This is a genomic window from Pseudomonas sp. SZ40 (assembly GCF_052958135.1).
In genome coordinates, this window is sequence record NZ_JBQWIF010000016.1 from 57,155 (window position 1) to 111,499 (window position 54,345).

Consider the following 54,345-nt stretch of genomic DNA (forward strand, 5'->3'; position numbering starts at 1 on the left):
TTTTATATATGATGAAAGGAGGCTTATTGCCCACCGGAGGCAACGACTCCAACTTATCAACAAGGTGCGGTAGCTCTTTGGCGATGACTTCCTCTCGAGCGACCACAAAGCCACCCGTCGAGCTGATCAAGTAGCCAATCTTCAACAAATTACCCATACCTTGAAGTACGTCGCGGGCTCGAATACAGGGCGCATTCAGATACAACTCACGCTGCGCACGCAAAACCTGCTCATCACGGCTTGGGTGCAAGTAGAGAAACAACAGCAGATTGAGCGGACTGTCCTCATCGTCCAGGTGCTTTTGCCAATCCGGCAGCATGCCTTTCATGAAATAGCGCTTGCTGATCGCTTTGCACTTTTTCGGTTGAGACAAGCCCTGCAGCAATATTTCAACCTGTTGCCAGGCCTGCTCGCGCTCTGCCACCCAGGTTTTGTCCTTGGTTTTCCAGTAGCTCAAGTCAAATCCAGCGAACGAATTCCCGCTCATCGTTACTCCCCGATGTTTTTAACAATATTGATGAAGTCTTTGATGTCCAACTGGTCTGCGTAGGTAACCAGGTACTCTTCAAAATAACTTTTGGTATCACGCAAAGATACCGAGGGCGTCACCATTATCTGATATACCCTCGCTGTGACCTTGGCCGATTGCGCAAAACTCTGCTTGTAGACGGAAAGGAGACAAATTTATTTATGAGGCTGCTGTCCGATTTTGGCCGGTAGCTGCCCTTCTAAGCGGTAGCAGTCGGCCAATAAGCGCCGCTCAGTAGAGTGTGCTCGCCAAAAGTCATGCGCCGTTACGCGTGTTCCGACGCTACGAAAACTCGGCAATATAAAGCGGCGGTTGCTGCATATACGCGTTCAGGTCAACGCGGCCACGCTCATTTTTTGCCTGATTCCACATAGTATTGAGCGGCTCGAGTAACGGCCGCACGTTCAACAACTGTCGCACCTCACTGCAGTAAGCTGCGCGCTCGGCGTCAACGCCTGATTCCGGATAGCGTGCAACCAACACCAGAAAGCAATTCAAATAAAACTGAGCGCCTTCGTCATTTTCGATATTGATCATGTGGGAAGCATCCATGCTCCTGACCCAATGTGCGCCCATATAGTTATACAGGCAGTAGCTGTTGCTAGGGGTTGTGCCATCCAGCCACCTGCAGGTGTCTGCGTAATAGATGCGACCATAGTGGAATTCAGGGTCGAATAGCTTTTTACCGTTGTGCAGCAGATGCTCGCTGCCGGGTGTTTGCCCGCTGAGAAAGTGGTAAAGCTTTTTCTCGCAGCCCCCCATAAAGCCCAGCGGCGGAATTACGTCGGAACCAAAGTACGGTTCGCTACCGTCGTAATGACGGGCTCCTGCATGTCGTACCAGGACTTTGTAAGACTCGGCAATGCTTGAGGCGATTATGTGATCGCCAAGACGCTTTCCGCCCACTTCTTCCCAAGAGCCACCATCGCCCGTTGGCACTATGCTGACGTCGGTAGTCCATTCCTTGGGGCCCGCAAGCAAGCGCTCGGTAATCCTCACCCATCCCTCAATACTCTGATCCGGGGCCAACCACAGGCGATAAACCAAAGGCATCGGATCGTCCTCATAGGGACGGATATTGGGCTCTTTGCCTCGAAGGAAATAGGCCTCGAATTTCTTCAGGGGAACCCCGCACTTGGCGTACCGCAGGCGAAACTCTATATCTGTCCAAGCGGCTTTGCGCAGCGCCGACTGTTCTTTGTTGAGGTGACTTTCCTGCGCAGAGGAAGGCTGGAAAGAGGGCACCCTATGAGGTGCCTCTTGCTCAGAAACGTCCGCCTCCGGCACGCTGGAGTACTTCTTGCGTAGGGCCTTGAACCGAGTATGAGCCGCCTCGGGCACGTAAATACTGGTGCAGGCGTTGTCGCCGTTGTGAAAGTCTACCCAGCGCCCCAGAAAGTTCGCGCGCTTGGCGAAACGATTCAACGCCTTGACGAAATCGTCGGAGAACCAATCTGAGTGCTCCACGCCACTGACCTTGATGCGCTGCTTTTTATCGGCGTGGCGGAACGTTAGCGTCAGGCTGTCCCAACCATCCTCGGAGTTGGCTTCAACGTGCGAAGGCTCAAATACACCGCCGCTGGCTTCAGCGTAGGCAAGTAAAAGACGTGGATAGGCGCCGATAGGAGCCTCTCCCTGCTCTTCCGTATGACTGACGGTGCGATGCGCAAACAGCGCTTGCAGATAAAAGCTGGCGTCTTGTGGATGTGGTTGCTGAGCGGCTGATAACGCGGGGGCGTCCATACCCAGCTCATGCTCATCGGAAAGCACTTGTAGCGCTTTGAGAAATGCCGAAGAAGCTTTGTCGTCCAGTTGCATCCATTCGCCCTCTCTAGGCCCCTTGATTCCTTTAGGTTTCATTGCCGCGTGCCCCGCTGGTGAGGGACACAGAAAACCGCTTGAAATCTAACAGATGGGTTTGACCAATCGCTACGGTAAGGCGTCACAAACTTAGCAAATCAGTCGACTGCATGTGGTGTGGGCACGATAAGCTAACCATCTGTTTCTGCCCGTAAACCTTTTGTTTGCGACCAGCCGCTTTTGGCCGGTTGCAGCCGGTGGCAGCAGGCAGCTACCGGCCAAAAGCAGTCCTTGGGGGGCTCTTAGAGGCTTGGTACAAATCGGTCTGGCAACCAAAAAAACCGCCTAAGCGGGTTCCTCCGAGTACATTTGACTGATGAACCTATTTCAGAACTTTATTGATCTTTTCGATCAGGGTCTTGAAATGATTGCGTTCGACGTCTGTCAAGTCATTAGCACTATGTTCACGTGTCCAACGGATATATGCCTTACCCAACTTGTATTTCGAAAAACTGCTGCTCGCGGAACTGAGTAGGTCAATGATCGGGCGGGCCGGTTGTGCTGCAGCCTCGCTGGTCACATCAATATCTAGCGATTCCTTGGCAATCTTGATCAAGGTATCGCGCAGAAGATCTTCAACTTCTGGCTTGGCGACAGGGCCAGAATAGGCGTCCTTAGTCCGCAGGATACTTTTGTTGCCGATAGTGTGAACCAGCGTCTCCTGCTGTGCCGCCTGGTCACCGGCCGTATCAGAATCCAGTAGCGCCGCCACTTTGAAATTCTGTGCATAGAGTATGGTGGCGTAATACACCACCTTCCCCGCACTGGCAGCTGGGATAAGAGCGATTTTATCGTTCAGGCTGATAAGGTTAGCCGCGTGCAGCAGCGCAGAGGTTGCCTCCAGATACCAGTAGTCTGTTAGTCCCTCCAGTACCAAGTTCCGCTCCTGAGTGAATAGACTCTGCGCTAGGTCATAACCCAAGGCTTCCTGTAGTGGCAACAGTGCCGCTGGATCGCCCGAGGCAACTGTCGTATGCACCTTAGTGCCGGCCTTGCGATCAGCCATTTCTACCACCCGAACTAGATCCAGTTCGTCAGGGCCTACCAGAAAGGGAGAATGGGTGGTATAGAGCGTCTGGTTGCCTTCAGAAAGTCGACCAATTGTCGAGCGAAACTCGCGCTGCTTTAGCCCATGAAGGGATAGACCTGGCTCATCCAGCAGCAGGATAGCGTTGTTGTGTTTGCCGGCAGCCTCGGCGAAGAACACCACAAAGAATGAAACTAGCCATTGGAACCCCTCGGAGCGCTGATGCAGTTCGATCTCGACACCGAGGTCATCCTCCACAACCACTTTGAGATACTGCCCGTCGGCTGAGATACGGAGTTTATCAGCCTCGGCTCGTCCTACCCGAGGACGCCAAACGGATCGTATTTCGTCGGTCAACTGCACGCTGGCGGCATTCAGTTGGTAACTACGATTGTCCAATTGGTCACGGTAGCTCTGAAGAGCTGCGGCGTTGTTCGCCGGTGGCGGCGCTGCTTTCCCGAGATCGGAGAGTTGCTGAGCAGTGAAGCCCAACAACTTCAGGAGGCAAACGTTGCCATAGTCATATTGATCGTCGTCCAATAGGTTGCTGGCGAGGCGCTGGGCTAGATGATCGAGTTGGATTAATGGCTTAACTCGATAGTAGTTGTTAAATAGCACGAACACCGGTTTACGCTTGTCCAGTGTCTCTAACGCAGTGACTCGGTCGAGGTGAGCGTTAGTAACTTCGACTAGTTTGTCGAACCGCTCTTCTTCAGCTTCGCTACCCTCGTCAACTAGCGGTAGGATTTTGTCCAGCCATGCCTTGAGTGGCTTAGCTCGGTCTCCATCTATGGTAGTAGTGCTAGTCCATCCCGAAGTTACCGCCGCCAAATCCTCGCTCGGTGCAGGCCCTTCGGGAGCAGTTGTTTTAGCGCGAGGATCAATATGAGCGCACAGGCGCGTCAGGTCTTTTGAAATAGAGGCGTAGGTGGGAGTCTCAGGGGCATCATGTAGCGTATTCCAGGCAGAGTTATCCAGCCTTCTGCCGAAAACGTACGTCACCCCACGCATGGCCTCCGGAAGGGCGGCGCGGTCTTCGTCATCCAGCTCAAACTCGACCTCAACTACCTTCACGCTCTTTGGGTCAACACGTCCAGTAGTGATGTCGTTGTATTTGGAACGCGGATAGTCACGAAGAGCATCAAACTTGGGCACATTCTGCGGAGGATTGATTTGCTGGAGGGCCTGGAGTATTGCCGACTTGCCGGCCTCATTCGGGCCCACAAAAATTGTCTTAGCGCTTTCCACATCGAACCAATCGGTGTCAATGATGCTTCGATAGTTGGTGACTCTTGCCCGCTTCAACCGCATACAACGTTCTCCTCAATACCTTCCAGTGGTCTCCAAGATCGAATTGGAGCACGCCATGAGCCGTATAGCGCCGGACTTACCTCATGTCTCAGTCAGATCGATACTATTCTAGAAGGAGCGCCTTAGACCAGAGGCGCTCAAAGCCTCATTTCTGGGAGCTAGGGCTGACACTGACGCATTTGGCAGTTTGTATCGGTCAGGTTTCCGACGCTGGCTAAAGGCAGCTTTGGGTCGATTTCAGGCAGTTACGGCAGGCAGCTATTGGCCGATAGCAGTCCCTCAGCTCCCCCGCCCTCAAACCTTGCCCACCTCCTCCCCGCCAAGTTACAGTCCCCCCGTCACGGTAAATCCCGTGACCGGGTGTAGGAACCCGTTTTCCACGAAGGCGCGGTAGCGCCATAGCCGAGAGCAGGCGCTTTTTTTGTGCCTGCTGTTTTCTCGTGCATTTATGGCGGGCCGTGTGAGGCAGGCTTCGGCCTGGCCGGCGTCCTTCGTGGCCGGTATTCCTACCCTTGCACGGTCCGCCACCCATACCCGTAGGAAGGTTGGTTGGCGGCTCCTTAAATTCACGAAGGAGCATAAGGATTATGCATTTTCCCCTTTTTATCCAAGGGCCCCGCCCTGGGCTGTTGGCTGTCGTGTCGGCTTCCGTTCTGGAGGTGCTGCATGAGCCGCTTTGAGTCTGTCGTTATCCCCTTCCCAACGCCGCCAAACCCGTTGCCAAGCCATGTGGCCGATGATTGCCGGATACAGGCTACGGCGGATTGCCCGGGCAACATTATTGGCTGGGCTGCTCAGCGAACTGATCGCGCTCTGTCGTCGGGCAATCAACCAGGCGCGCAGGAGGGCCGAGCATGACTGACCTCCTCCCACTCTCCAGCAACCCAACCACGACAGCGGTGATGCTGATCGATGGCAGTTGCTCGTACATGGACCTGCAGGAAAGCGTCGAGCAGCGCCTCAGAGCGGTGTGCGGTCTGCTGCATAGTCTCGCCGCCATGAACATCACCCAGGCAGACGCTCTGGACGTGCAACACATAAGCGAAGCCGCGTATCTGCTTAGCGCAGATGCCTGGGATCTGGTCCGGGCCGCTCACAAGGCCGCAGTGCGGGAAGCGCGTCAGGGGTAAGGATTGGAGCGGGCAGGCAGTTGCCCTGCCCGCTCCATACTGGCGTCTGTCATTGCCAAGCGTTCAGGCGAGTCTGGGGCAAAGCGATAATTGGGGAGTAACGATCGAGGGAGTGGTGTGAGCGTTGAAATAGGTCGACTGGCCGCCGCTACGGACGTTGGAGACTTGACTCACGGGTTCGCCAATTGCGGTCTGCGCGCGCCGCTGCAAAGTATTTACATCCGGTTTGACGCTCTGCCAACCCACTACGGCTAGCGCAAGCAACGCCATTGAACCGGACTCCACAGGATTGATCTCCCCTCTCTCAAACCACCGCAGCGGCTACGGCCTTGGAACGCCAGGCAAAGCCCAGCACCATCAATAGCCCCAGCCCCGCCATCGCAGCACCCGCCAGGGAAATCGCCGGATAGCCCAGCCCTGCGTTGATCACCGCGCCGCCCAGTGCCGCACCAATCGCGTTGCCGAAGTTGAAGGCACCGATATTCACCGCCGAGGCCAGGTTGGGGGCGCCCTTGGCCGCTTCCATCACGCGCATCTGCAGCGGCGGCACGATGGCGAAGCTGGCGATGCCCCAGATCAGGATGGCCACGGCGGCTGGCAGCGGCCAGCGCATCAGTACGGTGAACGCCAGCAAGACGATAATCAGCACGCTCAGCGAAACGATCAGGGTGCGGTCGATGGAGCGGTCGGCGGCCTTGCCACCCCACATATTGCCCAGCGTGAGACCCACGCCGTACAGCACCAGCATGGCGGTGATAAAGGCGGTGGACGCGTGGGTCTCGCTGCTGAGGATCGGCGCGATATAGGTGAATACGGTGAACATCGCGCTCGAGCCAACTACGGTCAGGGCCAACGCCCCCAGCACCGGGCCACGGCCCAGCGCGCGAACTTCGGCCATTACACCGACGCTTTTCGGCGCCGGCAGGTTGGGCAAGGCGAACCACAATGCGGCCATGGCCACCACGCCGAGGCCGGTGATCCCCCAGAATGCGGTGCGCCAACCGAACACTTCGCCAAACCAGGCAGCCAGCGGTACGCCACCGATGGTCGCCAGGGTCAGGCCCATGAACATCGCCGCCACCGCGCCGGCACGTTTTTCCGGGGCGACCACGCTGGCGGCGACGATGGAGCCGACGCCAAAGAACGCGCCATGGTTCAGTGAGGTGACCACCCGGGCGACCATCAGGCTGTAGTAATCGGTCGCCAGGGCGGACATCAGGTTACCCAGGGTGAAGATCGCCATGAGGCCGATCAGCAGATAGCGCCGGGGAATTCTGCCGGTGGTCAGGGTCATCAGCGGCGCGCCGAGCAGTACGCCCAGGGCGTATGCACTGACCAGCAGGCCTGCGGCAGGAATGGATACGCCAAGATCCGCAGCGATGCTCGGCAACATGCCCATGGGGGCGAACTCGGTAACGCCGATGCCGAAGGCACCAATGGCGAGTGCTACGAGGGGTGGATTGATCTGCATGAGAGGCTCCTTATCTATGCTGCGAATGCTACGATCAAGCCTTTTCATGCGGTAGATGGCATTTCTGGAAAGCACCTTTGCTTACGGAGCACAAATGGACTTCAACGGTCGGTCAGGTGAAATGGGCGTGTTCGTCACGGTGGCGCAGGAAGGCAGCCTGTCGGCCGCCGCGCGTGCATTGGGGCTGACACCCTCGGCGGTCAGTCGGATCATCGCGCGTACCGAACAGCGTCTTGGCACTCGCTTGCTGCTACGCACCACCCGGGCGATCACCTTCACCACCGAGGGCGAGGCTTACCTGCGCGGCGCCCGGCGTATCCTGGCGGACATGGCCGAGGTCGAAGACGCCATCGCCGACCAGGGCGTACCCAGGGGCCGCTTGCGGGTCAGCGCCGCCCTTGGCCATGGGCGGCTGGCCATCGTTCCCCTGGTGGCGGCCTTCAGCGCGCGTTACCCGAACATCACCGTCGACCTGACCCTGGGTGACGAAGTGGTCGACATTCTTGGCGGCCAGGCGGACGTGGCGGTGCGCTTTGGCCATCTGCCCGACAGCCCACTGACCGCGCGCAAGATCGGCGACACCGGCCAGGTGGTGGTGGCCTCGCCCGAGTATCTGCAGCGCCACGGCACGCCCCAGGAGCCGGAAGATTTGTTGAAGCACAACTGCCTGCGCTTCAACTTTCGCCGTGCCGAGCCCAACTGGCCGTTCGTGCGCGAGGGAAACGAGTTTTTCATGAAGGTCAGCGGCAACATCGAATGCAGCAGCGGTGAAGCGCTGGCACAACTCGCACGGGTAGGTGCCGGCATCGCCCGCATTGGCGAGTTCAGCGTGAGCGAGGATCTGCAGCGCGGTGACCTGATACCGCTGCTGGAAGCCTGGAACCCGGGCGACCGGGAACCTATTCACGCGGTGTTCGTGGGCGGCTCGGCAATGCCGGCGCGAGTGCGGCTGTTCGTGGATTTTCTGGTCGAGCATCACCGGCTGTAGGCGCAGAACTGACCGTACGGGAGCGGGCGGAGCGATCTGGCTGATGGCTGCAACACCTTTGTGGGCGCGCGCCATGCGCGCGAAATCACGGGCATGGCCCGTTCCCACAGGCCGTACGGTGGATCGCGCTATAATGATCCAGCGCCGCAACGGTTCAATGGTGGACGGATAAAGCGTCGTCCACCCTACGATTGATGGCTGCAGCGCCTTTGTGGGAGCGCGCCATGCGCGCGAAATCACGGGCATGGCCCGTTCCCACAGACTGTACTGTGGATCGCGTTCTAGTGATCCAGCGCCGCAATCGTTCAATGGTGGACGGATAAAGCGTCGTCCACCCTACGACTGACGTTTGCAGCACCTTTGTGGGAGCGCGCCATGCGCGCGAAATCACGAGCATGGCCCGTTCCCACAGGCCGTACGGTGGATCGCGTTCTAGTGATCCAGCGCCGCAACGGTTCAATGGTGGACGGATAAAGCGTCGTCCACCCTACGACTGGCGGTTGCACCACCCTTGTGGGAGCGCGCCATGCGCGCGAAATCACGGGCATGGCCCGTTCCCACAGGCCGTACGGTGGATCGCGATCGCATTCTAATGATCCAGCGCCGCAACGGTTCAATGGTGGACGGATAAAGCGTCGTCCACCCTACGACTGGCGGTTGCAGCGCCTTTGTGGGAGCGCGCCATGCGCGCGAAATCACGGGCATGGCCCGTTCCCACAGGCCGTACGGTGGATCGCATTCTAGTGATACAGCGCTGCAACGGTTCAATGGTGGACGGATAAAGCGTCGTCCACCCTACGATTGATGGCTGCAGCACATTTGTGGGAGCGCGCCATGCGCGCGAAATCACGGGCATGGCCCGTTCCCACAGACCGTACGGTGGATCGCGTTCTAGTGATGCATCGCCGCCACCCTATGGTGGACGGATAAAGCGTCGTCCACCCTACGACTGATGGCTGCAGCACCTTTGTGGGAGCGCGCCATGCGCGCGAAATCACGAGCATGGCCCGTTCCCACAGGCCGTACGGTGGATCGCATTCTAGTGATACAGCGCTGCAACGGTTCAATGGTGGACGGATAAAGCGTCGTCCACCCTACGACGGATGGTTGCACCACCTTTGTGGGAGCGCGCCATGCGCGCGAAATCACGGGCATGGCCCGTTCCCACAGACCGTGCGGTGGATCGCGTTCTAGTGATGCATCGCCGCCACCAACCAATGGTGGACGGATAAAGCGTCGTCCACCCTACGACGGATAGATGCAGCGCCTTTGTGGGAGCGCGCCATGCGCGCGAAATCACGGGCATGGCCCGTTCCCACAAAGCGTATGGTGGATCGCGTTCTAGTGATGCATCGCCGCTACCACCCAATGGTGGACGGATAAAGCGTCGTCCACCCTACGACTGACGGTTGCAGCGCCTTTGTGGGAGCGCGCCATGCGCGCGAAATCACGGGCATGGCCCGTTCCCACGAAGCATATGGTGGATCGCGTGCTAGTGATGCAGCGCCTCTACCACCCAATGGTGGACGGATAAGGCGTCGTCCACCCTACGTGCTGCATCAGTGATTCACATAGAGCAGAAACAGCAGGTACAACCCGAAGCCTGTGACTGGCAGCAAATGCCACAGGTTGGACAGCCAGGGCGCCGTGTTCAGGTAGCCGACGATCAGCAGGCACGCGGTAAAGATCGAGACAGCTGGTAGCAGAAGCATCAGGCTCGCCAGCAGGCGATCCTGGAAGGGTGTCAGTTCGCTGTTGTTGGCGAGCGCCGCGGCGGAAAAGACCACGATCAGGCCCTGCAGGCCTGCGAAGAACAACTGGCCAATCACGCCGATGATCAATGCCGTGAGCGACATGGGCTCGCTTCCTTTCATTCAACCGGTTGCAGGTTGCCCAGCAGTTTGCCAGTGAGTGCATGCAGCTGCTGTTTTTCCTCGTCACTGAGGGCAGCCAGAACGCGCTGCAGGTTATCGACGTGGGCACCGAGCATGCTGTCGATCAGTTCAAAACCTGCCGGCGTCAGCGCCACCAGAATGCCGCGACGGTCACTGGGGTGGCGGCGGCGTTCGATCAGCCCGGCCTTTTCCAGGCGGTCGATGCGGCTGGTCATGCCGCCCGAGGAAATCATCGCACTCTCGTACAGCGCTGTGGGCATCAGCGCGTAGGGTTCGCCTGATCGGCGCAGGGTGGCGAGCAGGTCGAACTCACCGGCCTGCAGGCCGTGCGCGGCGAAGAACGGCAGCAGGTGATCACGGCTGATCACCTGGGACAGTTCACCCAGCCGACCGATCACCGCCATGGAGAACCCGTCCAGATCCGGGCGTTGCTGTTGCCACTGCGCGGCGGCCAGTTGTGCACGATCTTGCATGTCGCCCTCGATTTATCTTGCCATCAAGATACTTTTCAAAAAGAATGTTGCCATCTTAACGTATTCATCGGATGAGGCCAGCCATGTCACCTGCCAATTCACGCCCCCTGCTGGCACTCTTGCTGCTACTCGCCATCGGTGCACTGATGGGGCTGACCAGCAATCTGGTGAAATTGGCCAGTGCGGCGGGCTGGGCACCGGTGGCCTATCTGTTGTGGAGCCTGCTGGGTGGTGGCCTGCTGTTGCTGGTGTTCACCCGCCTGCGTGGCGAAGCGCCCGGCCTGACCCCTCGCCTGCAACGCTACTACCTGGCCTCGGGCCTGCTCAGCATCGCCCTGCCCAATGGCCTGCTGTTCAGTTCGATTCCCCACGTCGGTGCCGGCTTCGCCTCCATGTGCCTGGCGTTTCCGCCGCTGATCACCTACCTGCTGGCTCTGGCGCTGCGCATGGAGCCGCTGAGCCGCGTGCGCCTGCTGGGTATCTGCATTGGTCTGGGCGGCAGCCTGTTGCTGGCTTTGGACAAGCTGCACAGTGGCGATAGTCCGCTGCTATGGATAGTCGCCGCGCTTGCCGTGCCGGTGTTTCTGGGCCTGGGCAATATCTACCGTTCGCGCTACTGGCCAACGGGTGCCAGCCCCCTGTCGCTGGCGCCCGGCATGTTGCTCGGCGGCGCCCTGCTCCTGCTGCCGCTGGCACTGTTCGACGTCAGGCTCGCCCCCACCCTGGACAGCGGCCTGGCGATCACCCTGCTGCTGGTGCAGATGGCATTGTTCGCCATCGTCTACGCGCTGTATTTCGTGCTGCAGAAGCTCGCTGGCGCGGTGTATCTCAGCCAGATCGGCTCGGTGGCGGCAATGCTGGGCGCGGCCATGGCGGTGACGCTGCTGGACGAGCGCGGCAGCCTGAACATGCTGCTGGCGGCGCTGTGCATCGTCGGTGGCGTGCTGCTGGTGGCCTGGCGTGGTGCCCAGGAGAACAAACGATGAAACGCCAGTCGCTGCTGCTGATCGCTATCGTGCTGCTCGGCCTCAACTTGCGCCCGGTACTGGCGGCGGTGGGCCCGCTGCTCGACCGCATCCAGCTCGACAGCGGCCTGGGCCATATTGGTGCCAGCCTGTTGACCAGCCTGCCCATCGTCATCATGGGCCTCGGTGCACTGGCGGCCAGCACCCTGCGCCGCTACTTCGGCGAGCGCACTGGCATCTTCCTCGGCGTGCTGCTGATCGCCCTGGCCTGCCTGGCACGCGGGCTGCTGCCCGAGGCAACGCCACTGATCGTCAGCGCATTGCTGGCCGGCGCCGGTATCGCCTTCGTGCAGGCGTTATTGCCCGGGTTGATCAAGGCGCGCTTCGCCGCGGACAGCGGCCGCCTGATCGGTTTCTACAGTTGCGCGATCATGGGCGGTGCGGCCTTCGGTGCGGCGCTCACCCCCTTGCTGGCGCAATGGCTGGGGTGGTCCTGGGCACTGGCGGCCTGGGCACTGCCTGCCCTGGCAGCCGCCGCGCTGTGGTGGCGCGCCGCACCGGGCGAAGCGCCTGCGACAACGGCCGACCTGCCGCATCTGGATCTCTGGCGCTCGCCACGCGCCTGGCTGCTGCTGAGTTTCTTCGGGGTGGGCACCGCTGGCTACACCCTGGTACTGGCCTGGTTGCCGCCCTACTACACCGCCCTGGGGTGGAGCGCCCAATCCAGCGGCCTGCTGCTGGCTGCACTGACACTCTGCGAGGTGACCGCCGGGCTACTGGCATCGAGCCTGCTGGCGCGCTTCGCGGACCGCCGCATTCTGCTCGGCGTGGTGCTGGCATCACTGCTGGCGGGGCTGCTTGGTTTGCTGATCGCGCCGCTGCAGTGGGTCGTGCCGATCTGCATCCTCGTGGGCATCGGCATCGGCGCGCTGTTCCCGCTGTCACTGGTGGTGGCCCAGGATCATCTCGACGACCCACGCCAGACCGGCGATCTGCTGGCCTTCGTGCAGGGCGGCGGCTACCTGATCGCCGCTTGCGCCCCACTGCTGGCGGGCCTGCTGCGCCAGTACACCGACGACCTGCGCCTGAGCTGGCTGGCCATGGCCGTCGCCACTCTGGCGCTGATGGTCATGGCCGCGCGGTTCAAGCCGGGTAGCGGGCACTTCCGCACGCGAACCGGCTGAGGTGGTCAGGCGTGTCGGTCACGCAGATACGCAGTGACCGATGCTTCGTCGCCGGCGAACTCGATTCGCTCGGCCTTGCTGTCACGCTGATAGGCGTACATCGGGTCGTAATATTCGCGCAGCAGGCCTTCGATCCAGCCGCGGTGCAGGTCAACCTTGCCGCTGCGCTGCTGCTCGGCCAGCGCGGCCTGCATGATCGCCAGAAGACGCTGGTGACGCTCGCCCCCCAGACGTTTGTGGATGTTGTTCAAGCTCTGCAAAAGGCGCTCGGCGAACATGTCGAAGCCCTGCTGCGCTCCGTGCACGCGAATGAACTCGGCGCAAAGATCGACCACGTAATCGCGCTGAATGCGCTCGACACGGTTGTCGAAACAGTCCTCTAGCCAGACCAGCGGATAACCCTGCATGCCCTGGTACAGCCCCAGCGGCACATTGCAGCTGCCGACGATACGGCCTTCATCCTCGACCACGAATTGCTCGATACCCGCTGCGCGCTTTCTGAGGATGTCGACGGCCAGAGCGTTCTCGAAATCGATCTGCGCAGGCTGAGCGGTGGCGCGCTTGCCGAAGCTGGAGCCACGATGATTGGCATGGCCTTCCAGATCCAGCGCATTGGGCAATTGCACCAGCACGTCGGTCTTGCCGGTGCCAGTCATGCCGCCAAGCATGACGAACTGGCATTGCGCCACCGCCTGCTCGAGGGTTTCCAGCAGAAAGGTGCGCATGGCCTTGTAGCCACCCACCACCCGCGGATAATCGATGCCGGCTTCTTTGAGCCATTGCTGGACGATCTGCGAGCGCAGCCCGCCGCGGAAGCAGTACAGGTAACCCTGCGGGTTGGCCCGCGCGAACGCTGCCCAGGCCTCGACACGCTCGGCCTTGGTCTGGCCGCCAACCAGTTGGTGGCCCAGCTTGATGGCGGCTTCTTGGCCGTGCTGCTTGTAGCAGGTGCCGACTTTCTGCCGCTCCAGATCGGTCATCAGAGGCAGGTTGAGCACACCGGGAAAGGCACCTTTGACGAACTCCACCGGCGCACGGGTATCCATCATCGGTACATCGGTGAGAAACAGCTCGCGGTAGTTGTGGGCGTCGTCACGCATCAGAACACCTCTACCGCGTGACGCTGTCGCTCGACCAGCACACCGATGGGCGCCAGCTCCAGCCCCAGCTCAGCGGCGAGCGCAAGGAACTCGGCACCGCTCTGCTCGCTGACGGCGATCAACAGACCGCCGCTGGTCTGCGGATCACAGAGCAGGTCGCGCTGCTCGTCACTGAGCGCCTCGATACGCTCGCCATAACTGTCGAAGTTGCGCAGCGTGCCGCCCGGTACACAGCCCTCGGCAAGGTAGTGCTCGACGCCCGGCAGGCGCGGCACGGCGGCGTAGTCCAGGCGCGCGCTGAGCCCCGATCCGTCCGCCATTTCCACCAGGTGGCCGAGCAGGCCGAAACCGGTCACGTCGGTCATCGCGGTGACGCCTTCGAGCTTGCCGAAACGGCTGCCCGGCTTGTTCAGGGTGCACATCCAGTCACGGGCCAGGCCGACGTCTTCGGCGCGTAGCTTGGCCCTTTTCTCGGCCGTGGTGAGGATGCCGATACCCAATGGCTTGGTCAGATACAGGGTGTCGCCGACCTGGGCGGTGTCGTTGCGCTTCATGTGGCGCTTGTTCACCACACCGGTCACCGCTAGCCCGAAGATCGGCTCCGGCGCATCGATGGAATGCCCACCGGCCAGCGGGATGCCGGCGGCATCGCAGACGGCGCGACCACCGCGGATCACTTCACATGCGACCTCCGGTGGCAGCAGGTTGACCGGCCAGCCGAGAATGGCGATGGCCATCAGCGGGTCGCCGCCCATGGCGTAGACATCACTGATGGCGTTGGTGGCCGCGATGCGGCCGAAGTCGAACGGGTCGTCGACGATCGGCATGAAGAAATCGGTGGTCGAGACCACGCCTCGCTCTTCGTCCAGCGCATACACCGCGGCGTCATCACGGGAGGCATTGCCCACCCATAGATTGGGGTCGAGATTCTGGGCGCCGCTGCCTGCGAGGATCACCTCCAGTACCTTGGGGGAAATCTTGCAGCCGCAACCGGCACCATGGCTGTACTGGGTCAGGCGGATCGGCTCACTCATGAAGATACCTCGCACGTGAAGAGGGGCGAATTCTACCAGCCCGGGGGCGCCGTCGCGGAGCAAAGGAACGAGTCGAGCCGCTCCTGGCCTCTTGCAGGCTGCCGCCCGGCGCGCTTTGCAAGCCACTGCAGTGAGCAACGCCTCACCGACTGTCTATGCTCCAGATACATGCCGAAGCGCCTGCATACTGGAGGATGACATGACCGACAACAAAAATGAGACGCGCGCACCTTCGCTGGAAGAACCAAACGATGCGACCCCGCCAAGCAGCACGGCGGCCCGCTGGAAGCTCATCGGCCCCGGCATCGTGGTGGCGGTTACCGGCGTAGGCGCCGGCGACCTCGTGGCGACCCTGATCGCAGGCTCCCGCTTCGGCTATGCACTGCTGTGGGCAGCCATCGTGGGCTGCATCGTGAAGATTGCCCTCGCAGAAGGCTCGGCACGCTACCACCTGGCGACCGGATCAACGATTCTCGAAGGCTGGCGCTCGCTGGGCAAATGGACGTACTGGTACTTCGGTATCTACATAGTGATCTGGGGCTTCGTTTACGGCGGCACGGCGATGAGCGCCACGGCGCTGCCTCTGGCCGCCTTGTTCCCGGACGTGATGCCATTCTGGATGTGGGGAGCGTTATCGGGAATCGCGGGCGCAGTATTCGTCCTGTTCAACCGCTACAGCGCTTTCGAAACGGTCATGAAGCTGTTCATCGGCATCATGTTCGTGGTCGTCGTCGGTCTCGCCATTCTGGTCATGCCGAACCTCGGCCAGGCGCTGACCGGACTGATGCCGACCATTCCCGAAGGCTCGGCGATCTACACGCTCGGCCTCATCGGCGGCGTTGGCGGCACCATTACCATGGCGTCCTACGGCTACTGGGTACAAGCCAAGGGTTGGCGTACGCCGGCCTGGATGGGCATGATGCGGCTGGACAACCGCGTAGCCTACATAGCGACCGGTATCTTCGTGATTTCGATGCTGATCGTGGGCGCCGAGCTGCTTTATACCGCACAGGTCACCCTCGCCGGCGGTGACCGCGGCCTGCTCGACCTGGATGAAATCCTGCGTGAGCGCTTCGGCAGCGTGGTGTCCATCCTGTTCCTCGTCGGCTTCGCCGCGACCACCTTCTCCTCGATCCTGGGTGTGTGGCATGGTGTGTCGCTACTGTTCGCCGACTTCGTACGCCAGGTTCAGGGCGGCGAGCAGGCCAAGGGTGCGCAGCAGGACCTGGAAAGAACTCCTGCCTTCCGCTTCTACGTGCTATGGCTGACCTTCCCGCCGATGATACTGCTCACTCTGGGCCGGCCATTCGGCCTTGTGATCGCCTACGGCGCCTTCGGCGCGTTCTTCATGCCGTTCCTGGCACTCACGCTGATCTGGCTGCTCAACTCGAAACGGGTCCCGATGGAGTGGCGATCGGGCTGGCTGTCCAACGGCCTGCTGGGCATCGCCGCCGCACTGTTCGTGGTGCTCTGTCTGAACGAACTGATCCGACTGATCGGCTAAGCCCGCGAGGTCGCCCCTGCGGCGCTCGCCGCGGGCGGCGACTGCCCCTATACTTGCCTCGCGCGTGTCGCGTACAGGCAGCCCCTACGTCCATCCAGCCCCAGCGGAGCGGTTCCAGCGCATCACCGCACAGGCAAGCACGCCGCACACACCCTCTCGTTTTTTCCGCTATTGAACCGGAGAAGTCCCATGCTCAAGCGCACCCTGGCGCTCGCCGCCGGCCTCGCCCTGTCCGTTTCCGCCCTGACCAGCTTCGCAGCCGAAACTCTGCGCGTTTCGGCCATTCCCGATGAGGCGCCGACCGAACTGCTGCGCAAGTTCAAGCCGCTGGGTGCCTATCTGGAGCAGCAATTGGGCATGAAGGTAGAGTTCGTCCCGGTGGCGGACTACCCCGCAGTGGTCGAAGCGCTGGCCACTGATCGCCTCGACCTGGCCTGGCTGGGCGGCTTCACCTTCGTGCAGGTGCATCTGAAGACCGGCAATGCGATCCCGCTGGTACAGCGCGAGCAGGATGCCCAGTTCACCAGCAAATTCATTACCGCGGACCCGAGCGTGAAGTCTCTGGCTGACCTGAAGGGCAAGACCTTTGCCTTTGGCTCGGTATCGTCCACCTCGGGCAGCCTGATGCCGCGTTACTTCATGCTTCAGGACGGCATCAAGCCAGAAGCCTTTTTCAGCCGAGTCGCCTATTCAGGTGCCCATGACGCCACTGCCGCCTGGGTGCAGGCTGGCAAGGTCGATGCCGGTGTACTCAATGCCAGCGTGTGGGACAAGCTGGTCAACAGTGGCAAGGTCGACGCCAGCAAGGTCAAGGTGTTCGCCACCACGCCGACCTATTTCGACTACAACTGGACGGTACGCGGCACCCTCGACCCGGCGCTGGCCGAGAAGATCAAGCAGGCCTTCCTGGCACTCGATCCGGCCAACCCGGAGCACAAGGCAATTCTCGACCTGCAGGCGGCGAGCCGCTTCATCGACACCAAACCCGAGAACTACAAAGGCATCGAAGAAGCTGCCCGCGCGGCCGACCTGCTGAAATGACCCTGCGGCTGTCCGGCATCGGCCTCACGCACGGCAACGGTGTTCAGGCATTGCACGATCTGCACCTGAACATCGAGCGCGGCGAGCAGGTGGCCATCATAGGTCCGTCCGGTGCCGGTAAGTCCAGCCTGCTCAACCTGCTGGCTACCGCGCTGGCACCTAGCACGGGCGAAGTGCAGGTGCTCGGCGAGCATCCCTGGCGGCTGTCCAGTGGCCAGCGACAACGCCTGCGCGCACGTATCGGGCTGATTCATCAGGCCCCGCCACTGCCCTCGCGTCAGCGGGTGCTCACGGCAGTACTGGCCGGCAAGCTAGGCCAGTGGGGTCTGTTCAAGAGTCTGCTCAATCTGCTGCACCCGCTGGATATTCCAGGCGCCCGTGCCGAGCTGGCCAAGCTGGATCTGGCCGATAAGCTGTTCGCGCGCTGCGGTCAGCTGTCTGGCGGCCAGTTGCAGCGGGTCGGTATTGCCCGGGCGCTGTATCAGGCACCAGCGCTGCTGCTTGCCGACGAACCGGTGTCGGCGATGGATCCACGCTTGGCCGAACACACCCTGTCCCTCCTGTGCAGCCACGCACGGACCCGTCAGGTGACGTTGGTAGCCAGCCTGCATTCGGTCGAACTGGCCCTGGCACATTTCCCGCGGGTGCTTGGCATCCGCGATGGGCAGGTGGTCTTTGACCTGAGTACCGCCGAGGTCGACAGGCAGCGCCTGGATGCCTTGTATGCCAACGATCAGCTCGCCCCGCCAGCCCGCCCGTACAGCGAGCCGTCCACCAGCGCCTGGGCGCCACGATGCTGAGAGGTGATCGACGCGATCCCGCAGCACGTTCACGCCTGCTCCTGAGCCTGCTGGCCATTGCTCTGCTATGGCCGGGCATCAAGCTGGCCGAGCTGGATCTGTCGGTATTGCTGCAGCCGGAGAGCACCCAGTCGATGGGTAATTTTATCGAGGGTTTCTGGCCGCCGGCACACGATGCCGACTTCCTCACGTTGCTGGTGCAAGCCACCCTGCAGACGCTGGCCATTGCCACTGCTGGTATGGCTCTGGCGTTGTTGCTGGCGGTGCCGGCGAGCCTGCTGGCCAGTCGCGCCCTGTCGCTGTCGGCGGCGTCGCGTGGTGGCCTGCCCAGCCTGCTCGGTCAGGGGCTGCGCTGGCCAGTACGCGGCTTGTTGATCATTCTGCGCAGCGTTCCGGAAATTGTCTGGGCATTGCTGTTCGTGCGCGCGGTCGGCCTGGGCCCTACCGCAGGCGTGCTGGCCATCGCGATCACCTATGCGGGCATGCTCGGCAAGGTGTATGCGGAAATATTCGAATCGGTGGATCAACGGCCGATGCATGCCCTGCTGCAATCGGGCAGCGGGCGCCTCGCGGCATTCGCCTACGGGGTGTTACCCAATGCGGCAGCCGAGTTGACCTCTTATACGGTGTACCGCTGGGAATGCGCCGTGCGTGCTTCGGTGGTAATGGGCTTCGTCGGTGCGGGAGGCCTCGGCCAGCAGATCGATCTGTCCATGCGCATGTTCGCCGGTGCTGAAGTCGCCAGCATGCTGCTGACCTTCCTGATGCTGGTGCTGCTGGCCGACCAGCTCAGCCGCCTGCTGCGCGGCAGATTCGCATGAGGCGCCTGGGCAATGGCTTGCTGCTGCTGACCATCACCGCCGCGGTGATCGGCTCCTTCCTCTATCTTGGCCTGGATCTGCTCGGCCTGTTCAGCGGCGACAGCCTGGCGCAGATGGGTAGCTACGTGCTGCGCTTCATGAGCCCGGACCTGAGTAGCGAGCACGTGCAGGCCACCGTCCGAGGCGCCAGGGAAACCTTGGCCATGTCGGCACTCGGCACCCTGCTCGCCGCCGTACTGGGGCTGTCCCTCGCCCTGCCCGCGGCCGGTCGCCTGGGTTGGCTGCTGCAAAGCGTCACGCGCTTGCTACTCAACGCGCTGCGGGCCATTCCGGAGCTGGTCTGGGCCGTTCTGATGGTTCTGGCCGCTGGCCTGGGGCCCAACGCCGGCACCCTGGCCCTGGCCCTGCACACCACCGGTGTGCTCGGCAGGCTATTCGCTGAAGCACTGGAAAACACGCCACCGGAACCGGCGGCCGCTATCCGCCTACAGGGCGCAGGGGCCTGGATGGCATTCTGTTATGGGACCCTGCCCTCCCTATGGCCACAGTTGTTGGCGTACACCCTGTATCGCTGGGAAAACAACATCCGTATGGCTGCGGTCATGGGCTTCGTCGGCGCAGGCGGATTAGGCCAGATGCTGTACGTCAGCCTCAGTCTGTTCCAGGAGGCCCAGGCCAGCACCGTGATCCTAGCCATGGTGCTGCTGGTACTCGCCGTCGATGCCTTCAGTGGCTGGACGCGACAACGCTGGGTGCGCAACTAATCTGTGAGTCACACGCTGTCGTCAGTGTCCGATGCCGAACAGCGCTTTTTCATTTCCGAGGTTCCACATGTCGTCACCCCGCGTCGGCTTCGCCTGCCAATACCGCCACCCTGATCGCAGCTTGCCGGCCGGCGAGTTGAAAATCATCGAGGCGGCGTTCAACCCGCGCACCACCACCCTGCGCTGGATGGACAGCGTCGCCCAGGCGGCCGCGCACGCCAAGCTGGTCGAGATCGTCGAGCACAACCTGCAGGCTCAACTGCGTCTGCTCGCCTATGTCGCGAGCCTGCCGAAGCCGTTGCAGATGCTGCGCCTGAGCAGCGACCTGCTGCCGTTCTACAGCCACCCGAAGGTCAGCGCCTTCTATCAGGACCCGACCATCCAGCGGCGCCTGATCGAAGGCTTCGCGGCGATAGGCGATGCCGCCCGCGCGGCGAATATTCGTCTGTCCATGCACCCTGGCCAGTACTGCGTGCTCGGCTCCGACCGCCCGGATGTGGTCGAGAACAGCATCGCCGAGTTCGAGTACCACGCCGACATGATCCGCATGATGGGCTACGGCCGTCAGTTTCAGGATTTCAAATGCAACCTGCACATCGCCGGCAAGCTGGGTGGTGAAGGTACTCGCGCCGTCTGGGCGCGCCTGTCTCAGGAAGCGCGCCACTGCATCACCTTCGAGAACGACGAGAAGACCTACGGCGTCGACGCCTGCCTGGCCCTGGCCGATCTGGCGCCGGTGGTGCTGGACGTGCACCACTGCTGGATCCATGAGGACGACTACATCGACCCGCACGCTGACCGTGTGGCGCGCATCATCGACAGCTGGCGCGGCGTACGGCCGACCATGCACCTCTCGCAGCCACACGAAAGCCTGCAGGAGCTGGGGCTCAGCGCCGAGCGCAAGCTGGAAATGCCCGAGGTGATGAAGGTCGTGCCGAAGCGTGAGCTCTATGGCCACAGCGCGCGCATGTGGAACCAGTGGACGAACGAGTACGTCATGCAATTCCTCGACCGCTTCGACATCATGTTCGAGTCCAAGGACAAGAACGTGGCGACCCTGGAGTTTTACGAGCGGTATCTGAAAGCCGAGTAACCGGAGTGTGCTTGCTTAGCCTGGATCGAGCGTAGCGACACCCGGGAATTTGCCCTGGGTGTCGCTTCGCTCAACGCCAAGCGACGAGTGTCGAGGAAGCGCCGCCCGCACAACGCGAAAGGCCCTGCAGTGCAGGGCCTTTCGTGACAGCGCGCAGGGCTACTTCTTGCCGAGTTTCTTGAGTTCCTCGTCACGCAGTTCGCGGCGCAGGATCTTGCCGACGTTGGTGGTCGGCAGGCTCTCGCGGAACTCGACCTGCTTGGGTCGCTTGTAGCCGGTGAGGTTGTCGTGCATGTGCTGCAGGACTTGCTCCTTGGTCAGGGTCATGCCCGGCTTGACCACTACGAACACCTTGATCGACTCGCCGGAGCGCTCGTCCGGTACGCCGATGGCGGCACACTGCAGTACGCCTGGCAGGGTCACCAGCACTTCTTCCAGCTCGTTCGGGTAGACGTTGAAGCCGGACACCAGAATCATGTCCTTCTTGCGGTCGACGATGCGGATGTAGCCATCGGGCTGGATGATGCCGATGTCACCGGTCTTGAACCAGCCATTGGCGTCGATCACTTCGTCAGTGGCTTCCTGGCGCTGCCAGTAACCCTTCATCACCTGCGGGCCCTTGATGCACAGCTCGCCGGTTTCCCCCAGCGCCAGATCGTTGCCCTGATCGTCGATCACCTTGAACAGGGTCGACGGTGCCGGAATGCCGATGGTGCCCAGCTGGATATTGGTAATCGGGTTCACCGACGCTACCGGGCTGGTTTCCGTCAGGCCGTAACCTTCGCAGATGGCGCAGCCGGTCACCTGTTTCCAGCGCTCGGCAGCCGCTTGCTGCAGCGCCATACCGCCGGACAGGGTGACCTTGAGCCTGGAGAAGTCGAGCTTCTGGAAGCCTTCGTTGTTGCTCAGCGCCACGAACAGGGTGTTGAGGCCGACGAAGCCGCTGAACTTGAACTTGGACAGGTCCTTGATCATGGTCGGCAGATCACGCGGGTTGGTGATCAGCAGGTTGTGGTTGCCACAGTGCATCATCGCCATGCAGTGAAAGGTGAAGGCGTAGATGTGGTACAGCGGCAGCGGCGCCACCAGGATCTCGTTGCCTTCGTTGAGGTTGGAGCCCATCAGCTCGCGGCACTGCAGCATGTTGGCGATCAGGTTGCGGTGGGTGAGCATCGCCCCCTTGGCGACGCCGGTGGTGCCGCCGGTGTATTGCAGCACGGCGACTTCATGGGCGGCGGGGTTGGCTTCGCTGACGGCTTTGCCACGGCCCTGACTCAGGGCGTCGGTGAGTTTGATGGCGGCAGGCAGGCTGTAGGCCGGCACCATCTTCTTCACGTACTTGACCACGGCGTTGACCAGCAGGCGCTTGATTGGCGACAGCATGTCGCCGACCTCGGTGATGATCACCGTCTTCACGCCGGTCTTGGGGACTACCTGCTCGGCCAGATGGGCCATGTTGGCCAGGCAGATCAGCGCCTTGGCGCCGGAATCCTTGAACTGGTGTTCCATCTCACGGGCGGTGTACAGCGGGTTGGTGTTGACCACCACCAGCCCGGCACGCAGCGCGCCGAAAACCACTACCGGGTATTGCAGAACGTTGGGCAGTTGCACGGCGATGCGGTCGCCAGGCTGCAGATCCGTGTGCTGCTGCAGATAGGCAGCGAAGTGACCGGAAAGCTCGAACAGCTCGCCGTAGGTCAGGGTCTTGCCCAGATTGGTGAAAGCGGGCTTGTCGGCGAAACGCTGGCAGGACTGCTTCAGCACCGCCTGAACGTTGGGGTACTGGTCGGGATCGATCTCGGCCGCGATCCCCTCGGGATACTTGTCCGTCCAGAAGTTTTCGGTCATGGACACCCACTCCTAAGCAACTGCTTGTCTTCACCGCGTATGCGGTTGTTTGTTGTATGTATGCCTGCCTGTTCGCCCCTGTGAGGCGCGAAGCGGGCCGAGAGTAGCAGAGTTGCCAGATACCGACCAGAGCTCGAAAAGGCCGGACAGTACTGAAAATGACCATAACAAAACAAACGGTCACAAAACTTTTTCACTCGTGATCGATTGGCAGAAATCATCGAACGGCAGGCAACGCCCATGATAGACGCCTGCAGCTTTTCCTGCCGGACCAGATTGGCAATCGCAGATGTACGTCAAAGAGAAGTGACCGCTGCAGCTCATCGGCCTCGCTCGCACTGCCTGGGGCGAGCGAAGGACACCCGGGACGGGCTCCCGGATGTCATCGCGCAGTCGGGGTTTCAGGAGCCCTTATGGATTGTCGCGCAGCTCGCGCCGCAGGATCTTGCCCACGTTGGTCATCGGCAGCGCGTCCCGGAAGACAATATGCCGAGGTACCTTGTAGCCGGTGAAGTTGTCCTTGCAGTAAGCCTTGAGCTCCTCGGCCGTCAGGCTCTCGTCGCGCTTGACCACGAACAGCTTGACCGCCTCACCGGATTTTTCATCGGGTACGCCAATCGCCGCGCAGCTGGCCACCTTGCTGTGGGCCATCACCACGTCCTCGATCTCGTTGGGGTACACGTTGAAGCCGGAGACGATGATCATGTCCTTCTTGCGGTCGACGATGCTCACGTAGCCGCCTTCATCGATCACCGCGATATCGCCGGACTTGAACCAGCCCTCGCGGTCCAGCACCTCGGCGGTGGCCTCCGGCCGATTCCAGTAGCCCTTCATTACCTGCGGCCCCTTGATGCACAGCTCGCCCCGCTCGCCCAGCGGCAGCTCGTTGCCGTCGTCGTCGATGACCTTGAAGGCCGTGGCCGGCACCGGAATGCCCACCGTGCCAAGCCGTGCATGCTCGCCATAGGGGTTGGCACTGGCGATCGGCGAGGTTTCGGTAAGCCCGTAGCCCTCGACCACCGCGCAGCCGGTCAGGCTCTGCCAGCGCTCGGCAGTGGCCTTGACCAGCGCGGTGCCGCCGGAATTGGTGACCTTGAGGTGGCTGAAGTCGAGCGTCTTGAAATCAGGGTGATCCATCAGCGCCACGAATAGAGTGTTGAGCCCCAGCAGCGCGGAGAAGTCCCATTTGCCCAGCTCCTTGATGAAACCCGGAATGTCCCGGGGGTTGGTGATCAGCACGTTGTGATTGCCGTTGACCATCATGCACATGCAATTAACCGTGAAGGCATAGATGTGATAGAGCGGCAGCGGCGCGATCATCACTTCCTGGCCACGCTTCATCAGCGCAGTGCCGTCAGGCCCGTGCTGGGACATGCAGGCATCGGCCTGCAGCATGTTGGCGATCAGGTTGCCGTGGGTGAGCATGGTGCCCTTGGCCACTCCGGTGGTACCGCCGGTGTATTGCAGTACGGCTATATCGTCATGGGTGGCGGTGACCGGGCGAACCGATAGGCTGGCACCCTCGCGAAGCACCCGCTTGAACGACAGCGCCTGGGGCAGATGGTAGTCGGGCACCATCTTCTTGACCTTCTTTACCACGGTGTTGACCAGCCAGCCCTTGAGCGTGGGCAGCAGGTCCCCCATGCGCGCTTCGATCAGGTACTCGATCTCGCTGTCGGGTAGCACCTCCTGCACCAGCTTGCCGAACATGTTCAGGTACACCAGCGCACGCACGCCGGCATCCTTGAACTGGTGGCGCATCTCCCGGGCGGTATACAACGGGTTGGTGTTGACCACGATCAGCCCGGCGCGCATCGCCCCGAATACGGCGATGGGGTACTGCAGCACGTTGGGCATCTGCACGGCGATGCGATCCCCCGGCTCGAGGTCGGTGTGCTGCTGCAGGTAGGCGGCGAAAGCACCGGAAAGCCTGTCCAGCTCGCCATAGCTCAGGGTTCTGCCCAGGTTGCTGAAGGCGGGCCGGTCCGCGAAGGCCCTGCAGGAGCGCTCGAACACCTCGAGCACCGACCCGTAGGCGTTCATGTCGATATCGTTGGGCACGCCAGCGGCGCGTTTATCGTTCCAGAAATCAGGCTGCATTGTTGTTGTCCTCATTTCCCTGAATATCATTGAGCCTCAGAGAACTTAGCAGCCGACCAGCTACTCGCAAACCTACAATCAATACCGTGAATTTCAGCACCTGCACGGTCTACAATGCACGCCACCCGCAGGCTCAAGGAATTGCCATGCAGCACCACACCTTCTGGCTCGACAGCAGTGATGGCGTACCTCTGTACGTCAACCACTGGCGTGCCGAAGGCGCGCCCAGGGCGGTGGTGATGCTCGCCCATGGCATGGCCGAACACAGCGGCCGTTATGCCCGTTTTGGCCAGGCACTGGTCGCGGCCGGTTTCGAACTCTACGCCCACGATCAGCGCGGCCATGGGCAGACGGCGCAGCATGGCAGCCTGGGTCACTACGCGGATCGGGATGGCTGGGCACGGGTGGTCGGCGATCTCTCGACGCTCAATCACCATATTCGTCAGCAGTGCCCGCAGACGCCCATCTTCCTGTTCGGCCACAGCATGGGCAGCTACATCGCCATGGCTTATCTGATGCACCAGAGCAGCGGTGTGCAAGGGGCGATTCTCAGTGGCTCCAACTACCAGCCATTGCGCCTCTACACGTCTGCCACGCTGATTGCCCGCTTCGAGCGCTGGCGCCAAGGCAAGAACGGCCGCAGTGCGCTGATCCACTGGCTGTCGTTCGGCGCCTTCAACAGGGCCTGCAAACCTGCCCGTACCGCTTTCGACTGGCTCAGCCGTGACCCGGCAGAGGTCGACCGCTACATCGCCGACCCGCTGTGCGGATTCCGTTGCAGCAACCAGTTGTGGCTCGATCTGCTCGAGGGCCTGCAGCGGATCACGCCGAGCGCCAACCTGAAACAGATCGACCCGAGGCTGCCGCTGCTGATCATCGGCGGTGACCACGACCCGGTCAGCCAGGGCCAGCGCCTGCAAGACCTGGCCGACGCCCTGAGCCGCTCGGGGCATGCCCGTACCACACTCAAACGCTACCCCCAGGCCCGCCACGAGCTGCTCAACGAGCTCAATCGTGACGAGGTCACCCGCGACCTGATCGACTGGCTGGAACAAACGCTCGAGCAGCCCCAGCAGCGACCCTTACATCCTCAGGAACCCACTCCATGACACAGAGCAGCAACACCCCTTACGAAGATCTCGACGTCGGCCAGACCGCCACTTACAGCAAGACCGTTGAAGAGCGCGACATCCTGCTGTTCGCCGCCGTTTCCGGCGACCACAACCCGGTGCATCTGGATGCCGAATACGCAGCCACCACCCTGTTCAAGGAGCGCATCGCCCACGGCATGTTCAGTGGCGCGCTGATCAGCGCCGCGGTGGCCTGCACCCTGCCCGGCCCTGGCACCATCTACGTCAGCCAGCAGATGACCTTTCAGAAGCCGGTGAAACTGGGCGACACCCTCACCGTGCGCCTGGAAATTCTCGAAAAGCGCCCCAAATTTCGCGTGCTGATCGCCACCCGCGTGTTCAACCAGAACGATGAACTGGTGGTCGATGGCGAGGCTGAAATCATTGCGCCACGCAAAGCGCTTACTGTAGAGCTGGCGACCCTGCCGCCGATCACTATTGGCTAGCAGGCTGTTGAAACTACCTGCGTTGCCATCGCAGCGTTAAAAACAGGCGCAAAATGCTCATGTACTAATCGTACGGTCGAGCGCGACCCCGGTCGCTTTTTCGCCTGTTTGTGCGGGGCCGCCATCGGTATTGCGCTGGCGGCCTCGCTTACGTTTTTCAAGCGCCTGCTTGTTCATATCCTGCGCAGGTCAGCCGATCTGCGCCCACGCATCTCTCTGGAGCACACCATGTCCCTGTCCATGCACAGCATCTCGATTCCGGTCTTCACCCGCCAACTGAACAACCTGTCGACCATCCTGGGTATCGCTGCGGCCAACGCCGAAACCCGCAAGATCGAGCAAGGCGTCTTTCTCAACGCACGTCTGGCCCCTGATATGTTCCCGCTCAGCCGCCAGGTGCAGATCGCCTGCGATACCGCGAAAAGCGGTGCGGCCCTGCTGGCCGGTGTAGAAGCCCCGAGCCACGCCGATGACGAAACCAGCATCGCCGAATTGCAGGCGCGCATCGCCAAGGTGCTGGAGTTCGTGGGAAGCATCAGCGCCGCGCAGCTCGACGGCAGCGAAGACCGCACCGTAACCCTCAAACGTCGTGACAAGGAGACCCATTTCCAGGGTCAGGCCTTCCTGCTCGATCACGTACTGCCGAACTTCTACTTCCACCTGACCACCACCTACGCGATCCTGCGCCACAACGGTGTCGATATCGGCAAGCGCGACTTCCTCGGCACCCGCTGAGCGAGTCGTATCGAAGCGCCCTGGCAAAGCGCTTTGCGTACGGACCGGTGACCGTCTTGGTGCATGGCCCTTTCGCCACGCACCAAGCCGAGTCAAAACTGTTTACACCTCACAAATAAAATCCTCATAAACGCCCGAAAAGCGCATTTCCTTGTGCAACCCGCACAACCGGCACTGTACGACCCGCCAAACCGATCGGTTGGCACGTCGCCTGCTATAGCCATGCCTTCTCTCACTCCGTGGAGCCAGGCAATGACGCACCCCACCACCGACAGCGACTACCCTCTGAGCGAGGTTCCAGCAGGCGCCCGCAAGGGTCTGTTCTCCACCTCGATCATGCTGTTCTCGTTCACCTTCTTCACCGCCACCATGTTCGCTGGCGGCAAGATCGGCATGGCCTTCGATTTCACCACCCTGATCTGGGCAGCCGTCATCGGCAACCTGCTGCTCGGCACCTATGCCGCGATACTGGGCCTGATCGCCTGCCGCAGCGGCCTGAACTCGGTGCTGATGGGCCGTTTCTGCTTCGGCGAGGCGGGCAGCAAGCTGTCCGACGTGCTGCTGGGCTTCACCCAGATCGGCTGGTACGCCTGGGGCACCGCGACGGTCGCCATCGTGCTGGTGAAGATTCTCGGTCTATCGGAAAGCCTGATCATCCCGCTGATGGTGCTGTTCGGCTTCGCCTTCTGCATCACCGCGTTCATCGGCTACAAGGGCCTGGACATCCTCTCGCGGATCTCGGTGCCGGCCATGCTCGCCCTGCTGCTCTGCTCGCTGTGGATCGCCACCGACGACATCGGCGGCCTGAGTGCGCTGATGGCCATCGAGCCGACCCAGAGCATGACCCTGAGCGTGGCCATCACCATGGTCTTCGGCACCTTCGTCAGCGGCGCCACCCAGGCCACCAACTGGACACGCTTCGCCCGCACCGGGCGTATCGCGGTGATCGCCAGCATGGTCGGGTTCTTTCTCGGCAATGGCCTGATGATCGTTGCCGGTGCCTATGGCGCCATCGTCTACCAGCAACCGGACGTCGTCGAAGTGCTGGTCCTGCAGGGGCTGTCGATGGCGGCGGTGGTGATGCTGTTCCTCAACCTGTGGACCACCCAGGACAACACCATCTACAACTTCGCCGCAGCCGGCTGCAACCTGCTGCGCACCGGGCGCCGCAAAACGGTGACCGTGGTCGGCGCCGGGATCGGCACGCTGCTGGCCATCGGCGGCATGTACGAGATGCTGATCCCTTTTCTGATCCTGCTCGGCTCGATCATCCCGCCGATTGGCGGGGTGATCATGGCGGACTACTTCTACGGCCATAAAGGCAAGTACCCATTGCTCGCCGAGACCCGCCTGCCGGCGTTCAACTGGGTCGGCCTGGGCGCCTATGCCGTCGGTTCGCTGTGCGCCTACTTCTCGCCCTGGGTCGCGCCGCTGGTCGGCATCGCCGTCGCCGCGTTGGTGTACGTCAGCCTGTTCGAGGCGAAGAAACTGCTCGCCGCCCGCGCTCAGGTCGCTCGCGCATGAGCCTGAGCGTCGCCGATGTACTCGCCCTGCCCGGCCTGCATGACCTGCGCCTGCGCGCGGGCCAGACAGCACTGGGCAACCCGGTGCGTTGGCCTTACGTAGCGGAGAATGCGGAGATCGCCGACTGGGTGATGGGCGGCGAACTGGTTTTCGTCACCGGGATCAACCACCCCCGCGATGAGGCCAACCTGCTGCTTCTGGTACGCCAGGCAGTCGAGCGGGCTACGGCCGGCCTGGTGATTCTTACCGGTGCCGAGTACATCCAGAGCATCCCGGCAACGGTGGTGGCCGAAGCCGATCGCCTCGGCTTGCCACTGCTGGAGCAGCCCTACCAGTTGAAGATGGTGGTGGTGACCCAGGCCATCGGTACCGCGCTGGTCCAGCAACAGATGCTCGGCAGCTCGCGTCAGCACGTACTGGAGCAATTGCTGGAAGGTGACTATCAATCCCTGGAGATCCTGCTGCAGCGCGCCGCGAGCCTCGACCTGCCGCTGGGCGTGCCACGCCAGATCGCGCTGCTGCGCCTGCAGAACGGCGAGCGCCTGTTCGACGGCGAGGCTGCCGACAGCGGTGAACGCCTGCTGCGCGACAACCGCCAGTGCCTGCAGCAACGCCTGGAACAGTGCCTGCAGCGCCTCGGCGACGCCCTGCCGCTGATCAGCCAGGGCGAGCACTGGATCGCCCTGCTGCCCTGCACCAGCAGCCAGGACGAGCAACGCAACCGCAAGCTGCTGACCGAGCTGCTCGGCGAACTGGACGAACGTCTGCAGCCGCAACACGCGGTTCTCGGCCTCAGCAGTGGCAGCCATCCCCCCGAGCGCTTCGCCCGGGCCCTCGGTCAGGCGCGCCAGGCACTGGTCGCCGCCCAGGCCTTCCCGGAGCGGCTGGGGCTGTGCAGCTTCAACGAGCTGGGCGTGATCGAACTGCTCGCCGCGATCCGCGACCGCAGCCTGCTGGAACGCTTCGTCGAGCGTACGCTGGGGCCACTGATCGGCGATGATTCACGCCACGAGCCGGTGCTCATGCCAACGCTCGAAGCCTGGTTCTTCGAGAACGCCAACCTGGCCCTGGCCGCACAACGCCTGGGCGTGCACCGCAACACCCTGAGCTACCGTGTACAGCGTATCGAAGCGCTGACTGGCTGCTCGTTCGATGATCCGCACGACCGGCTGAATATCAGCATCGCCCTGCTGATTCGCCGCCTGTCGTCTCATAGCCTGCCAAGGAGTACCCCATGAACATCGTCAACGCCCGCCTGCGTGGCCGCGAAGGTCTTTTCCACATCGCGCTGGACGGCTCACAGATTGCCGCCATCACCGCACAGCCGGCTGCAGTCAATGCGACCGAAGGCGACCTCGACGCAGCCAGCAACCTGGTGATCGCCCCTTTCATCGAACCGCATATCCACCTGGACGCGACCCTGACCGCCGGTGAGCCGAGCTGGAACATGAGCGGCACGTTGTTCGAAGGCATCGAACGCTGGGCCGAGCGCAAGGCCCTGGTCACCCACGAGGACACCAAGACCCGCGCCAAGAAGACCATCGACATGCTGGTCGACCACGGCATCCAGCACGTGCGCACCCACGTCGACGTCACCGACCCGACCCTGGCCGCGCTGAAAGCGATGGTCGAAGTGCGCGAGGAAACCCGCCACTTGATCGACCTGCAGATCGTCGCCTTCCCCCAGGAGGGCATCGAGTCCTACGCCAATGGCCGCGCGCTCATGGAGCAGGCCGTGGAGCTGGGCGCCGACGTGGTCGGTGGCATTCCGCATTTCGAGAACACCCGCGACCAGGGCGTGTCGTCGATCAAGTTCCTGATGGACCTGGCCGAACGCACGGGCTGCCTGGTGGACGTGCACTGCGACGAAACCGACGACCCGCAATCGCGCTTTCTCGAAGTACTGGCCGAAGAAGCCCGCGTGCGCGGCATGGGCGCGCGCGTCACCGCCAGCCATACCACCGCCATGGGCTCCTACGACAACGCTTACTGTTCCAAACTGTTCCGCCTGCTGAAGATGTCAGGGATCAACTTCATCTCCTGCCCGACCGAAAGCATTCATCTGCAGGGCCGCTTCGATACCTACCCGAAACGCCGTGGCCTGACCCGCGTGGCCGAGATCGACCGCGCCGGGATGAACGTGTGCTTCGGCCAGGACTCCATCGTCGACCCCTGGTACCCGCTGGGTAACGGCAACATCCTGCGCATCCTTGAAGCCGGCCTGCATATCTGCCACATGCTGGGCTACGAAGACCTCAAGCGCAGCCTGGACCTGATCACCGACAACAGCGCCCGCACCCTGCACCTGGGTGAGCGCTACGGCATCGAAGTGGGTCGCCCGGCCAACCTGCTGATTCTTTCGGCCCCCGACGATTACGAGATGATTCGCACCCAGGGCCATGCCCTGGTATCGGTACGCCACGGCGAAGTGCTGATGCGCAGAACCCCGGCGAGCGTGCAGCGCGGTTGAACATCGCACGCGTACCGGATCGCCAGACGCTGCATTCGTAGGCGCCCCGACCCCGGGGCGAATCGTGGGCAAAACTCGATATCGGTGTTGCCCGAACTACTCGCCGCGGGGCGCGGCTACACGAATGCGGCATTTCCCACCGACAGTAGGAGCGTCGCCCCCGGCGCGAAAACGATTGCGGCCGCTCTGCAACACTCCAGTCGGGCTAAGGAAGCGGTCATTCCACCCGCACGCTGGCGGTCATGCCGGCACTCAACTGGACGTTTTCGGGCATGCCGTCGAGCTTGATGCGTACCGGGATGCGCTGGGCCAGGCGCACCCAATTGAAGGTTGGTTCGACATTGGCCAGCAACTGGCCGTCCGGGCTGGCGTTGCGGTCGGTGATGCCGCGGCTGATGCTTTCCACTTCACCACGGATCTCCTGTTCGCCGCCCATCAACCAGACCTCGACCGGCGCACCGACCTGAATGCGCGGCAACTTGGTTTCCTCGAAATACGCCTGCACGTAGAACGAGTTGGTATCCACCAGCGCCATCACCGACTGGCCCGCCGTCACGTAGTTGCCCTGCGCCAGCACCAGGTTGGTGACCTGACCGTCACGGGGCGCGCGCACTTCACTGCGCGCCAGGTTGAGCTGGGCGATACGCAGGTCGGCCTGGGCCTCGCGGAATTCGCTGCGCGCCATCTCGGCGTTGATCTGCGCGTTCTCGCGCAGTTCCGCGCTGATCGCCTGGGAGCCCAGGCGCGCGCGGCGGGAGGCTTCGTGTTCACGCAGGCTGAGCTGCTGCTTGCGGATATCCACCACGGCCTGAGCCTTTTCCACCGCGGCCTGGTAGCGGTCACGGTCGATGCTCATCAGCAGATCGCCCGCCTTCACCTGCTGGTTGTCGCGCACCTCGAGCTCGACCACCCAGCCCGATACGTCCGGCGCGATGGTCACCACGTCGGCACGTACCCGGGCATCGCGGGTCCACGGCGAATACATGTAGTGCTGCCAGATCCAGGAGCCGGCGAGAACCGCCGCAACCACCATGGCCAGGGTAATGCCGACGCGAATCGTCGAACGCATGTCGTTTCTCCTCAAGTTCCCAGAACGGCGATGATTGCCGCCAGGACACAGACGAACAGGGCGCAATCGAACAGGGCTTCGTGCCAGATCCATTGCGCCAATCCCACGCGCTGCAGCCCCATGCGCAATACGCCGGTGAGCAGCAACGCCAATACCGCATAGGCCGCCATGGGGCTCAGCAATACGCCGCCCAGCGACCATTCATGCAAGCCCATGGGCTTCTCCTCTCAGGTGGCACCAGTGGCGCCAGCCGCTTCGCAATTGCAGCAGTGCAGCCTCGGCCAAGCGTTTATCGACACTGGGCGCACAGGCGCGCAGGGCATCCTGCAGATCCGCCACGGGGCCGTTCAGGTCATCCTCGCGGCCCGGTGCAGGGCCGCGCTCCAGCACATCATCGAGACGCCGCAGAAAACGGCGCTGGGAGCGGGCCAGTTCGGGATCGGCATTGGCCAAGCAGGCGCGCAGGTGCAACAGTTCGTCACCCAGATCGAGACCGGCCACGCCGTCGTCCCAGCGGCTGCGCGCCTGATCCGGCCGCGCCGGATAATGCCGGGCGAGCTGCAGCAAGCGGTCGGCCATGCGCCCACCGAACCAGTTTTCCGCACGGCCCAGCTCGCGACGGGTCAGGCGGCCGAGATCCACCAGAATCGCATGCATCAGGCGCCGGCCATGCCACACCGGATTGCGCAGCACCACCAGACGGAACGCCAGCACGGCGATGCCGACGCCCAGGAGCATGCCCGGCGCCTCGTTGAGAAAGAACTCGACGTTGTAACCGACACCCGGTGCGGGCAGGCAAAGCACGATGAAGTGCAGGCAGAACGCTGTCGATGTGGCTGCCATCGGCGGCTTCGCCATTCCCAGTACACCAAAGAACAAAGGCACGCCGAGCACCAGGCAGAGCATGACGAACCCGTCGATCTGCGGCATCAGGATCTGCCCGACGAAGAACGCCACCGGCAGCGCATAAAGGATGCCGCGCAGGAACATCATGCCGATCTGCGGCGCCGCTTCGAGCCGGGCGAACAGGCTGCAGACCACGCAGGCCAGCAGCATGGCGCCGGTGGCATGGGTCCAGGCGGTGGCCAGCCAGAAGCTCGCCAGCGTGAGAAACGCGAGGGCGCTGCGCGAGCCATACACCAGGGCACTCTGCCAATCGTAATGCCAGGACAGCGCACGCGGTGCATCGGCAGGCGCCCTGCCCTGTTCGACGGCGAGCAGGGCCCGGCTGGCCTCCTCGATGCGCAGCAGCAACACCGCCATGCGCTCCAGGCACAGTTGCTGGCCGCTGTTCAATTCATCGTCCTGCGCGGCCTGGCGCAGGCGTTCTATCAGTACCGGCAGATCGCCCTGGGCCTGCTGCAAGCGCTCGTCCACCTCTTGCAGCCACGGGGCGACTGCTTCGGCTTCGCTGCTGCTCAACTGCCGCCATTGCCGTGCCACACCACGGGCCAAACGCAGCACGCCAAGCAGGTCGCGACTGAGCACGCGCAGGGCAATGGCGCGCTGGCGGCCGCGCTCCCCTTCGAACCAGGCGTGCTCACGCTGGGCGTCCACGGCGACGATACGGGCCAGTGCTTCCAGCAGCCCCTGACGTGCCTCTGCCTCGCCGGTCAACGCTTGACGCGCGGCCTTGATGCCGGTCTGCCAGGCATCTCGCGCTTGCTGCGCCAGCTGGCGCTCGACCCGCTGCGGCCACAGCAAGGCGCTGCTGAGCGTGGCGCAGACGATGCCCAGGCAGATCTCCGTGGAACGGGCAATGGCCTCGTCGAAGATCACATGAGGCTTGCCGATGGCCGGCAGGCCGATGATCGCCACCGTGTAGCCGGCGAGCACGAAGGCATAGGACCAGGCGCTGCGCAGCATGGTCGAAGCTGCCGTGCACATCCCCAGCCACAACGCGAAGGCGAGCAGGAACAGCAGTGGGGTCTGGGCGAACAGCGCCATCATCACCACCGCCATGAAGGTCCCGACCAGGGTGCCGAGCAGCCGCGCCAGGCCCTTCTGCACCACCATGCCGGACAATGGCTGGGCGACGATGAAGGCGGTCATCAATGCCCACTGCGGCTGTTCCAGCCCCAAACGCAACGCGAGCCAGAGCGCCAGACCGCCACCGAGCAGGGTCTTGATCGCGAACTGAATGGCTTGCGGGCTTGGCGCGATGAACGCCAGCAGGGAATCACGCACGATGGTTACCTGACACGCTGGTTACCTGAAAAGCGGCACTTGTCTGAACATAGCCGTAGCGAAACGGTTCCGCCTCCGTGCAGAAAGGCAAATTATTAGCTAGCTAACTATATGCTGTCCAGAGGGCTGTCTCGCTTTCACCTGCGCTCGCCTGAAAAAATGCGCACGAAAAAAAGGGCGACCGAAGTCGCCCCAATGCCTTGCGTGCTCGTGAATCCGGATTCAGCGCGGCTTTTTCTTGCTCGCGTCTCTCCAGATGAAATACGTGAACCCGGCGCAGAACAGGACCATCAGTCCCACGGTGCCGATACCGGCGAGAACCACCACGTCGACGAACATGTTGCCTCCTGCATCCGTTGCTCGGGTATGGGGCTACGTTAACAGCGCAGCGCCTGAGGCCATTGATCCAGATCAAGGGCAGCGCTGCGCCGGCTGCAAACGGCTGGCAGCAGGTGATCTGGGTCAACGGGAGGCTGCGCGCAGCCACGAGCGGGATGCGCGACGGGAAATCAGCAGAGCAAGGCAGGCGACACCCGCATGCGGCGCGGCGAACCGTCAGCGCTTCTTCGGCTTGCCCTTGGACTTCTTCTTGCCTTTGGGCATCGGCAGAGCCTGCTCGAAGGCATTGCGCATCTCTTCGAGCTTTTTGTCGCGCAGGTCATGGATGCGCTTGTCGCGCTCGGCGGTGAAGTCGATCAGTTTCACATCGTTGCTCATAGCGGCGCCCGGATCAGACGAAACGTAAGGTTCAGGCGTGGCGCGCACGGCTTGCGCGTTTTCGCCACCTGATGCTGCCAATGATGCTGGGTCTGGCCGCCCATGACCAGTAGCGAGCCATGCGCCAGCGTAAGTGAATGTTCGATGCGGTTGTGGCCCTTGCGGCGCAGATCGAAGCGGCGCTCGCCTCCCAGGCTCAGGGACACCACCAGCGGTTCATCGCCCAGCTCGCGCTCGTCATCGCTGTGCCAGCCCATGGAATCCTGGCCGTCACGGTAATAGTTGAGCAGCGCACCGTTGAGCGGGCAGCCCAACGCCTCCACCAGACGCTGGCGAATCTCGGCGAGCAGCGGTGTCCAGGGCAGCGGCTGATGGGTCATGCCGGAGTAGCGATAACGCGCGTCGGTGTCGCCGTACCAGGCGGTCAGCCGCGGCACCGGATGACGACGGCCGTAGAGCACGACCTCGGGCTGCTGCCAGGGCGTCTCGCTGACCAGTCGCTCGAGCCAGTGATCCGCCGTAGCGCGGTCGAGCCAGGCAGGCAGATAACGCAGATCTGCATCCGCCAGGTTCAGATCGGGGCTGTCGAACGGATCAGCCGGGGTGGGATCGAAGCCGCTCAAACCTCGACATCCACCCACAGCCCCTGACGAGGCAATTGCTCGATGGCAGGCTCGTCGGCTTCATCGACATCGCCTTCGGCGAGCTCTGCCGCGCTGTAACCACGCCGTTGGCGACGACGCTGTTCTTCACGCAAGCGCTCCTCCACTTCCTGGGGGTGACGTTTGTCGAGACCGACCGCATCCTCCTGGGCCGCCTCGGCGGTGGGGGTTACCGGGGCGATTTCCGGGCGCGGCTTGACCACGTCCTGCTGGGCAGTGACTGGAACCAGGCTGTGGGGAATCGGTGGCAACATGGATGAACTCCCTTTGGAGTCTTGTCGGCAGTCGCATGGGCGACTTTAGCGTACGGTGGCTACACTTTCGACCGGGCATCCGTCAGTAAGTGCCAAATCCACAGCATGCACCTTTGGCCGAGGCCCGGCGTTTCCGGTACCATAGCCGGCTTTTTCACAGGTGGAGACAGGCAGCATGGCGGAGTATCAACCGGGGCAACGCTGGATCAGCGACAGCGAAGCGGAACTGGGCTTGGGAACCATCCTCATGCAGGACGGCCGCATGCTCACCGTGCTCTACCCGGCCACGGGAGAAACCCGCCAGTACGCAACCCGCAATGCGCCACTGACCCGCGTGCGTTTCTCTCCGGGCGACGAGATCACCCACTTCGAAGGCTGGAAGCTGACCGTGCGCGAAGTCGACGATGTCGATGGCCTGCTGGTCTACCACGGTCTCGACGCGCAGAACCAGAACGTCACGCTGCCGGAAACCCAGCTGTCCAACTTCATTCAGTTCCGCCTTGCCAGCGACCGCCTGTTCGCCGGGCAGATCGATCCGCTGCCCTGGTTCTCGCTGCGCTACCGCACCCTGGAATTCACCAGCAAGCAGGTGCAATCCTCGCTGTGGGGCCTGGGCGGCGTGCGTGCACAACCCATCGCCCACCAGTTGCACATCGCCCGTGAAGTCGCCGACCGCATCGCCCCGCGCGTTCTGCTGGCCGACGAAGTGGGCCTGGGCAAGACTATCGAGGCCGGCCTGGTGATCCATCGCCAGCTGCTCTCCGGGCGCGCCAACCGCGTGCTGATCCTGGTGCCGGAAAACCTGCAGCACCAGTGGCTGGTGGAAATGCGCCGACGCTTCAATCTGGAAGTGGCGCTGTTCGACGCCGAACGCTTCATCGAGAGCGATGCCAGCAACCCGTTCGAAGACGCGCAACTGGCACTGGTCGCGCTGGAGTGGCTGTGCGAGGACGAAAAGGCCCAGGACGCGCTGTTCGCCGCCGGCTGGGACCTGATGGTGGTCGACGAAGCCCACCACCTGGTCTGGCATCCGGAAAAGGCCAGCCGCGAATACAGCCTGGTCGAGCAACTGGCCGAAGTGATCCCTGGTGTGCTGCTGCTCACCGCCACCCCGGAACAGCTTGGCCAGGACAGCCACTTCGCACGTCTGCGTCTGCTCGACCCGAACCGTTTCCATGACCTGGCCGCGTTCCGCGCCGAAAGCGCCAACTACCAGCCGGTCGCCGAAGCCGTACAGGAGCTGCTCGACAAGGGTCGCCTGTCCGACGAGGCCCACAAGACCATCCAGGGTTTCCTGGGTGCCGAGGGTGAAGCCCTGCTCGCCGCGGTCGCCGACGGTGATAGCGAAGCCAGCGCCCGCCTCACCCGCGAGCTGCTCGACCGCCATGGCACCGGCCGCCTGCTGTTCCGCAACACCCGTGCTGCGGTGCAGGGTTTCCCCGAGCGCGAACTGCACGCCTACCCGCTGCCGAGCCCCGACGAATACATGGAGCTGCCGCTGGGCGAGCATGCCGAGCTGTACCCGGAAGTCAGCTACCAGGGCCAGGCGGAGATCGAGGACGAGCAGCGCTGGTGGCGCTTCGATCCACGTGTCGAGTGGCTGATCGACACCCTGAAGATGCTCAAGAAATTCAAGGTACTGGTCATCTGTGCTCACGCCGAGACCGCCATGGATCTGGAAGACGCCCTGCGCGTGCGCTCCGGCATTCCGGCCACGGTGTTTCACGAGGGCATGAGCATCCTCGAGCGTGACCGCGCCGCCGCCTATTTCGCCGATGAAGAATTCGGCGCCCAGGTGCTGATCTGTTCGGAAATCGGCAGTGAAGGCCGCAACTTCCAGTTCGCTCACCACCTGGTGCTGTTCGATCTGCCGGCGCATCCGGATCTGCTCGAGCAGCGTATCGGCCGTCTCGACCGTATCGGCCAGAAGCACAAGATCCAGCTGCACGTGCCGTACATGGAAAACAGCCCGCAGGAACGTCTGTTCCAGTGGTATCACCAGGCGCTGAACGCCTTCCTGGCTACCTGCCCGACGGGTAACGCCCTGCAGCATCAGTTCGGCAGCCGCCTGCTGCCGATGCTGGAAAACGCCGACGATGGTCAGTGGCAAGCGCTGATCGACGAAGCCACTGCCGAGCGCCAGCGCCTGGAAAGCGAACTGCACGCCGGTCGCGACCGCCTGCTGGAGCTCAACTCTGGCGGTGCCGGTGAAGGCGAAGCGCTGGTCGACGCGATCCTCGAGCAGGACGACCAGTTCGCCCTGCCGATGTACATGGAGCAGCTGTTCGACGCTTTCGGCATCGACAGCGAGGATCACTCGGACAATGCCCTGATCCTGCGCCCCAGCGAGAAGATGCTCGATGCCAGCTTCCCGCTCGGCGACGACGAAGGCGTGACCATCACCTACGACCGTGACCTGGCGCTGTCGCGCGAGGACATGCAGTTCCTCACCTGGGAACACCCCATGGTGCAGGGCGGCATGGATCTGGTGCGCTCCGGCTCGATGGGCAACACCTCGGTGGCGCTGATCAAGAACAAGGCGCTCAAGCCCGGCACCGTGCTGCTGGAGCTGCTCTACGTCAGCGAAGTGGTCGCGCCACGCAGCCTGCAACTGGGTCGCTACCTGCCGCCAGCGGCGCTGCGCTGCCTGCTCGATGGCAATGGCAACGATCTGGCCAGCAAGGTCTCCTTCGAAACCCTCAACGACCAGTTGGAAAGCGTGCCCCGGGCCAGCGCCAACAAGTTCGTACAGGCGCAGCGTGATGCGCTCAACCCGCAGATCGCTGCCGGTGAAGCGAAGATCCAGCCACGCCATGTCGAACGCGTCAGCGAGGCCAAACGTCGCCTGGCCGCCGAGCTGGACGAGGAACTGGCCCGCCTGACCGCCCTGCAAGCAGTCAACCCGAGCGTCCGCGACAGCGAACTGACAGCGCTGCGTGAACAACGCGAACAGGGCCTGGCCATGCTCGACAAGGCCGCCCTGCGCCTGGAAGCGATTCGAGTGCTGGTCGCCGGTTGAGCCAATACGCTCGCCCTTCTTGCGCAGGGCGGGCGTGCCTTCGGTGCAGCGCGAAGAGCGCCAACATCGCGGCTGTCTTGCCGCATGGTTGGCGCTGCCAGCGCCATTCGCCGCGGGGGCGCGGCTCCTACGGGATCAACGAACACCGCTGATCGAGTAGGGGCGTCACCCCGGGCGCGAATCGGTTGCGGCCCTGTCGCACATCTGGCGGCGCCTGCGCCATTCGCCGCAGTGGCGCGGCTACGGAGTCAACGAACACCGCTGATCGAGTAGGAGCGTCGCCCCGGCGCGAATCGGTTGCGGCCTTGCCGGGCAATCGGGACTCTACGCCGAACCCTTGATGGGTATTGCTTCGCTCAATACCATCCTACGGCCGTCTTGCGTCCCAACCATCCCTACACCATCTGCAACCGCTGCTTGCGCGCCGGCGCTGGGTAGGCGGCGTCGATCGCCTGCAAATCGGCTTCGCTGAGCTGCAGGTCGGCAGCGGCGGCATTTTCGGCCAGATGCAGCGGGTCACCGGCCTTGGGAATCACCAGCACATTCGGCTGACGAAGGGCCCAGGCCAGCGCCACCTGCGCGGCACTCACCCCATGCCGCTGTGCGACCTGCCCCATGGCTCGGTTGGCCAGCAGCGCCCCACCCTGCCCCAGCGGACAGTAAGCCATCAATGGCATGCCCTGGCGTTGCTGCCACGGCAGCAGGTCGAACTCCACGCCGCGCTCTTGCGGGTTGTAGAGCACCTGGTTGGTGGCACAGGCTGGATCACCGAGTTCTTCCAGATCATCGAGATCGAAGTTGGACACGCCCCAGCGGCCGATCTTGCCCTGCTCGCGCAGCCGTTCGAAGGCCTCGACCGTTTCCGCCAGCGGATACTGCCCACGCCAGTGCAGCAGATACAGGTCGAGATGATCGGTACCCAGGCGCTTCAGGCTGCGCTCGCAGGCCGCCATCACACCCGCGCGGCTGGCGTTGTGCGGGTAGACCTTGCTGACCAGAAACACCTGATCGCGGCGACCCGCGATGGCCTCGCCGACCACCTCCTCCGCACCGCCCTCGCCGTACATCTCGGCCGTGTCGATGAGGCGCAGACCACGCTCGAGCCCCTCGCGCAACGCCGCCACCTCGGCCCGCCGCTGCCCCGGATTCTCGCCCATCCGCCAGGTGCCCTGACCTATCACCGGTACCTGAGCGCCGGCCAATTCGAGTGTTCGCATCATGCTTCCTCCTGCTGATTGCATCCTGACCCGCCTGCCACCCGTGGGTTCAGATTCTGCGCCAAGGATCATGCCCGGCGTAGAGCGCCCGCCTGCAATCGTCGTTCACGTTCCGACACGAGTTTTCTGCTCAGTGGACAGGGCACGCCGCCGCCCAGCGACTACGCTAGTGATAAAGGACAAGCCAGGGCCAACTCACTATGGGCGCACTATGGCGATCCGACCCAGCACCGCCTGTAAGCGAGCGCAAAGCCGCTACCGCGGTGCAGCTCGAACCTCGGCGGCAGTCCCACCCTGTGCGCTGGGCAGTCGGCGTCATCCTGATGCTTCTGCTGGTGATCGGCGCGGCCCTGCTGATCTATGAACTGCGCACCGCCTACTTCCAGTCCAGCGAACTGAGCCGCTACGCCGCGCAGCTGACCTATCAGGTCGAAAACGGCCCCAGCGACGCGATCATTTACCCGCGTGCCGGTCCTTTCGATCAACGCATGGGTTACAGCCACCTGCCTACTTTCATCGAGCGCCTGCAGAGCCGAGGCTTCGAGGTGTTGCAGCAGAGTCACTTCTCTGCGGCGCTGATGGCTTACGCCGAACGCGGCTTGTTCCCGCCCTTCGCGGAAAAGGCGCAGACCGGGGTCAATATCGAAGACTGCCGTGGCTCGCCCTTCTACACCGTGCGCAATCCCCGACAACGCTACCCGAGCTTCACCGCCATTCCGCCACTGGTGGTCGGCAGCCTGCTGTTCATCGAAGACCGCAAGCTGTTGGCCAGCGAGCCCGCCGAAGCGAACCCGGCGGTGGACTGGCCGCGTTTCAGCAAGGCGGCGCTCTCGCAGATTGGCAAATACGTCGGCATGCAGGACCAGTCCGCGGGCGGCAGCACCCTGGCCACGCAACTGGAGAAGTACCGGCATTCGCCAGATGGCATCACCCATGCGCCCGCGGAGAAACTGCGGCAGATGGTATCGGCCAGCGTGCGCGCCTATCAGGGCGGCCCACAAACCCTCGAAGCCCGGCAGAACATCGTGCGTGACTACCTCAACAGCGTACCGCTATCGGCTGCACCGGGGCACGGCGAGGTACACGGCCTGGCCGACGGCTTGCGCATCTGGTACGGCGCCGACTTCGCCACCACCAACCGCCTGCTCGACCCGCAGCGCTCCAGCGACGCCAGCCTGGCCGAACGGGGCTTGGCACTGCGTCAGGTGCTGTCGCTGATGATCGCCCAGCGGCGGCCCTCGTACTACCTGTCGAAGGGCCGTGACGAGCTCGCCGAGCTGACCGACAGCCACCTGCGCCTGCTGGCCAGCGGCGGCGTGCTCGACGACGATCTGCGCGATGCCGCTCTGGCCCAGAAGGTGACCTACCGCGACTGGCAGACCGACCCCAACCTGCAACGGGTCGATAGCGACAAGGGCATCAGCATGGCCCGGGCGCGGCTGGCCAGCCTGCTCAACCTGTCCTACTACCAGCTCGACCGCCTCGATCTGGATGCCCGTTCCAGCCTCAACTCGGACCTGCAGCAGCAGGTCAGCCTGTACCTCGAACGACTCGCCGACCCGGCATTCGCCGAAAGCGTCGGGCTGTTCGGCGACCGCCTGCTGTCGCCCAGCAAGACCGCCGACGTGCGCTACAGCTTCACCCTGTTCGAGCGCACACCCAATGGCAATCAGGTTCGAGTACAAACCGACAACACCCACCAGCCGTTCGATATCAACGAAGGCAGCAAGCTGGAACTGGGCTCCACCGCCAAATTGCGGGTAATGGCCACCTACCTGGAAGTGATCGCCGAACTGCATGCACGGCACGCCGGCATGAGCGCTGCACAACTGCGCGCTCAGGATATCGCCGACCAGGATCTGCTCAGCCGCTGGGCCATCGACTACCTGCTGCGCAACCCGGGGGCCGAGCTCACCAGCATGCTCGACGCGGCACTGGAGCGGCGTTACTCGGCCAGCCCGGCGGAGCGCTTCTTTACCGGCGGTGGCCTGCATACCTTCGGCAACTTCCGCCGCGAGGACAACGGCCGGCTGCCAACCCTGCGCGAGTCACTGCGCGAATCGATCAACCTGCCGTTCATCCGCCTGATGCGCGATCTGGTGCGCTACAGCACCTATCAGGCACCGGGCAACAGCGCCGAGTTGCTCAAGGACGACAAGGACCCAAGGCGCCAGGAGTACCTGAGCCGCTTCGCCGACCGCGAGGGCACCACCTTTCTGTTGCGCTTCTGGCGCAAGTACCAGGGCCAGTCCGCCCAGGAGCGGCTGGACACCTTCATCGGTGGCCTGCGCCTCACCGATACGCGCCTGGCGGCCGTGCACCGCTATCTGATGCCGGGTGTCGATCAGGCCACGTTCGGTAGCTTCATCAAGGCCCACCTGCCAGGCAGCCCACCAAGCGAAAAGCGCATCGCCGATCTGTATACCCGCTATGGGCCGGGTGCCTTCAGCCTGCCGGACCAGGGCTACATCGCCCGAGTACATCCGCTGGAACTGTGGCTGCTCGCCTACCTGATCGATCATCCACAGGCCGCTTTCGATGACGCCGTGGCCGCCAGCCGCGACGAACGCCAGGAGGTCTACGGCTGGCTGTTCAAGAGCCGCCACAAGAGCGCTCGGGACAGCCGCATCCGCATCATGCTGGAAGTCGAAGCCTTCCTGGATATCCATCAGCGCTGGCAGAACCTGGACTATCCCTTCGAGTATCTGGTGCCGTCCCTGGCCACCGCCATCGGCAGCTCGGGTGACCGGCCAGCGGCATTGGCCGAGCTGATCGGCATCATCCAGAACGACGGCGTGCGCCTGCCCACGGTGCGTATCGACAGCCTGCACTTCGCCGCCAACACACCCTACGAAACGCGCCTGGGCCATGTGCTGGAATCTGGCCGCCGGGTAATGGCGCCGGAGGTCGCCGCAGCGCTGCGCGAGGCGCTTTCCCAGGTGGTCGATGGCGGCACGGCACGGCGCCTGCAAGGCACCTTCACCCTGGCCGACGGCAGCCCGCTGATCCTCGGCGGCAAGACCGGCACCGGCGACAACCGCCTGACCAGCGTGGGCCGCGGCGGCCAGGTGATCAGCTCACGGGTACAGAACCGCACCGCCACCTTCGTGTTCTTTCTCGGCCCGGATCACTTCGGCACCCTCACCGCCTTCGTGCCCGGTCGTGCAGCGGAAAGCTTCCGCTTCACCTCGGCGCTACCCGTGCAGGTGCTCAAGGGCATGCAGCCGATTCTCGCCCCCTACCTGCAAACTGCCGCCCGCACCCTCTGCGCCCCACCTCCCCAACAACAGACGGCGCAATTGATACGCTAGAGCGTGATCGTCATGCACGAGAGCCGTAGGGTGGGCTTCAGCCCACCAATCGCCCACCCCAACAGGGATCCGACACCCACTGCCAAGTGCACGGCAGCCACCACCCAGTCAGGATTCGATTCGGCTGGCTGGTTGGTGGGCTGAAGCCCACCCTACTAGACTTCGCGGGCAATCCAGCCAGCGTGAACATTTTGGGAGCGCGCCGTGCGCGCGAATCACGGGCATGGCCCGTTTCCACAGGTAGGGCATCGGCGCGCCTACTGAGCCTGCTTGCAGCCGTAGGGTGGGCTTCAGCCCACCAATTGCCCGCCCCCAACAGAGGTCCGACACCCACTGCCAAGAGCACGGCAGCCACCACCCAGTCAGGATTCGATTCAGCTGGTGGGCTGAAGCCCACCCTACGGGACTTCGCGGGCAATCCAGCCAGCGTGAACATTGTGAGCGCGCGCCGTGCGCGCGAATCACGGGCATGGCCCGTTCCCACAGGTAGGGCATCGGCGCGCCTACTGAGCCTGCTTGCAGCCGTAGGGTGGGCTTCAGCCCACAAAAGTCGCATGCCCGCCTCCGCCTTGAAGTGATCCATGTCCGTATCGGCCGCGAACTTCACATGCTCACAAACGCTCTTGGCCGGGTCTCAGAAACCTAAATCACTGAGGCTCGGGTGATCGTCCGGGCGGCGGCCCAGTGGCCAATGAAACCTGCGCTCGGCTTCGGCGATTGGCTGTTCGTTGATGCTGGCATGGCGTGCGCGCATCAGGCCGTCCTCGGCGAACTCCCAGTTCTCGTTACCATAGGCGCGGAACCACTGCCCACTGTCGTCGTGATACTCATAGGCGTAGCGCACGGCAATGCGGTTGCCGGTAAAAGCCCACAGTTCCTTGATCAGCCGATAGTCGAGCTCACGGTTCCACTTGCGGGTCAGAAAGGCTTCGGCCTCGGCGCGATTGGTAACGAACTCGACGCGGTTGCGCCAGCGCGTGTCGAGGGTATAAGTCAGTGCCACCTTGGCCGGGTCGCGGCTGTTCCAGCCGTCTTCGGCCAGACGTACTTTTTCGATGGCGGATCGTTCGTCGAACGGAGGAAGCGGTGGACGGGACATGGCGGAACTCCTTGCTGTGGATTGGGATGTGCACGCTTCACGCATGACCATTGGGCTGGCCGGTTCGCTCAGAGCGCCAGTTCAATACGCTCGTTACCGGCATGTTGCGGCTGCGCCGGAACCGCGCAGCAGATCAATACCTCGTTGTCGTCGAGCTTGGCGGTGGGCTCCTTCAGGTAACTCACTGCACCTTCGAGCAATCGGGTACGGCAGGTACCGCAGGAGCCTTCGCGGCAGCTGAATTCAGGCTCCAGGCCACGGGCCTCGGCCAGTTCCAGCAGCGTGCCCGATTCCGGTGTCCAGCGCGCGTCCTTCAGCGACTCGCTGAACAGCACCGGCACCGGTCCGGTCGCTGGCGGCACGACCACCGCAGCGGCAGCTGGCTGATCGGGGCGACGCACCAGAGACGCCGGCCCGAAGCCTTCGGCATGGATGCGCCGGTCAGCGATGCTGTACCCGCGCAGGCCATCGTACAGGCCCTGGGTGAACGCCGGCGGCCCGCACAGGTAGAAGGCGTAGTCGTCGAAGGCCAGAAAGCGGCTCAGCAGCGCCATGTCGATGCGCCCTGCAGCGTCATAGTCGACCCCTGGCTCGGCGCCCTGAGTATCGCCAAGCACCCGCACCAGCCTGACCGCGCCCTGGGCGGCGGCGACCAGATCAGCGAGTTCGCGGTCGAAGGCGCGCTCGGCTTTCGAGCGGGCGGCGTAGAACAGGGTGACCGGCCTGATCCGTTGCCGGCGCCAGCCTTCGTAGACCACATGGTGCAGCATCGCCAGCATCGGCGTGATGCCAATACCACCGGCCAGCAATACCAGCGGCCGCTCCTCCTGCGGATCCAGCGTGAAGGCACCGGCCGGGGCGCGGGCTTCGATCAGATCGCCTTCATGCAACCGATCATGAAGGAACTGCGATACCCGTCCCTCACGTTTGACGCTGATCCGGTAGATGCCAGCGGACGGCGCGACCGACAGGGTGTAGGTGCGAATCAGCGGCTTTTCGCCCTCGCCAAGCTGCAGCCGAATTGGCAGGTGCTGGCCGGCCAGGTGCGGCAGCAGCCCCGCGCCATCGACCGGTTCCAGATGCAGAGAGCGGATCGACTGACTTTCCTCGACGATGCGCGAGACCTTCATGGCTCGCCATTGAGTGGCGTACTGGGCGGCGTGCAGCCGGCTCGCGGCCTGCAGCCAGTTACCGGTCATCAGCGAGCTATCCGCCCAGCCATCGGGACGAAGTGCCCAGCGCAGGGCCAGGCCGCCCGGGCGGCGCACGATACGCCGTGGGCGGAACGTCCACAGCCGCTCGGCGCCCTGGAAGGCGGCGATCTCCGGTGAGTCGAAGATGATCTCGGCCTCACCGCTCATCTGCAGCACATCGCCCGTGGCAAAATCCACGAACAGCAGACCAGCCTTGCCGTTGAGCACGATGTTGCCAAGGGTGGAGAAAAACAGATTGCCATTGAAATCGGGGATGGTCAGGGTGCCCCCCTCGTCCACGCGGACGAAGCCCGAGTTGCCACCACGGTGGGACACATCGACCTGCCGGCGTCCCTGAACATCGGCATAGGAGGCGACGAAGAACGCATCGGTCTGGGCGATCAACTCACGCGCAGCAGCGTCCAGCGCAGCGAGTTCCTCGACTTCCCCCGCAAACGGCACAGCCGGATCACGGGCGAAGGTGAAATCGCGCTGCTGTATGTAGCGCGGGCAGTTGCCGAAACTCTGCTCCACCTCGACGCGCAAGCCTTGTGCCCCAGCGGCCACCACGCCGTTCATGCGGTTGCGCCGGCGAGTGTGCAGTTCGATCCCCAGCAGCCCGAGTGCGGCACCCTCGTGCATGCCCTGCCCGACAGGATCATCGGGATGCGGGCGCGCGGCGAGATCCAAGGTGCTGGGCGTCGGCGACGCCATGAAACCTGCCCGGCCTTCGAGAATGCCAGCCCAGGCGTCGCCCTTGGCATCCACGCTGCCCAGCACGATGAACGGCAGTTGGGCATAGAACTCACGGTGCTGATCAGGCATGAAGTCACGCACCACGCGCCGGCCGACCGCATCCATCCGCTCGGCGACACCGAGTTTTTCCTGGATGAGCTTCTCGCCCTGATGCCAGACGGGCGACGGGTTCGAGGTGTCGTTCATGTGCGTATCTCCCGATGTCCGAAAGGCGACGTGGCAGCTCAAGCGTTGGCGGTCAGCCCGGCCGGGGTCTGCGGGATGGCGACGAAGCCGGGCAGCGCCTCGATACGCGCCAGGAAGGCATTCACCTGCACGTAGGAGGACAGGTCGACGTTGCCTTCCGGGGCGCGGGCGAGATAGCTGTAGAGCGCCACGTCAGCGATGGTCGGATGATCGGCAGCCAGCCACTGGCGACCTGTCAGATGGCGCTCCAGGCGGGCGAGCAGCACATGGGCGCGAGCAATCACTTCATCGGCGTTGAAGTCGTAGCCGAATACGGTGATCAGGCGCGCCGCAGCCGGTCCGTAGGCCAGTTCGCCGGCCGCGACCGACAACCAGCGTTGCACCGCAGCCGCACCCGCGGCGTCTTCCGGCAGCCAGTCGGTACGGCCGGTTTTCTTGGCGAGGTAGACGAGAATGGCGTTCGAATCGGCGATGACGACTCCATCGTCCTCCAGCACCGGCACCTGGCCAAAGGGGTTGAGCGCGAGGAACTCAGGCTGTTTGTTGGCTCCGCCGGCCAGATCGACCTCGACCAGTTCGGGCTTGAGGCCAAGCAGCGAAGCGAACAGAACGGCGCGGTGGGCATGGCCTGACAGTGTGACGTGGTGAATTTTCATGGTTCGGCTCCTGGTGGACGGTGGGCCGGGAGACGTCCCGATCCGTGCAACCAGCTTGCTACCGAATCAAAATTCGAGGAATAGGCGCTTTCGACACTACTTTATTGCGAAAAACGGAATAGTCGTACTGCGCCCCACCGCTGCCCGACGCCGGGAAATGTTCAGATCGGCAACTGCCCCATCGCCCAGCGCAACAGAAAAAAGATCACCAGCCCGCCGCCAATGGTCGCCAGCAAATGGCGGGTCAACACGGCGATCATGATGGTCGCCAAGCCGGCCAGCAGGTAAGCGTTGTCCCAGCTCAGCGCCCAGTTGCGCCCGTCGGGCAGCAACATGGCGGGTACCACGATGGCCGTGAGCACCGCGGTCGGCACGTAATGCAGGGCCTGGCGCACTGCCTGGGGAAAACGCAGGTCGGGAAAGGCGAACAGGCTGTAGCGCGTGGCGAAGGTGATCGCCAGCATGCCGAAGATCAGGATCCAGTTTTCCATCAGCACATCTCCTCCTGCTGGGGCGCCTGGCCGCGTTCGAGCAACACGCCCACCACGATGCCGGCGCAGGCAGCGGCCATCAGCCCGAGCTTGTAAGGCAGGTCATGAAAGATCAACGCGACCACTGCGGCCACCAGCGCGGCGGCGACCTGCGGGCGGTTGCGCAGCATCGGCACGACGATGCCGACGAAGGTGGCGATCATGGCGAAATCCAGGCCCCAGGCAGCGAGGTTGGGCACGGCCTGGCCAAACAGCAGGCCGATCAGCGTGCAGCCGACCCAGTTGCCATACATGGCCAGGCCGGCCCCCAGGAAATACCAATGCTTGTCGGGCGAGTCGTCGCTTCGCGCATAACGCTGCTGCACCACCGCGAAGGCTTCGTCGGTCAGCCAGAAGGCCAGCGGCATACGCCAGCGCTTGGGCAGATGGCGAACGAAAGGCTGCAGGGTGGCGCTGTACAGCGCGTGGCGCAGATTCACCACCAGGGTGGTCAGCCACAGCACGGCCAGGGTGGCACCGCCGCCCAGCAGGCTGATGGCGATGAACTGCGCGGACCCGGCGAACACCAGCACCGACATGCCGACTGTCTGCCAGGCGTTCAGCCCGGCGGCACCGGCCAGGCTGCCGTAGATGATGCCGAACGGCATGGCACCGAGCAGCATCGGCAACATATCGCGCAGGCCCTGCAGGAACTCTTGGTATCGAGACATCGGCTTATCGCTTGACTGAAAAGACCGCCGGCGGGCGATCAGGAGCGAGTGAGGCTAGCCCGCCCTACTCCTGCTGTCTTGAACAATCTTGCGCAGTTCTCGTGATGCCAGGGTATCTGTGGGAGCGAGCGGGGACGCCTGGTCCATGCCCGCGATTTTTCGCGCGCATGGCGCGCTCCCACCAGTGCAATTCGCAGGGAAAGCTGCGGTATCACTCAACCACAGGTTGCAGGGCGCGGCGGCAGGCGTTGCGGTACTCGCCGGGGGCCACGCCATACACCTGCTTGAACTGCCGCGTCAGGTGGCTCTGGTCAGCGAAGCCTAGTTGCAGGGCAACGCTCAACGGCGCGCAGCCATCACGCAGTAGCGCCCGTGCCTGTTCCAGCCGCCGCTGTTGCAGCCAGGCATGGGGCGGCAGGCCGGTAGCGCGGCGAAATACCCGGGCGAAATGAAAGGGCGAGAGGTTCACCGCAGCCGCCAATGTCTCCAGTGAAGGCGGCTCGCCAAGGCGCGCCGCGAGCAGCTCCTTGGCGAGGATGACAGCACGCGGCTCCTGCCCCGGTAGCGGCGCCTGAGTAACACCCGCATGCCGCTGGAACAGCATCAGCAGCGTTTCCCGCCATGCCGTCTGCTGCTGCAGCGCACTGGCATCGCTGTCGAGCAGACGGTGCAACTGAGCGAATGCCTGATGCAGCGGCACGTCCTGCAACACACTGGCGGCGAAAGAAGGCAGGCCGCGCTGGGCCAGCCCCAGTTCCTCGAGCACGCCGTTCACCTGGGCAGGAGCCGGATAGAACGCCCGATAGAACCAGCCCTGCTCATGGGCCGCCGAGCCGGTGTGCACCTCATCCGGGTTGATCAATACCATGCTGCCGACAGGAGCCAGATGATCGGCACCGCGATGGCGAAAACGCTGCGCGCCGTGTTCGATTACGGTGAACACGAAGCCTTCGTGGACATGCGGGGTGAAGCGCTGCTTGATATAGCGCGCCTGCAACAGCTCGACTCCGGCCAGCGCCGAGCTTTCCCAGAAGCGGGTGCGTTCGCTGGAGTCCATGGGGGATCAGACGCCGAAGCGTGCCTCCAGGCCGGCCTTGACCACCGGCCATTCCTGGTCGGTGATGCTGTACATCACGGTATCGTCGAGCCGCCCGTCAGCCAGACGGCGATGGTTGCGCAACAGCCCTTCGCGGATAGCGCCGAGCTTTTCGATGGCGCGCTGGGAACGCAAGTTGCTGCCAGCGGTTTTCAGCTGCACACGGACCATCTGCCAGCTTTCGAAGGCGTGGCGCAGCATCAGGTACTTGATCATGCTGTTGAGCCCGGTGCCATGCTGGCTGGCATCCAGCCAGGTCCAGCCGATTTCCACGGCCGGCAGGGTTGGCGCGAAATCGGCGAAACGGGTGGTGCCGACCAACTGATCGCCCAGGCGGATCACGAACGGCAGCGCCCGATCCTCACGCTGATCGTGCAGGGCCTGGCGATACCAGTCCAGGCGCTGGGTACCGCTCATGTAGACCAGCTCCTGGCGATTGGCCTCGGCCAAAGTCACCAGCGCCGGAATATCCCCATCGAGCAACGGCTCGATGCGCAGGGCACCACGTTGCAGGGTGATCAACTGCGGCTTGAACATCGACTCTCTCCACGAACAACGGTGCCAGGCCCATCAGTCTCGCACCGAATATAAGACCTGTCTGCCCTGAACGACCTCACCACAGGGTGCCGCAGCGACGTCGCCGTTGCATGTGCGACCTTGGTCGCGCCTGACGTTGCGGCACTTTACTGCGACACTACTGCGCTATGTTGTGTGCCTGAAGGCACCGCCGGGCGTGCCAAGATACGACCCGAGTAAGCGTCCCCAAGTTTTCCGCGGAGTGTGCATGTCGCTGTCCAGTTGGCTTATCGCTGCAGTCGCCCTGCTCTACATGGCCGTTCTGTTCGCCATCGCCTTCTACGGTGACCGTCGGCGCAAACCGCTGCCGCCCCGGGTACGTGCCTGGGTCTACAGCCTGTCGCTGGCCGTGTACTGCACCAGCTGGACCTTCTTCGGCGCCGTCGGCCAGGCCGCCGAGCAGTTGTGGTCGTTCCTGCCGATCTACCTCGGACCGATGCTGCTTCTGCTGTTCGCTCCCTGGGTGATCGAGAAGATGGTGCTGATCAGCAAACAGGAAAACATCACCTCGATCGCCGACTTCATCGCTGCCCGCTATGGCAAGTCGCAGTCGCTGGCCATCGTCGTCGCGTTGATCTGCCTGGTTGGCGTGCTGCCCTACATCGCCCTGCAACTCAAGGGCATCGTGCTCGGCGTCAACCTGCTGATCGGCTCGGAAACCGATGCCGACGGCACGCGCGCGCAAGACACCGCGCTGATCGTCTCGGTGATCCTGGCGCTGTTCACCATCCTGTTCGGCACCCGCAACCTCGACGTCACCGAGCACCACCGTGGCATGGTGCTGGCCATTGCCTTCGAGTCGCTGATCAAGCTGCTGGCCTTCTTCGCTGTCGGTGCCTTCGTCACCTATGGGCTGTACAACGGCTTCGGCGATCTGCTCGGCCAGGCCCAGCGCAACACCGAACTGGAAGATTACTGGGCGGTGGCGGTGAACTGGCCGGCGATGCTGGTACAGACCTGCATGGCGATGATCGCCATCGTCTGCCTGCCCCGTCAGTTCCACGTCACCGTGGTGGAAAACACCGACCCGCGAGACCTGCGCCTGGCCCGCTGGGTGTTTCCGCTGTACCTGCTGCTCGCCGGCCTGTTCGTCATTCCCATCGCCCTGGCCGGGCAGATGCTGCTGCCAGCCGGGGTCAGCCCGGATTCGTTCGTGATCAGCCTGCCCCTCGCCGAGGCTCATCCGGCCCTGGCCCTGCTGGCCTTCATCGGCGGTGCCTCGGCGGCCACCGGCATGGTGATCGTCGCGTCGGTGGCGCTGTCGACGATGATTTCCAACGACATGCTGCTGCCCTGGCTGCTGCACCGCAAAAGCACCGAGCGGCCGTTCGAAGCCTTCCGCCACTGGATGCTCACCGCGCGCCGGGTCAGCATCGTGCTGATCCTGCTGCTGGCCTACGTGTGCTATCGCCTGCTCGGCACCAACGCCAGCCTGGCCACCATCGGGCAGATCTCGTTCGCCGCCATCGGCCAGCTGGCACCGGCCATGTTCGGCGCCCTGGTGTGGAAGCAGGCCAACCGCCGTGGTGTGTTCGCCGGCCTGATCACCGGCGCGGCACTGTGGGTCTACACCCTGGTGCTACCGGTGCTGGCCCGCGGCCTCGGCTGGCCGCTGGATATCTTCCCCGGCCTGCGCACCCTGCTGTACGCGCCAATCGGCTTCGAAGTGGATGCCCTGACCCGCGGCGTGGTGCTGTCGCTGGCCGGCAACCTGACGCTGTTCGCCTGGGTATCGTTCTTCTCGCGCACCCGGGTTTCCGAGCACTGGCAGGCCGGGCGCTTCGTCAACCACGACTTCGGCAGCAAACAAGGCGGCCGCACCATGCTCGCGGTACAGGTCAACGACCTGTTGCTGCTCGCTGGCCGCTTCGTCGGCGCAGAACGCGCGCAGCACAGTTTCAGCCGCTTCGCCGCTCGCCAGGGCAAGACCTTCAACTCGGCGCAACCGGCCAACAGCGAATGGATCGCCCACACCGAACGCCTGCTGGCGGGCGTGCTCGGTGCTTCATCGACACGCGCGGTGGTGAAAGCGGCCATCGAAGGCCGCGACATGCAGGTCGAAGACGTGGTGCGCATCGTCGACGAAGCCAGCGAGGTGCTGCAGTTCAACCGCGCGCTGCTGCAAGGCGCCATCGAAAACATCAGCCAGGGCATCAGCGTGGTCGATCAGTCCTTGTGCCTGGTGGCCTGGAACCATCGCTACCTGGAAATCTTCGAGTACCCGGAGGGGCTGATCTGCGTAGGGCGCCCAATCGCCGAGATCATCCGCTTCAATGCCGAACGCGGCATGCTCGGCAGCACCGATGTCGAGGAAAGCGTCGCCAAGCGCCTGTACTGGATGCGCCAGGGCACCGCGCACAGCTACGAACGGGTATTCCCCAACGGCCGGGTCATCGAACTGATCGGCAACCCGATGCCCGGCGGCGGCTTCGTCATGAGCTTCACCGACATCACCGAATTCCGCGAGGCCGAGCGCGCGCTCAAGGCCGCCAACGAGGGCCTCGAGCAGCGCGTTGCCGAGCGCACCTTCGAGCTGTCGCAGTTGAACAGGGCGCTGACCGCCGCCACCGGTGTAGCCGAAGCGGCCAACGCCTCGAAAACCCGTTTTCTCGCGGCAGTCAGCCATGACCTGATGCAACCACTCAACGCTGCCCGCCTGTTCTCCGCGGCCCTCTCCCACCAGGAAGAGGCGCTGCCCCGGGAAGCTCAGGAACTGGTGCGCCACCTCGACAGTTCGCTGCGCTCCGCCGAAGACCTGATCAGCGACCTGCTGGACATCTCGCGCCTGGAAAATGGCCGCATCACCCCGGACCGCAACGCCTTCGTGCTCAACACGCTGTTCGATACCCTGGGCGCCGAATTCAAGGTGCTGGCGACGGAGTACGGCGTCGACTTCCATCGGCAAGGCAGCACCTTGCGCGTGGACAGCGACATCAAGCTGCTACGCCGGGTGCTGCAGAACTTCCTCACCAACGCCTTCCGCTATGCCAAAGGCCGGGTGCTGCTGGGCGTGCGCCGCCAGGGTGGGCACCTGCGCCTGGAAGTCTGGGACCGCGGGCCGGGCATTCCCGAGGACAAGCGCCAGACCATCTTCGAAGAATTCAAACGCCTGGACAGCCACCAGACCCGCGCCGAAAAAGGCCTGGGTCTTGGGCTGGCCATCGCGGACGGACTGTGCCGGGTGCTCGAGCACAGCCTCGAAGTGCGCTCCTGGCCAGGCAAGGGCAGCGTGTTCAGCGTCACCGTGCCCATCGCCCGCAACCAGACGCCCGCCCTGCAACGCACGCGCCCCGAAGGCAACGGCCAGTTGCTGACCGGCACCCAGGTGCTGTGCATCGACAACGAGGAAAGCATCCTCACCGGCATGCACAGCCTGCTGTCGCGCTGGGGCTGCCAGGTGTGGTCGGCGCGCAACCGCGCCGAGTGCGAACAGCTGCTGGCAGACGAAGTGCGCCCACACCTGGCGCTGGTCGACTACCACCTCGACGAAGGTGACACCGGCACCGAACTGATGGCCTGGCTGCGCACCCGCCTCGGTGAGCCGGTTCCCGGCGTGGTGATCAGCGCCGACGGCCGCCCCGAACTGATCGCTCAGGTGCACGCCGCAGGCCTGGACTTCCTGCCCAAACCCGTCAAGCCAGCGGCCCTGCGCGCACTGATCAGCCGTCATCTGCCGCTGCTGTAAGCCACAAGCGGCCAATCATGATCACAAAAACGGTGTCGACGGACCGGACCACGCAAGTGAAGTATCGCCGCCCACTATCGTGGGAGCGCGCATGCGCGCGAATCGCGGGCATGGCCCGCTCCCACGAATTGCTGGCGCCCGCGCAGGTGAAGCGTCGCCATCCCACGACGGTGGGAGCGCGCCATGCGCGCGAATCGCGGGCACGGCCCGCTCCCACA

General features: G+C 63.3%; 44 protein-coding genes (1 of these 44 running past the window's edge). 19 read left to right on the plus strand and 25 right to left on the minus strand.

Annotated elements, in window-relative coordinates:
- The 3 genes from ACT9T4_RS14450 to ACT9T4_RS14460 all read right to left on the minus strand — a co-directional run.
- On the minus strand, window positions 1-457 hold the 5' portion of the coding sequence (locus tag ACT9T4_RS14450; protein WP_499117595.1) for a hypothetical protein. 491 nt of this gene lie to the left of the window's left edge; 457 of the gene's 948 nt are visible here — the first part of the coding sequence; its start codon is at window positions 455-457; its stop codon lies off the left edge, out of view.
- Between the two features lie 354 nt (window positions 458-811).
- Window positions 812-2,347, minus strand: a complete 1,536-nt coding sequence (locus ACT9T4_RS14455; RefSeq protein WP_499117597.1) for a hypothetical protein — start codon at window positions 2,345-2,347, stop codon at window positions 812-814.
- A gap of 364 nt (window positions 2,348-2,711) precedes the next feature.
- A complete protein-coding gene (locus ACT9T4_RS14460) occupies window positions 2,712-4,727 on the minus strand; it encodes an AAA family ATPase (protein WP_499117599.1) in 2,016 nt (671 codons plus the stop codon).
- A gap of 854 nt (window positions 4,728-5,581) precedes the next feature.
- On the opposite strand from ACT9T4_RS14460, the gene ACT9T4_RS14465 reads away from it, so the two are divergent.
- Entirely contained in the window at window positions 5,582-5,857 is a 276-nt protein-coding gene (locus ACT9T4_RS14465; protein WP_499117601.1) for a hypothetical protein, read from the plus strand.
- A 304-nt stretch (window positions 5,858-6,161) separates the two neighbouring features.
- Here ACT9T4_RS14465 and ACT9T4_RS14470 read toward each other — a convergent pair whose 3' ends face one another.
- Window positions 6,162-7,328, minus strand: a complete 1,167-nt coding sequence (locus ACT9T4_RS14470; RefSeq protein WP_499117603.1) for an MFS transporter — start codon at window positions 7,326-7,328, stop codon at window positions 6,162-6,164.
- A gap of 94 nt (window positions 7,329-7,422) precedes the next feature.
- Here ACT9T4_RS14470 and ACT9T4_RS14475 point away from each other — a divergent pair, with 94 nt between their 5' ends.
- Window positions 7,423-8,316: a LysR family transcriptional regulator gene (locus tag ACT9T4_RS14475; protein WP_042552165.1), complete on the plus strand. Its 894-nt coding sequence runs from the start codon at window positions 7,423-7,425 to the stop codon at window positions 8,314-8,316.
- A 1,559-nt stretch (window positions 8,317-9,875) separates the two neighbouring features.
- On the opposite strand, the gene ACT9T4_RS14480 is transcribed toward ACT9T4_RS14475, so the two are convergent.
- Window positions 9,876-10,172 (minus strand): hypothetical protein, encoded by a 297-nt coding sequence (locus tag ACT9T4_RS14480; RefSeq protein WP_042552164.1) that lies wholly within the window; start codon window positions 10,170-10,172, stop codon window positions 9,876-9,878.
- 14 nt (window positions 10,173-10,186) lie between these two features.
- Complete coding sequence (locus ACT9T4_RS14485; RefSeq protein ID WP_042552163.1) at window positions 10,187-10,684, minus strand: MarR family winged helix-turn-helix transcriptional regulator; 498 nt, start codon at window positions 10,682-10,684, stop codon at window positions 10,187-10,189.
- A gap of 83 nt (window positions 10,685-10,767) precedes the next feature.
- Between ACT9T4_RS14485 and ACT9T4_RS14490 the strand changes: the two genes are divergently transcribed.
- On the plus strand, window positions 10,768-11,670 hold the full coding sequence (locus tag ACT9T4_RS14490) for a DMT family transporter (protein ID WP_499117606.1): 903 nt from the start codon (window positions 10,768-10,770) through the stop codon (window positions 11,668-11,670).
- Window positions 11,667-12,833 carry a cyanate transporter gene (locus ACT9T4_RS14495; protein ID WP_179537672.1) on the plus strand — a complete coding sequence of 389 codons (1,167 nt, stop codon included), beginning with the start codon at window positions 11,667-11,669 and terminating at the stop codon, window positions 12,831-12,833. Before ACT9T4_RS14490 ends, ACT9T4_RS14495 begins: the two co-directional genes overlap by 4 nt.
- Window positions 12,834-12,838: 5 nt before the next feature.
- Here the strand turns inward: ACT9T4_RS14495 and mnmH are convergent, their stop codons facing one another.
- Both mnmH and selD read right to left on the minus strand, forming a co-directional pair.
- The gene (gene mnmH, locus ACT9T4_RS14500; protein WP_042552160.1) at window positions 12,839-13,933 is read right to left on the minus strand and encodes a tRNA 2-selenouridine(34) synthase MnmH; all 1,095 of its coding nucleotides are present in this window, start codon (window positions 13,931-13,933) and stop codon (window positions 12,839-12,841) included.
- On the minus strand, window positions 13,933-14,967 hold the full coding sequence (gene selD, locus ACT9T4_RS14505) for a selenide, water dikinase SelD (protein WP_042552242.1): 1,035 nt from the start codon (window positions 14,965-14,967) through the stop codon (window positions 13,933-13,935). The genes mnmH and selD overlap by 1 nt, the downstream gene beginning before the upstream one ends.
- A 199-nt stretch (window positions 14,968-15,166) precedes the next feature.
- On the opposite strand from selD, the gene ACT9T4_RS14510 reads away from it, so the two are divergent.
- The 6 genes from ACT9T4_RS14510 to uvsE all read left to right on the plus strand — a co-directional run bounded on the left by ACT9T4_RS14510 (window position 15,167) and on the right by uvsE (window position 20,990).
- Entirely contained in the window at window positions 15,167-16,471 is a 1,305-nt protein-coding gene (locus ACT9T4_RS14510) for an Nramp family divalent metal transporter (protein ID WP_042552159.1), read from the plus strand.
- A gap of 189 nt (window positions 16,472-16,660) precedes the next feature.
- Window positions 16,661-17,512, plus strand: a complete 852-nt coding sequence (locus ACT9T4_RS14515) for a putative selenate ABC transporter substrate-binding protein (protein ID WP_042552158.1) — start codon at window positions 16,661-16,663, stop codon at window positions 17,510-17,512.
- The gene (locus ACT9T4_RS14520) at window positions 17,509-18,312 is read left to right on the plus strand and encodes a phosphonate ABC transporter ATP-binding protein (RefSeq protein WP_042552157.1); all 804 of its coding nucleotides are present in this window, start codon (window positions 17,509-17,511) and stop codon (window positions 18,310-18,312) included. The genes ACT9T4_RS14515 and ACT9T4_RS14520 overlap by 4 nt, the downstream gene beginning before the upstream one ends.
- Window positions 18,306-19,133, plus strand: a complete 828-nt coding sequence (locus ACT9T4_RS14525; protein WP_042552156.1) for a PhnE/PtxC family ABC transporter permease — start codon at window positions 18,306-18,308, stop codon at window positions 19,131-19,133. The genes ACT9T4_RS14520 and ACT9T4_RS14525 overlap by 7 nt, the downstream gene beginning before the upstream one ends.
- Window positions 19,130-19,897, plus strand: coding sequence for a phosphonate ABC transporter, permease protein PhnE (phnE, locus tag ACT9T4_RS14530; RefSeq protein WP_042552155.1), 768 nt, complete (start codon window positions 19,130-19,132; stop codon window positions 19,895-19,897). The genes ACT9T4_RS14525 and phnE overlap by 4 nt, the downstream gene beginning before the upstream one ends.
- Before the next feature lie 67 nt (window positions 19,898-19,964).
- Window positions 19,965-20,990 (plus strand): UV DNA damage repair endonuclease UvsE, encoded by a 1,026-nt coding sequence (uvsE, locus tag ACT9T4_RS14535; RefSeq protein WP_499117610.1) that lies wholly within the window; start codon window positions 19,965-19,967, stop codon window positions 20,988-20,990.
- Window positions 20,991-21,149: 159 nt separating this feature from the next.
- Here uvsE and fadD1 read toward each other — a convergent pair whose 3' ends face one another.
- Entirely contained in the window at window positions 21,150-22,838 is a 1,689-nt protein-coding gene (gene fadD1, locus ACT9T4_RS14540; protein WP_499117612.1) for a long-chain-fatty-acid--CoA ligase FadD1, read from the minus strand.
- A 411-nt stretch (window positions 22,839-23,249) separates the two neighbouring features.
- A complete protein-coding gene (gene fadD2, locus ACT9T4_RS14545) occupies window positions 23,250-24,938 on the minus strand; it encodes a long-chain-fatty-acid--CoA ligase FadD2 (RefSeq protein ID WP_499117613.1) in 1,689 nt (562 codons plus the stop codon).
- 146 nt (window positions 24,939-25,084) lie between these two features.
- On the opposite strand from fadD2, the gene ACT9T4_RS14550 reads away from it, so the two are divergent.
- From ACT9T4_RS14550 to codA, 6 genes are all read left to right on the plus strand, one after another.
- A complete protein-coding gene (locus tag ACT9T4_RS14550) occupies window positions 25,085-26,047 on the plus strand; it encodes an alpha/beta hydrolase (protein ID WP_499117615.1) in 963 nt (320 codons plus the stop codon).
- Complete coding sequence (locus ACT9T4_RS14555) at window positions 26,044-26,514, plus strand: MaoC family dehydratase (protein ID WP_042552150.1); 471 nt, start codon at window positions 26,044-26,046, stop codon at window positions 26,512-26,514. The genes ACT9T4_RS14550 and ACT9T4_RS14555 overlap by 4 nt, the downstream gene beginning before the upstream one ends.
- Window positions 26,515-26,742: 228 nt before the next feature.
- On the plus strand, window positions 26,743-27,249 hold the full coding sequence (locus ACT9T4_RS14560) for a DUF1993 domain-containing protein (RefSeq protein WP_042552149.1): 507 nt from the start codon (window positions 26,743-26,745) through the stop codon (window positions 27,247-27,249).
- A 252-nt stretch (window positions 27,250-27,501) separates the two neighbouring features.
- Window positions 27,502-28,773, plus strand: a complete 1,272-nt coding sequence (gene codB / locus ACT9T4_RS14565) for a cytosine permease (RefSeq protein ID WP_499117618.1) — start codon at window positions 27,502-27,504, stop codon at window positions 28,771-28,773.
- Window positions 28,770-30,011: a PucR family transcriptional regulator gene (locus ACT9T4_RS14570; RefSeq protein WP_042552147.1), complete on the plus strand. Its 1,242-nt coding sequence runs from the start codon at window positions 28,770-28,772 to the stop codon at window positions 30,009-30,011. The genes codB and ACT9T4_RS14570 overlap by 4 nt, the downstream gene beginning before the upstream one ends.
- Entirely contained in the window at window positions 30,008-31,243 is a 1,236-nt protein-coding gene (codA, locus tag ACT9T4_RS14575; protein WP_042552146.1) for a cytosine deaminase, read from the plus strand. The genes ACT9T4_RS14570 and codA overlap by 4 nt, the downstream gene beginning before the upstream one ends.
- Before the next feature lie 217 nt (window positions 31,244-31,460).
- Here codA and ACT9T4_RS14580 read toward each other — a convergent pair whose 3' ends face one another.
- The 7 genes from ACT9T4_RS14580 to ACT9T4_RS14610 all read right to left on the minus strand — a co-directional run bounded on the left by ACT9T4_RS14580 (window position 31,461) and on the right by ACT9T4_RS14610 (window position 36,132).
- Window positions 31,461-32,312, minus strand: coding sequence for an efflux RND transporter periplasmic adaptor subunit (locus ACT9T4_RS14580; RefSeq protein WP_042552145.1), 852 nt, complete (start codon window positions 32,310-32,312; stop codon window positions 31,461-31,463).
- An 11-nt stretch (window positions 32,313-32,323) separates the two neighbouring features.
- Window positions 32,324-32,527: a DUF1656 domain-containing protein gene (locus tag ACT9T4_RS14585; RefSeq protein ID WP_042552144.1), complete on the minus strand. Its 204-nt coding sequence runs from the start codon at window positions 32,525-32,527 to the stop codon at window positions 32,324-32,326.
- Window positions 32,514-34,499 (minus strand): FUSC family protein, encoded by a 1,986-nt coding sequence (locus ACT9T4_RS14590; protein WP_179537663.1) that lies wholly within the window; start codon window positions 34,497-34,499, stop codon window positions 32,514-32,516. The genes ACT9T4_RS14585 and ACT9T4_RS14590 overlap by 14 nt, the downstream gene beginning before the upstream one ends.
- Before the next feature lie 222 nt (window positions 34,500-34,721).
- Window positions 34,722-34,838 (minus strand): cytochrome c oxidase subunit CcoM, encoded by a 117-nt coding sequence (ccoM, locus tag ACT9T4_RS14595; RefSeq protein ID WP_042552142.1) that lies wholly within the window; start codon window positions 34,836-34,838, stop codon window positions 34,722-34,724.
- 216 nt (window positions 34,839-35,054) lie between these two features.
- Window positions 35,055-35,216, minus strand: a complete 162-nt coding sequence (locus ACT9T4_RS14600) for a hypothetical protein (RefSeq protein ID WP_179537662.1) — start codon at window positions 35,214-35,216, stop codon at window positions 35,055-35,057.
- Window positions 35,213-35,839, minus strand: a complete 627-nt coding sequence (locus ACT9T4_RS14605) for an alpha-ketoglutarate-dependent dioxygenase AlkB family protein (RefSeq protein ID WP_499117621.1) — start codon at window positions 35,837-35,839, stop codon at window positions 35,213-35,215. Before ACT9T4_RS14605 ends, ACT9T4_RS14600 begins: the two co-directional genes overlap by 4 nt.
- Window positions 35,836-36,132: a hypothetical protein gene (locus ACT9T4_RS14610; RefSeq protein WP_042552141.1), complete on the minus strand. Its 297-nt coding sequence runs from the start codon at window positions 36,130-36,132 to the stop codon at window positions 35,836-35,838. Before ACT9T4_RS14610 ends, ACT9T4_RS14605 begins: the two co-directional genes overlap by 4 nt.
- A 175-nt stretch (window positions 36,133-36,307) precedes the next feature.
- Here ACT9T4_RS14610 and rapA point away from each other — a divergent pair, with 175 nt between their 5' ends.
- Window positions 36,308-39,151 carry an RNA polymerase-associated protein RapA gene (gene rapA, locus ACT9T4_RS14615; RefSeq protein WP_179537661.1) on the plus strand — a complete coding sequence of 948 codons (2,844 nt, stop codon included), beginning with the start codon at window positions 36,308-36,310 and terminating at the stop codon, window positions 39,149-39,151.
- A gap of 395 nt (window positions 39,152-39,546) precedes the next feature.
- Here rapA and ACT9T4_RS14620 read toward each other — a convergent pair whose 3' ends face one another.
- Complete coding sequence (locus tag ACT9T4_RS14620; protein ID WP_499117637.1) at window positions 39,547-40,368, minus strand: aldo/keto reductase; 822 nt, start codon at window positions 40,366-40,368, stop codon at window positions 39,547-39,549.
- 200 nt (window positions 40,369-40,568) lie between these two features.
- On the opposite strand from ACT9T4_RS14620, the gene ACT9T4_RS14625 reads away from it, so the two are divergent.
- Window positions 40,569-43,679 (plus strand): transglycosylase domain-containing protein, encoded by a 3,111-nt coding sequence (locus ACT9T4_RS14625; RefSeq protein ID WP_499117623.1) that lies wholly within the window; start codon window positions 40,569-40,571, stop codon window positions 43,677-43,679.
- Between the two features lie 634 nt (window positions 43,680-44,313).
- Here ACT9T4_RS14625 and ACT9T4_RS14630 read toward each other — a convergent pair.
- From ACT9T4_RS14630 to ACT9T4_RS14660, 7 genes are all read right to left on the minus strand, one after another.
- A complete protein-coding gene (locus ACT9T4_RS14630; RefSeq protein ID WP_499117625.1) occupies window positions 44,314-44,778 on the minus strand; it encodes a nuclear transport factor 2 family protein in 465 nt (154 codons plus the stop codon).
- 68 nt (window positions 44,779-44,846) lie between these two features.
- Window positions 44,847-46,913, minus strand: a complete 2,067-nt coding sequence (locus ACT9T4_RS14635) for a 2Fe-2S iron-sulfur cluster-binding protein (RefSeq protein ID WP_499117627.1) — start codon at window positions 46,911-46,913, stop codon at window positions 44,847-44,849.
- Between the two features lie 38 nt (window positions 46,914-46,951).
- The gene (locus tag ACT9T4_RS14640) at window positions 46,952-47,569 is read right to left on the minus strand and encodes a glutathione S-transferase family protein (RefSeq protein WP_042552135.1); all 618 of its coding nucleotides are present in this window, start codon (window positions 47,567-47,569) and stop codon (window positions 46,952-46,954) included.
- A 161-nt stretch (window positions 47,570-47,730) separates the two neighbouring features.
- A complete protein-coding gene (locus ACT9T4_RS14645) occupies window positions 47,731-48,060 on the minus strand; it encodes an AzlD domain-containing protein (protein WP_499117629.1) in 330 nt (109 codons plus the stop codon).
- A complete protein-coding gene (locus ACT9T4_RS14650; protein ID WP_179537656.1) occupies window positions 48,060-48,770 on the minus strand; it encodes an AzlC family ABC transporter permease in 711 nt (236 codons plus the stop codon). The genes ACT9T4_RS14645 and ACT9T4_RS14650 overlap by 1 nt, the downstream gene beginning before the upstream one ends.
- Before the next feature lie 211 nt (window positions 48,771-48,981).
- The gene (locus ACT9T4_RS14655; RefSeq protein ID WP_499117631.1) at window positions 48,982-49,827 is read right to left on the minus strand and encodes a helix-turn-helix transcriptional regulator; all 846 of its coding nucleotides are present in this window, start codon (window positions 49,825-49,827) and stop codon (window positions 48,982-48,984) included.
- Between the two features lie 6 nt (window positions 49,828-49,833).
- Window positions 49,834-50,403: a GNAT family N-acetyltransferase gene (locus tag ACT9T4_RS14660; RefSeq protein WP_042552131.1), complete on the minus strand. Its 570-nt coding sequence runs from the start codon at window positions 50,401-50,403 to the stop codon at window positions 49,834-49,836.
- Between the two features lie 247 nt (window positions 50,404-50,650).
- Between ACT9T4_RS14660 and ACT9T4_RS14665 the strand changes: the two genes are divergently transcribed.
- Window positions 50,651-54,127: a hybrid sensor histidine kinase/response regulator gene (locus ACT9T4_RS14665; RefSeq protein ID WP_042552130.1), complete on the plus strand. Its 3,477-nt coding sequence runs from the start codon at window positions 50,651-50,653 to the stop codon at window positions 54,125-54,127.
- Window positions 54,128-54,345 lie beyond the last annotated feature (218 nt).

Coding starts and splice junctions, on each gene's coding strand:
- ACT9T4_RS14455 (WP_499117597.1), bottom strand. CDS start 2,347: ATGCAACTGGACGACAAAGCTTCTTCGGCATTTCTCAAAGCGCTACAA.
- ACT9T4_RS14460 (WP_499117599.1), bottom strand. CDS start 4,727: ATGCGGTTGAAGCGGGCAAGAGTCACCAACTATCGAAGCATCATTGAC.
- ACT9T4_RS14465 (WP_499117601.1), top strand. CDS start 5,582: ATGACTGACCTCCTCCCACTCTCCAGCAACCCAACCACGACAGCGGTG.
- ACT9T4_RS14470 (WP_499117603.1), bottom strand. CDS start 7,328: ATGCAGATCAATCCACCCCTCGTAGCACTCGCCATTGGTGCCTTCGGC.
- ACT9T4_RS14475 (WP_042552165.1), top strand. CDS start 7,423: ATGGACTTCAACGGTCGGTCAGGTGAAATGGGCGTGTTCGTCACGGTG.
- ACT9T4_RS14480 (WP_042552164.1), bottom strand. CDS start 10,172: ATGTCGCTCACGGCATTGATCATCGGCGTGATTGGCCAGTTGTTCTTC.
- ACT9T4_RS14485 (WP_042552163.1), bottom strand. CDS start 10,684: ATGCAAGATCGTGCACAACTGGCCGCCGCGCAGTGGCAACAGCAACGC.
- ACT9T4_RS14490 (WP_499117606.1), top strand. CDS start 10,768: ATGTCACCTGCCAATTCACGCCCCCTGCTGGCACTCTTGCTGCTACTC.
- ACT9T4_RS14495 (WP_179537672.1), top strand. CDS start 11,667: ATGAAACGCCAGTCGCTGCTGCTGATCGCTATCGTGCTGCTCGGCCTC.
- mnmH (WP_042552160.1), bottom strand. CDS start 13,933: ATGCGTGACGACGCCCACAACTACCGCGAGCTGTTTCTCACCGATGTA.
- selD (WP_042552242.1), bottom strand. CDS start 14,967: ATGAGTGAGCCGATCCGCCTGACCCAGTACAGCCATGGTGCCGGTTGC.
- ACT9T4_RS14510 (WP_042552159.1), top strand. CDS start 15,167: ATGACCGACAACAAAAATGAGACGCGCGCACCTTCGCTGGAAGAACCA.
- ACT9T4_RS14515 (WP_042552158.1), top strand. CDS start 16,661: ATGCTCAAGCGCACCCTGGCGCTCGCCGCCGGCCTCGCCCTGTCCGTT.
- ACT9T4_RS14520 (WP_042552157.1), top strand. CDS start 17,509: ATGACCCTGCGGCTGTCCGGCATCGGCCTCACGCACGGCAACGGTGTT.
- ACT9T4_RS14525 (WP_042552156.1), top strand. CDS start 18,306: ATGCTGAGAGGTGATCGACGCGATCCCGCAGCACGTTCACGCCTGCTC.
- phnE (WP_042552155.1), top strand. CDS start 19,130: ATGAGGCGCCTGGGCAATGGCTTGCTGCTGCTGACCATCACCGCCGCG.
- uvsE (WP_499117610.1), top strand. CDS start 19,965: ATGTCGTCACCCCGCGTCGGCTTCGCCTGCCAATACCGCCACCCTGAT.
- fadD1 (WP_499117612.1), bottom strand. CDS start 22,838: ATGACCGAAAACTTCTGGACGGACAAGTATCCCGAGGGGATCGCGGCC.
- fadD2 (WP_499117613.1), bottom strand. CDS start 24,938: ATGCAGCCTGATTTCTGGAACGATAAACGCGCCGCTGGCGTGCCCAAC.
- ACT9T4_RS14550 (WP_499117615.1), top strand. CDS start 25,085: ATGCAGCACCACACCTTCTGGCTCGACAGCAGTGATGGCGTACCTCTG.
- ACT9T4_RS14555 (WP_042552150.1), top strand. CDS start 26,044: ATGACACAGAGCAGCAACACCCCTTACGAAGATCTCGACGTCGGCCAG.
- ACT9T4_RS14560 (WP_042552149.1), top strand. CDS start 26,743: ATGTCCCTGTCCATGCACAGCATCTCGATTCCGGTCTTCACCCGCCAA.
- codB (WP_499117618.1), top strand. CDS start 27,502: ATGACGCACCCCACCACCGACAGCGACTACCCTCTGAGCGAGGTTCCA.
- ACT9T4_RS14570 (WP_042552147.1), top strand. CDS start 28,770: ATGAGCCTGAGCGTCGCCGATGTACTCGCCCTGCCCGGCCTGCATGAC.
- codA (WP_042552146.1), top strand. CDS start 30,008: ATGAACATCGTCAACGCCCGCCTGCGTGGCCGCGAAGGTCTTTTCCAC.
- ACT9T4_RS14580 (WP_042552145.1), bottom strand. CDS start 32,312: ATGCGTTCGACGATTCGCGTCGGCATTACCCTGGCCATGGTGGTTGCG.
- ACT9T4_RS14585 (WP_042552144.1), bottom strand. CDS start 32,527: ATGGGCTTGCATGAATGGTCGCTGGGCGGCGTATTGCTGAGCCCCATG.
- ccoM (WP_042552142.1), bottom strand. CDS start 34,838: ATGTTCGTCGACGTGGTGGTTCTCGCCGGTATCGGCACCGTGGGACTG.
- ACT9T4_RS14600 (WP_179537662.1), bottom strand. CDS start 35,216: ATGAGCAACGATGTGAAACTGATCGACTTCACCGCCGAGCGCGACAAG.
- ACT9T4_RS14610 (WP_042552141.1), bottom strand. CDS start 36,132: ATGTTGCCACCGATTCCCCACAGCCTGGTTCCAGTCACTGCCCAGCAG.
- rapA (WP_179537661.1), top strand. CDS start 36,308: ATGGCGGAGTATCAACCGGGGCAACGCTGGATCAGCGACAGCGAAGCG.
- ACT9T4_RS14620 (WP_499117637.1), bottom strand. CDS start 40,368: ATGCGAACACTCGAATTGGCCGGCGCTCAGGTACCGGTGATAGGTCAG.
- ACT9T4_RS14625 (WP_499117623.1), top strand. CDS start 40,569: ATGGGCGCACTATGGCGATCCGACCCAGCACCGCCTGTAAGCGAGCGC.
- ACT9T4_RS14630 (WP_499117625.1), bottom strand. CDS start 44,778: ATGTCCCGTCCACCGCTTCCTCCGTTCGACGAACGATCCGCCATCGAA.
- ACT9T4_RS14635 (WP_499117627.1), bottom strand. CDS start 46,913: ATGAACGACACCTCGAACCCGTCGCCCGTCTGGCATCAGGGCGAGAAG.
- ACT9T4_RS14640 (WP_042552135.1), bottom strand. CDS start 47,569: ATGAAAATTCACCACGTCACACTGTCAGGCCATGCCCACCGCGCCGTT.
- ACT9T4_RS14645 (WP_499117629.1), bottom strand. CDS start 48,060: ATGGAAAACTGGATCCTGATCTTCGGCATGCTGGCGATCACCTTCGCC.
- ACT9T4_RS14650 (WP_179537656.1), bottom strand. CDS start 48,770: ATGTCTCGATACCAAGAGTTCCTGCAGGGCCTGCGCGATATGTTGCCG.
- ACT9T4_RS14655 (WP_499117631.1), bottom strand. CDS start 49,827: ATGGACTCCAGCGAACGCACCCGCTTCTGGGAAAGCTCGGCGCTGGCC.
- ACT9T4_RS14660 (WP_042552131.1), bottom strand. CDS start 50,403: ATGTTCAAGCCGCAGTTGATCACCCTGCAACGTGGTGCCCTGCGCATC.
- ACT9T4_RS14665 (WP_042552130.1), top strand. CDS start 50,651: ATGTCGCTGTCCAGTTGGCTTATCGCTGCAGTCGCCCTGCTCTACATG.